Below are 56,108 nucleotides of genomic sequence, written 5' to 3'. Positions count from 1 at the left end.
CGCGTCATCACGGCCCGCCCGCGCACCGGGTCGAGCCGCAGATAGAGACAGCTCGCGAACAGCTCGGCCCCCAGGTCGATCAGCAGCCGGTTGGTGCTGCTCATGACCTCCGCGGGCGACTGGCCCCCGGTCGTGAACGCCCGCACCCCGGTACGGATCTGCCCCATCAGCCCGGCCGCGGTCACATTGTGGCCCTGGACGTCCCCGATGACCGCCGCCGCGAACGGCCGGGTCGGCACCAGGTCGTAGAAGTCGCCGCCGATCTCCATGCCCTGAGTGGCCGGCAGATAGCGGGCCGCCGCCTCGATGCCGGGCAGCCGGACCAGCGAGTGCGGCAGCAGGGCCGCCTGCAGCCCGTGCGCCAGCTGGTTCTTGGCGTCGTAGAGCCTGGCCCGCTCCAGGGCCTGCGCGATCAGCCCGCCCAGGCTGGTCAGCACGGCCCGCTCGTCCGCGGGGAAGGCGTGCGGCTGCGCGTAGGCGAGCACACAGGTGCCCACCGGCCGCCCGGACGCGATCAGCGGCAGATAGGCCCAGGCGGCGAAGCCGTCCGGGGCCGCGTGCCGGTTCGGATACAGGTGCTCCAGCTGCTGCCGCGACTCGAAGAAGGCCGGCACCCCGCTCATCAGGACATGCGTTCCGGGCGTGCGTTCCACCAGCGGCAGGCCGTCGAACCGCTCCACGACCTGCGCGTCCGCGTATCCGCGGTGCCCCAGCACATGCAGCCGCCCGCCCTGCGAGCCCAGCAGGACAAGGGCCTGACTGCCCACAGCCGGGCAGATCTCGTCCGCGACGAGCTGCACCACGTCCTGCACACCCACCGCCTCGGTCAGCGCGCCCGCAAGGCTCAGCACCTGCGAGATGGTGACCAGCCGGGACGGGCTCTCGGCGCGCGGCGCGTGCTGCGCCATCTCCGCCACCGCGCGGGCCCGGCCGATGCGCACGCTCAGCCCGGTCGTGCTCGGGTACAGCCGGAAGGACAGCCAGTCGCCCGGCGGGCGCAGCGCCACGAACGAGGTGGTGCGCTGGCTGATCAGCGCCGCCCGGTAGCGGTCCTCGTAGACGGGATCGTTCAGCCAGGGCACCGAGGCCCACAGATGGGTGCCGAGCAGGTCCTCGGCGGCGGCGCCGAGCAGTTCGGCCGCCGCGGCGTTGGCGAAGCCCACCCGGCCGTGCAGGTCCAGCGACACCAGCCCGTACGGCAGCCGGGCCACCATCCGGGCCGCCTCGACGCTTCCCGGCGTGCCCGTCACGTCCGGCACCGGGGTCGCCGGCAGATCGGGCTCGTGCGGCGTGGCGCGGCGCTCCCGCGCGGCCTGCTCCAGGCGTGCCGCGAGCAGGTGGCAGGCCCGCGTCAGATGGTTGCGCTCCCGGTCGGACAGTTCCGGCGGATGCGTCCCCGGCCAGGTCACATACACCGCGCCATAGGTGGCACCGGCGGTGGCCAGGGGCAGCGCGGCCAGCGCGAAAGGATAGGGGAGGACCACGGAGACCCGGGGGTAGCGGCGTGCCATGTCCTCCTCGTCGCCCACCCAGACCAGCCGGCCCTCGCGGACCGCCTCGGACACCGGGATCGGTGCGCTCAGTCCGATCCGCTCCCACGGGGCCGCGAACGCCCGCGGCAGCCCGGCCATCACCGCCATCTCCAGCACGGGCTCGTCCGGGGCCAGCAGATAGACCGCGCCGGAGTGCGCCTCGACCTGCTCCATCATCGCCGCCAGGGCCAGCGACAGCAGCGGCCGGCCGGACCGCGCATCGGCCGCGGTCGGCGGGGGCGTCTGCCGGTCGGACACGGCGACCACCTCCTCGCGCGGTGCGCCGCGCATCCCAGGCACAAGGCTCCCTCGTGGCGGCGCCCGCCGCACGGCGAACACCGCCCACGGCCGGCCCCGGGCCGGTGAAACCCCCGGTTACCACGCCGGCCGGAGGCCACCCGCAGCCCCGGCCGCCGGTGCGGATGCCACCGGGCGCGACGGCGACGAGGGCCGACGGGACCTTGGACCGGGACGGTGACCTCGATGGCGGACGTGTCGACGGCCCGGCCTGACGGCAACGGCGTACGGCGAGCAGACCCCGACGGCGACGGCGATGGCGTACGGCGACGGCTACGGCGTACGGCGAGCAGACCTGGACGGCGACGGCGTACGGCGACGGCGGCCGGGGCGGGCGGGGCGGCGGTCGGCGGTGTGCGAAAGCGCCGGGCCGTACGCCCCCGTATGCACCTGTGCGCCGCCGCCCCTCGGCCGGTCCTGTGAAGCCACGCACCCGCCCTCCACCGGCCCCTTCGACGCGATCCACGCTCACCCGCGCGACGTCGCCGCCGCTGGGCGGTCACAGGGGCTGCGCGGACGCCCCATAAGCGCTGTAATGGCGGACGTGGTCAGTGAGGGCGCTGCGGTACGCAAGACGAGGACGGAACGTGCCGAAGCCGCCCTCGAAGCGCTCGCCGCCGACCCCCGCACCGCCGACCGGCCCCGCCGCGTCCTGGAACAGGCCCTCGTCCTCGCCGGCGCGGCCTTCGCCGGCCTGTACACCCTCGGTGACGACGGCACCCTGCTCAGCCTCACCGAGTCGGCGGGACTGCCGCGCACCCTGTACGGACTGCGCGACGGCTATCCCGTCCCCGGCCGCTCCCCGGCCGCCGAGGCGCACCGCACCGGAGACCCGCAGTGGCTCGGCCCCAAGGAACTGGCCGGCTCGCCCAGGGCGCGCCGCACCCCGTCATCGGACTTCTGCGTGGCCGCACTCCCGGTGCACGGCGGCGACGGCGTGCTGCTCGCCGTGACCGACAACCCCGACGGCTTCGACGGCGAGGACCGCGCCTGTCTCGCCCTCGTCGCCGGCGCGGTCCCGCTGCCGGACGCGGCCCGGCCCGAGGAGACCGGCGAACTGCCCGCTGACGCGTTCAGCCTGGCCATGGACACCGGCCGTATCGAGATCGGCGAGCGGATCCTGGAGCTGTTCCGTATCGGCCGCGGCACGTTCGACGGCAAGGTGGAGACGCTGCTCGGCCTGACCGTGCCCGAGGACCTGCCCTCGCTCATGTCCGTCGTCGAGGCCGACCATATGTCGCTCGGCGAACGCGAGCTGGAGTTCCGCGTCCTGCAGCCCTCCGGCCCGCCGAAGTGGCTGCGGCTGCGCGGCCGGCTGCAGCCCGGCGGCGACGGCCGCCCGGCCCGGCTCGTCGGCACCGTCGCGGACGCCTCCACGCTCCGCTCCGACGTCACCGATGTGGCCCGCGTACAGCGCCTGGCCGCGTCCCTCGCCACCGCGGGCACCGTCAAGGACGTCAGCCAGGCCGTAGTGGCCGCCCTGCGCAAACCGCTCCGGGCCGACCGGATCGCCCTCGCCGAGCTGGAGAACGACCGGCTCGTGGTCATCGTCCTCGACCCGCCCGAACCGGAGACCTGGCCCGAGCTGTGGCGTACCGAGTGGCGCACCGAGTGGCCCGACGCCCCGGTGCGCTCCATGCCCACCCTCGCCGCGGCCCTGCGCGAGGGCCGCGCCCGGATCTGGCCGGCGGGCAGCGCCCTGGAGCCGGCCCTCGCCGGGGTCGGGTCCGGCGGCCTGGCCGTGCTGCCGCTGTCCGCCGCCGGCCGCACGGTCGGCGCCTGCCTGATCGGCTGGGACCGCCCCCACGACTTCGGCCCCGACGAGCGCGCCCTGCTCACCGTTTCGGCGGGCCTGGCCGGCCAGGCCCTGATGCGCGCCCGCGCCTTCGACGCGGAGCACGAACTGGTCGGCATGCTGCAACGCGCCCTGCTGCCGCGCCGGCTGCCCCGGCTGCCCGGCGGGGTCGCCGTCGCCCGCTATCTGCCCCCCACCGCGGGCCTGGAGGTCGGCGGCGACTGGTACGACGTGATCCCGCTGCCCGACAACCACGTCGCCCTCGTCATCGGCGACGTCCAGGGCCACAACGCGGGCGCCGCCACCCTCATGGGCCAGATGCGCACCGCGCTGCGCGCCTACGCCGCCGAGGGCCACCCGCCGGACGTGGTCGTCTCGCACGCCAACCGGCTCCTGATGGAGATGGAGACGGACCTCTTCGCCACCTGCGCCTATGTCGACGTCGACATGGAGGAGGGCTCGGCCTGGTGCGTACGGGCCGGTCACCTGCCGCCCGTGCTGCGTCACCCGGACGCCGGCACACAGGTCGTGGAGGTCGCGGGCGGGCCCCCGCTCGGCGTGCTGCCCCAGGCCGACTTCCCGATGACCGAGCTGCGGCTGCGGCCCGGCACCCTGCTCGCGCTGACCACCGACGGCCTCGTCGAGTCCGCCGAGGAGGACATCGACGCCGGCCTCAGCCGGCTGGCCCGCGAGCTGGCCGCCGCCGACCCCGCCCGTCCGGGCCAGGTCGCCGACGCCCTGCTCGGCGGCGCCCACCGCGGCGACGACGTGGCGCTGCTGCTCCTGCGCTACGACGGCATGGCCGTACGCCCGCGACGGGAGAGCTGGACCGTGTGGCGGGTGCCCGAGGCGGTGCGGCACGCCCGCCGCTTCACCCGGCGCACCCTGCGTTCCTGGGAAGTGCCCGACGACACCTGGGACGCCGTGCTGCTCGTCGTCTCCGAACTGGTCACCAACGCGCTCGTGCACACCGACGGCCAGGTGCGCCTCGACCTCACGCTGGTCAACCACCGCTTCCGCGTCGCCGTCGCCGATGTCTCCCCGCGCACCCCCGTCAAACCCACCAGCCTCGGCTGGGAGGCCACCGGCGGCCGGGGCATCCTGCTCGTGGAGGCCATGTCGGCGGCGTGGGGGACGGTACCGGCGGGCGGCGGCAAGCAGGTGTGGGCCGAGCTGGCGCTCGGCGACTGACCGCCACACGGGTACCGGTGCGGGCCCCGCCCGGCAGGTCGCGGTGGCACGGCGCGCGAGCCGTGCCTAGGGTCCATGCCGTGTCGCACACCTTCGAAGAACTCGTCGCCAAGCAGCGCGCGGCCGACGCCGCCCACACCCAGGTACAGGAACTGCGGGACACCTACGGCCCCCCGGCCCAGGCCCAGTTGACCGCCGCCCAGGCGGACACCTACGAGACCGCCGTACGGGCCTGGCGGGACCTGGCCCGGGACCTGCAGACCGCGCTGCGCGAGTACGCCCGCGACGAGGGCCGGTCCCTGACCGACGTCGAGACCCAGGTGCAGCGGAACGCGATCGAACCGGAGTAGAACCGACACCGTCGCCCCGGTGTCGAGAACCCTGCGCCCAGTCGGATGCCACCCCCCGGAAAGGTTTCGGTAGTACCGAGGACGTACCGTCGTAACCGACCGGTAAGACAAACGAAGGCCCGATCGGGACGATCACCTATAGGGTGTGGCAGATGAAGGCACTGGTGCTCTCCGGCGGCGCCGGTACACGGCTGCGTCCGATCACGCACACATCGGCGAAACAGCTCGTGCCGGTGGCCAACAAACCCGTGCTGTTCTACGGGCTGGAGTCCATCGCGGCGGCCGGGATCACCGAGGTCGGGATGATCGTCGGCGACACCGCCGCGGAGATCGAGGCGGCGGTCGGCGACGGCTCGGCGTTCGGCCTGAAGGTGACGTACATACCCCAGGAGCGGCCCCTGGGACTGGCCCACGCGGTGCTGATCGCGCGGGACTTCCTCGGGGACGACGACTTCGTGATGTATCTCGGCGACAACTTCGTGGTCGGCGGCATCAGCGATCTCGTCGAGGAGTTCCGGGTGCACCGCCCCGACGCCCAGATCCTGCTCACCCACGTGCCCGACCCGCGCTCCTTCGGCGTCGCCGAACTCGACGCGTCGGGCAGGGTGGTGGGCCTTGAGGAGAAGCCGCGGCATCCCAAGAGCGACCTGGCGCTGGTCGGGGTGTATCTGTTCAGCCCCGCGGTGCACAAGGCCGTACGCGCCGTGCAGCCGTCCCGGCGCGGCGAGTTGGAGATCACCGACGCCATCCAGCACCTCATCGACACCCACGCCGACGTGCGCTCCACGCTCGTCGAGGGCTACTGGAAGGACACCGGCAACGTAGGCGACATGCTGGAGGTCAACCGGACCGTCCTGGAGTCGGTGCAGCGGCGCATCGACGGCGAGGTGGACGAGCGGTCCGAGACCGTCGGCCGGGTGGTGGTCGAGCGGGGCGCGCGCATACACAACTCGCGGATCGTCGGCCCCGCCGTCATCGGGGCCGGGACCGTCGTCCGCGACTCCTACGTCGGGCCCTTCACCTCCGTCGCGGAGAACTGCCGGATCACCGGCAGCGAACTGGAGTTCTCCATCGTGCTGCGGGACTCGTCCATCAATGGGGTGGGCCGGATCGAGTCCTCGCTGATCGGCCGGCATGTCGAGGTGACCCCGACGGCCAAGGTGCCCAGTGCCCACCGCCTCGTCCTCGGAGACCACAGCAAGGTGCAGATCCGCTCATGAATCTCCTCGTCACCGGCGCCGCCGGGTTCATAGGTTCCGCGTACGTCCGCGCGCTCCTCGCCGCCGACGCCCCGCACGCGCCCCGGATCACGGTGCTCGACAAGCTCACCTACGCCGGCACGCTGACCAACCTGCCCGCCGGCCACCCCCGCCTCGACTTCGTGCACGGCGACATCCGCGACGCCGGTCTGGTCGACAAACTGATGACGGACGCCGACCAGGTCGTGCACTTCGCCGCCGAATCGCACGTGGACCGGTCGATCGACGCGGCGGGCGAGTTCGTGCTCACCAACGTGGTCGGCACGCAGACACTGCTGGACGCGGCCCTGCGCCACGGCGTCGGCCCGTTCGTGCACATCTCCACCGACGAGGTCTACGGCTCCATCGAGTCCGGCTCCTGGCCCGAGACCCACCCGCTGGCCCCCAACTCGCCCTACTCCGCCTCCAAGGCGTCCGCCGACCTGCTCGCCCTCGCCTACCACCGCACCCACGGCCTCGACGTCCGGGTCACCCGCTGTTCCAACAACTACGGCCCGCACCAGTTCCCGGAGAAGGTCGTCCCGCTGTTCGTCACCAACCTGCTGGACGGCCTCAGGGTCCCGCTGTACGGGGACGGGCGCAACGTCCGTGACTGGCTGCACGTCGACGACCACTGCCGGGGCATCGAACTGGTCCGCGCGAAGGGCCGCCCCGGCGAGGTCTACAACATCGGCGGCGGTACCGAGTTGAGCAACCGGGACCTCACCTCCCTGCTGCTGGAGTCCTGCGGCGCCGACTGGGACCGGGTCGACCACGTTCCCGACCGCAAGGGCCACGATCTGCGCTACTCGGTCGACTGGAGCAAGGCCCGCGACGAATTGGGCTACCGTCCGCGGCGCGACTTCGCCACCGCCCTCGCCGAGACCGTCGCCTGGTACCGCGACCACCGCGTCTGGTGGCAGCCGCTCAAAGAGCGGGGCGCGCGATGAGGTGGCTGGTCACCGGGGCGGGCGGCATGCTCGGCCGGGACACCGTCGAGGAACTGCTCCGCCGCGGCGCGCAGGTGCGGGGCCTTGACCGCGCGGCACTCGACATCACCGAACCCGACTCGGTACGGCGGGCCTTCGAGGAGCACCGCCCGGACGTGGTCGTCAACTGCGCCGCGTACACCGCGGTCGACGCCGCCGAGACGGACGAGGCCAGGGCGCTCGCCGTCAACGGCGACGGGCCGCGGCTGCTCGCCCGCGCCTGCGCCGCCCGGGGCGCCCGCCTGGTGCACATCTCCACCGACTACGTCTTCGACGGCGAGAGCGCCCCGGATCCGGCCCGGCCGGGGGCCGGCGCCCGCACGCCCTACCCCGAGGACCACCCGCCGGGCCCGCGCACCGCCTACGGCCGCACCAAGCTCGCCGGCGAGCGTGCGGTGCTCGGCGAACTCCCGGGCGCCGCCGTCGTCGTCCGCACGGCCTGGCTGTACGGCGTCCACGGGCCCAGCTTCGTGCGCACCATGCTGGAGCTGGAGGCCCGCCGCGACACCGTGGACGTGGTCGACGACCAGCGTGGCCAGCCGACCTGGAGCGCGGATGTGGCCGCCCGGATCGCGGACCTCGGCGCCCGGCTCACCCCGGGCGGCGGCCCGCACGGAGTGTTCCACGCCACCAGTTCCGGCGAGGCCAGCTGGCACGAACTGGCCCGGGAGGTGTTCGCGCTGGCGGGCGCTGACCCGGACCGGGTGTGCCCGGTCGGCAGCGCCGCCTTCCCGCGTCCCGCGCCCCGGCCCGCCTACAGCGCCCTCGGGCACGGCCGGTGGCGGGAGATCGGCCTGGCACCGCCGCGCGACTGGCGGGCCGCCCTGCACGAAGCACTGCCCCACATCCGCGAGGAGATGTCCCAGTGAAACGGCATGAGTTCCTACGGGAACTGCACAAGGTCACCGCGAACCGCAACTACCTGGAGATCGGCGTCAACGACGGCCGCAGCCTGACGCTGTCCCGGGTGCCGAGCATCGCGATCGACCCCGCGTTCAAGGTGGTCACGGAGATCCGCTGCGACGTCCACCTCGCCAAGGCGACCAGCGACGACTTCTTCGCCCGGGAGAACCCGCTCGCGCATCTGCGGGGCGGCCGGCATCCGCTGCGCAACATCGCCCGCAACCGCAGCCCGCTCGGGTACTGGCGGCGCACCACCCTCGATCTGTCGTTCATCGACGGCATGCACCTGTTCGAGTACGCGCTGCGCGACTTCATGAACATCGAGCGGCACTCGGACTGGGCCGGCGTGATCGTCTTCGACGACATGCTGCCGCGCACCGTGGACGAGGCGGCCCGGGACCGGCACACCGACGCCTGGACCGGCGACGTCTACAAGCTCGTGGAGATCCTGGGCCGCCACCGCCCCGACCTCGTGACCGTCCTCGTCGACACCGCTCCCACCGGTCAGCTCCTGGTCTTCGGGGCCGACCCGTCCGACACGGTACTGAGGGACAGGTACGACGAGATCGTCGCCGAGTTCGAGGTGCCCGATCCGCAGAAGGTGCCCGAGTCGATCCTGGACCGCACCACGGCGGTGCGGCCCGAGGCGCTGCTGTCGGCCGGCTTCTGGGGGCCGCTGGCGGCGGCCCGCAACCGCGGCACCAAGCGGTCCCGCGGCTGGGAGCCGCTGCGCCGTGCGGTGGCGCAGTACGGCGTCAGCCGCTGAGCCGCCGGGAGCGCAGCCGCTCGTAGTGGGCGGAGCAGTCCGCGTACATGGGCAGCACACCGGACCGCTCCGCCTCGGCCAGTGTGGGGGCCGCGGCGTCCTTCTCGGACAGCACCGGTTCGATGCCCCGCGGCCACTCGATGCCCAGCTTCGGGTCCAGCGGGTGCACCGCGTGCTCACGCCTGGGCGCATAGCCGGTCGAGCACAGGTACAGCACCGTGGCGTCGTCGGTGAGTGCCATGAACGCGTGGCCGAGCCCCTCGGCGAGGAAGACCGCGTGCCGGTTGTCCTCGTCCAGCCGCAGCGCCTCCCACCGGCCGTAGGTCGGCGAGCCGACGCGGATGTCCACGACCACGTCGAGCACGGCCCCGCGCACACAGGTCAGGTACTTGGCCTGGCCGGGCGGCACGTCGGCGAAGTGCACCCCGCGCAGCACGCCCCGCCGGGACACCGAGCAGTTGGCCTGCGCGAGGCTCAGGTCGTAGCCGGTGGCCTCGCGGAACTCCTCGCCCCGGAACCACTCGTGGAAGCTGCCCCGGTGGTCCGGGAAGACCTTGGGCTCAAGCACCCAGGCGTCCGAAATCTCCATTGCCCGCACTGCGTCATCCCTTCCGTGCCGTTGCCCGCGATGCCCCCGCCCGCGATGCCGTCCCCCGCAGCGCGGCGCCCAGGACCCGCCGCGCCCGGCGTACCAGCCGGCGCACCGGTCCCGCCGCGGCGGGACGGCTCAGCAGGGCGCCGCCGTGGCGGCCGGGCCGCAGGACGAGCGGCAGCGGCAGGAAGCGGGGCGCCTCGGCCCGCGGGACGAGGCACACCTCCAGCCGCCACGCGGCCCCGCGCAACTCGTGCAGGGGCACCCCGGCCTCCAGCAGCGAGCGGGTGCCGTCGGCCGGGGTGAGCGTCCCGGTCCGCTGCTGCCGCTCGCCGGTCGCGGCGTTGGTCAGCCGCACCAGGACGGCGATGCGGTCGGGGACGTACAGGGGCAGCGCGGCGCTCAGCGGATGGGTGTCGGAGACCGCGGCGTCCTCGGGTGTCAGCCGGCCGAGGCCGAGCGCCTTGCCCGCCCGGTCGACGTCCAGGGAGAGGTTGTCGTGCTGCTTGGTCCAGTACGGCAGCACCACGCGGTCCGCGACGACTCCGGCCGGCGGCGCGGGGCGGTCGGGCCCGCTGACCGGGCCCAGCCGGCACTCCTTGGTCCAGCCGCCGAGGCCGAACCGTACATACGCGTCCCACAGGCCGGCGTGCAGCGCGGTGCCGCCCGCCGCGCTGCCGGGGTCCACGGTGGCCGTCGCACGCAGCACCAGCCGGACGCGTCCGTCGCCGGCCGGGACCCGTTCGCGGGTGACCTCCACCGGCTGGAAGAACGAGGCGGAGCTGGCACGGTCGCGCAGGACGAGGTCGACGGTCGCCTTCTCGAAGCCGTCGACGGCGTCCGCGCCCAGCCAGGCCACCGCCTGGGCCAGGTCCCGGGGCGGCCCGGCCGCGGGGGTGCCTTCCCCGCCGACGGGGAAGGTCAGCGGCTCGCCGCCGTGCTGGTACTCGGCGCGGAAGGAGACCCGCAGCGTGCCGTCGTGCCACTCGACATCGGTCGGTACGGCCCTCGGGCCGACCCCGGCCTCCCACTCGGCCTGCGCTACCAGGTCGTCGTACCGGTCGTCCCTGATCAGCGCGGCGACGATGCGCTGGCCCGGGCGCAGGCCGGGGGCGACCCCCGGGCCGAACCGTTCCACGACCACCTCGTGCATCTCCCGGAACAGCTGCCGCCGGTAGTCGTCCGGGAGGCCGAGCAGGCGCCGGCCGCTCATCCGGTCGACGATCTCGACGCGCAGCCAGCGGCGCAGCAGCCGGTCGCGCAGCGGACCCGGCTCGGTGTACCGCTCGACCACGTCCAGGGCCTCGCGGAGGTTCTTGAAGTAGCCGACCGGTTCGAAGGGCTGGAAACCGGCGTTCGAGGCGTCGCCCCGCTTCACGTGGTAGTAGCAGACGTAGTCGCTGAGCACGGAGACGTTGTCCGCGCGCAGATACGCCTCCGTGACGAAGACGTGGTCCTCCAGACGGCGCCGGCCCTCGGGGAAGCGCAGTCCGGTGCGCTCCAGGAAGGCGCGTCTGACCATCTTGTGCGGGGTGAGGCTGTCGATGAGCGGGGCGTTGTCGACGGTGGCGCGCGGGTGGTTGCGCCGGAACAGCTCCACCGGGACCGGCCGGCCCTTGCCGGCCATCTTGCCCACGATCACGTCGGCCTTGTTCGCCACCCCGTACGCGTACATCCGCTCCAGGGCCTCGTCACCGAGGTAGTCGTCGTTGTCGACGAACATCACGAACTCACCGCTGGACGCGGCGATCCCCACGTTGCGGGGCTTGCCCGACCAGCCGGAGTTCGGCTGGTGGATGACCGTGATCTGCGGGTGTTCGGCGGCCAGCTCGTCCAGTCTGGCCGGGGTGGCGTCGGTGGAGCCGTCGTCGACGAAGATCACTTCGTACGCGTCGTCGGGCAGCGACTGCCGCAGCAACGAGGCGACGCAGTCCTCGATGTACGGCCCGGGGTTGTAGACGGGGACGATGACACTGACCTTGACCGGCATCCGGTTTCCAAGCCCCCTTAGCTCGCTTTCCGTTGCCTTGGTGGCACGGCACGCGTTGCCGAATGTTAACGCGGCCGCCGGTGGGGGCGGCGACCGCCCCGGATCAGGGGCCGGGCCGGGGCCGGGGGCCGGGGTCAGCCGTGGGTCTTGGCCAGGAGCTGGAGGATCTCCTGCGTCGTGCCCGTCTCACCGAGCCGCGGGAAGATCCGCTCGACGCTGTTCGTGTGCGCCTCGGGTGTGAGGTCGGCGACGGCGTCCGTGGCAGCTGCCCTACGCTGACCCTGTGCGCCTGCTCCTCATGTCCGACACCCATCTGCCCCGGCGCGCCCACCGGCTGCCGGAGCCGCTGCTCGCCGAACTCCCGCACGCCGACGTGGTGTTCCACGCCGGTGACTGGGTCGACACCGCCACCCTGGACCTGCTGGAGAGCCGCAGCCGGCGGCTGGTCGCGGTGTACGGCAACAACGACGGACCCGAGCTGCGCGCCCGCCTCCCCGAAGTGGCCCGCGCCGAACTCGGCGGCCTGCGCTTCGGCGTCGTCCACGAGACCGGGCCCGCCGCGGGCCGCGAGGCGCGCTGCGCCGCCCGCTTCCCCGACCTGGACGTGCTGGTCTTCGGCCACAGCCACATCCCCTGGGACAGCACGGCCCAGACCGGCCTGCGGCTGCTCAACCCCGGCTCACCCACCGACCGCCGCCGTCAGCCCCACTGCACGTACCTCACGGCGACCCTGACCGGCGCCGCACTCACGGACGTGACCCTCCACCCGCTGCGGTAGCGCTCCGCTGGTTGGGCCGCGCTGTGCTGTTGTCGGTTGGCTGCGGGTGTGTCGTGGTTGCTCGCGCCGTTCCCCGCGCCCCTTTGGGGCGCTCTCGTGCGGGGGTCAGCGGTGGCGCCTGGATCGCAGGCATCTGCGCACGCCTGCGTACGCCAGTACGAGTACGCCCAGTGCCGCCGCCACGGCCGCCGCCCGTTTGGCCACCGGGATTCCGGCCGTGCGGACCAGGTCCAGTGGTTCCGGCGCCGCCGGTGCCGGTGCCTCGGGCCGCTCGCCGAGCCGTTCGGCCAGACACTGCGCGAACTGCCCCACCAGCCGGTCACCGACCTCCGCGAGCACCCCACGGCCGAACTGCGCAGGCCGCCCGGTCACCGTCAGATCGGTGTCCACCGCCACCGCCGTGCCGCCGTCGCGCCCGCTGAGCGTGCCGGTGACGGTGGCCCGGGCCGTGCCCTGCCCCCGGGTCTCCCGGCCGCTCGCCACCAGCACCATCCGGTGCGCCGTCCCGTCCTTCTCCTCGAAGACGGCGGTGCCCCGGTAGGCCACGGTGACCGGGCCGACCTTGACCTTCACCGCGCCGGTCACCGTCGTGCCGTCGTACTCCTCCACCGTCGCACCCGGCAGACACGGCGCGATGCGCTCGATGTCGAGGAGCGCGTGCCAGGCGTCGTCGACCGGGACGGGGACGGTGAACTCGTGGTGCAGCTCCATGACTTCCTCCTCGCACTCAGCGGGTGCCCGCCGGATGGATGGCCCCGGCGGTCGCGGTGAGGGGCACGCCGCTGCCGCCCCACCGCAGCGCGACGATCTCGGCGGCGACGGACACGGCGACCTCCTCGGGCGTACGGGCCCCGAGGTCGAGCCCGAGCGGCGAGCGCAGCCGGGCCAGCTCCCGCGCGCCGACCCCGGCCTCGGCCAGCCGCTTCCTGCGCTCGTCGTGGGTACGGCGGCTGCCCATCGCCCCGATGTACGCGGCCGGCCGGCGCAGCGCCTCCTCCAGCAGCGGCACGTCGAACTTCGGATCGTGGGTGAGCACACAGATCACCGTCCGCTCGTCGGTGTCGGTGCCGCTCAGATAGCGGTGCGGCCAGTCCACGACGACCTCCACGGCCGCCGGGAACCGCTTCGGCGTGGCGAAGACCGGGCGGGCGTCGCACACGGTGACCCGGTAGCCGAGGAAGTCGCCGATACGGGCAACCGCCGCCGCGTAGTCGATCGCGCCGAAGACCAGCATCCGGGGCGGCGGCGCGAACGAGTGCAGGAACACGGTGACGGCGTCCTCGCGGCGCTCGCCGTGCCGGCCGTAGTGCCTAGACCCGGTGGCGCCGAGGGCCAGTTCGCCACGCGCGTCCGCGGTGACCGCCGCGTCCAGGCCGGATGTGCCGAGGGTGCCGGCCACCGCCCCGGGCCACACCGCGAGCGCGGCGCCGCGCGGGGCCGGCCCGTCGACCACCGTGGCCACCGTCACGGGTTCGCCGCGCGCGACCGACGCGGCGACGGCCCCGAAGACCGGATCGGCCGCGGGCGTCACGGGCCGCACCAGCAGGGTGATCTCACCGCCGCAGGTGAGACCGACCGCGAACGCGTCCTCGTCGCTGTAGCCGAAGGTCTCGAGGCGGGCCTCGCCGCTCGCTGCGACCTCCTGCGCCAGTTCGAAGACGGCGCCCTCCACACAGCCGCCGGACACGCTGCCCACGACCTCGTCGCCGGGTCCGACCGCCATGGCAGCGCCGGGCCCGCGCGGCGCGCTGCGGCTGACCGCCACGACCGTGGCGAGCCCGAACGGGACGCCCGCCGCGTACCAGCGCTCCAGGGCCGGAAGAATCTCACGCACGCTTTGCTCCTCTCCGTCCGGCGGCCTCGGCCGGATCGTCCGCGGCCGCCCCGCGCACCACGGCCGCCAGCCGCTCCAGCGCCGCAAGGCTGTGCCCCTCGACGAAGGTGTCCACACTCGGCAGGGCCGCCGCCATCCCCCCGGCCAGCGGCACGTAACCGGGGCGCGCCTTGCGGGGGTTGGCCCAGATCACCCGGTGCGCCAGCGCGTGCAGCCGCCGCATCTGCGCCCCGAGCAGCCGGGGATCGCCGCGCTCCCAGCCGTCCGAGAGCAGCACGACGACCGCGCCGCGCGCCATGCCGCGCTGCCCCCAGCGGTTCAGGAACTCGCGCAGCAGCACGCCGAGCCGGGTGCCGCCGCGCCAGTCGGGCACGGCCGCCGTGAGCGCCGCCATCGCCAGGTCGGGGTCGCGGTGGCCGAGTTCGCGGGTCACCCGGGTCAGCCGGGTGCCGATGGTGAACACCTCCGTCGGCGCCCGCCGGGCCGCCGCGTGCGCGAACCGCAGCAGCGCGTCGGCGTACGGCGCCATCGAACCGCTCACATCGACCAGCAGCACCACCCGGCGCGGCCGGCGCACCCGCGCGTGCCGGCGCAGCAGCGCGGGCTCCCCGCCGCGCCGCAGCAGCTCCCGCACGGTCCGGCGCGGGTCGACGGCGCCGTGCCGGGCCGGCCGGCGGCGCGCGGACAGCCGGGTCTGCCCGTGCGGCGCGAACGCGGCCAGCAGCCGGTTGAGCTGGGCGCGTTCGGCGGCGTCCAGATCGCCGAGGTCGCGGTGGCGCAGCACCTCGGCGGAGCTGGCGAACGCCAGGGCGGGCGGCCCCGGCGGCTCGCCGTCGTCCGTCGCGCGGGCGCCGGGCGCGGCGTCCCGCACGGCGAGCCGGGTCCGGGTCCGGGGCGGCGCGGCGGCGCGGGCCGGGGGCGGCGCGGAGCCGTCGGCCGGCCCGAAATAGGCGGCGAACACCCGCTCGTACCGCTCCAGGTCGTCCCGCCCGCCGCACAGCGTGGCCCGGCCCGCCGTGTGCACATCCGCACGCACCCCGGGCCGCAGGACGTCGACCGCGCGCAGGAAGGCGTACAGCCGCTCGGTGCTCGCGTCGACCCCCGCGGCCCGCAGCGCGCGCACGAAGCCCAGCAGCACCGTGTCGGGCCCCGCGGGCCCGTCCGCCCACCGCCCGTCGGCCGCTGCGCGTTGGCTGTCCGTCATGGCGCTCGCGCTCCCCGGGCCGACAGCACCGCCGTGAGGTCGAGTCCACGCGCCCGCTCCGTGTCCTCCCGGTACTTCAGCACCGAGCCCAGTGTGGCCACCGCCAGCTCCGCGTCGACCTCGCTCGCCCCGAGGGCGTCCAGGGCCTGCGCCCAGTCGATCGTCTCGGCCACGCCCGGCGGCTTGAGCAGATCGGCGCCCCGCAGCGCCTGCACCAGGGCGGTCACCTGCTCGGCCAGCCGCTCGGCGACCCCCGGCAGCCGGCGGCGCACGATGGCCAGTTCGCGGGCGAAGGAGGGATGGTCGAACCAGTGGTACAGGCACCGCCGCTTCAGCGCGTCGTGCACCTCCCGGGTCCGGTTCGAGGTCAGCACCACGACCGGCGGTACCTCGGCGCGCAGCGTGCCCAGCTCCGGAACGGTCACCGAGTACTCGGACAGCAGCTCCAGCAGGAAGGCCTCGAACTCGTCGTCGGCCCGGTCGATCTCGTCGACCAGGAGCACCGAAGGCCAGGTCTGCAACGCCCGCAGCAGCGGCCGGGCGATCAGGAACCGCCGGTCGTACAGCTCGCTCTCCAGCCGGTCGGCGTCGGTGACCCCGGCCGCCTCGGCGGCCCGCAGATGCAGCAGCTGACGCGGGAAGTCCCAGTCGTACAGGGCCTGCGCGGCGTCGATGCCCTCGTGGCACTGCAACCGGATCAGCGGGGCGTCCAGCGCCTCGGCGAGGGCGGCGGCGAGCGCGGTCTTGCCGACGCCCGCGTCTCCCTCGCAGAACAGCGGACGGTGCAGTCTCAGGGCCAGGAAGCAGGTGACGGCCAGCGCCTCGTCGACGAGGTACCCCGTCTCCTCCAGGCGGGCCCGTACCTGCTCCGGGTCGTCCATCCGGATGATCGGCGCTCACCTCGCTCCGGTGGCGGCCAGGACCGCCCGCCGGGTCAGCACCTCCGCGAGGTGCGCCCGGTACTCGGGGGACGCCGACACGTCCTGGGCGGGCCGGGTGCCCTCGGTGGCCCGCTCGGCGGCCCGGGCGACGGCGTCCGGATCCGCGGCGCCGGCCAGGGCACGCTCGGCGGCCACCGCCCGCAGCGGGGTGCTGCCCATGTTGGTGAGCCCGATGCGGGCCTCGGCGATCCGGCCGTCGTCCCGGCGCACCAGGGCCGCCACGCCGACGATCGCCCAGGACTGGGCGACCCGGTGGAACTTCTCGTAGCGGAAGTCCCAGCCGTCCGTCTTCGGCACCCGCACCTCCACCAGCAGTTCGTCGGGGGCCAGCGCGGACTGGAAGTAGTCCACGAAGAAGTCGCCCGCCGCGATGGTGCGCCGCCCGTCCGGGCCGGCGGCGACCAGCTCGCCGCCCAGCGCCAGCAGCACCGCGGGCAGATCACCGGCCGGGTCGGCGTGCGCCAGCGAGCCGCCGAGGGTGCCCCGGTGCCGTACGGCGGGATCGGCGACGGTCCGCGTCGCCGCCGCGAGCAGTCCCGCGTGCCGGCCGATCAGCGGGTCGTGGATCATGTCGTGGTGGCTGGTCAGCGCGCCGATGACGAGACTGTCGCCGTCCTCGCGGACCCCGCGCAGCTCCGGGATCCGGCCGATGTCCACGACGAGTTCGGGAAAGGCCAGCCTGAGGCGCAGCAGCGGCAGCAGGCTCTGCCCGCCGGCCAGCACCTTCGCCTCGTCGCCCGCCTCCGCGAGCGCGCGCACCGCCTCGTCGACGCTGTGCGGACGGGTGTACTCGAACGCGGGGGGAATCATGCCTCGGTCTCCTTCCCGGCGGTGGCCGACCGCACGGCCCGCCAGACCCGCTCCGGTGTGCAGGGCATCCGCACGTCGTGCACGCCGAACGGCCTGAGCGCGTCCACGACCGCGTTGACCACGGCGGGTGTCGAGGCGATGGTGCCCGCCTCGCCGACTCCCTTGACGCCCAGGGCGTTCGACGCGGCCGGTGTCTCCGTGCGGTCGGTCACGAAGTCCGGCAGGTCCGGAGCGGACGGCACCAGATAGTCCGCCATGGTGCCGGAGACCAGGTTGCCCTCGTCGTCGTAGACGGCCTCCTCGTACAGGGCCTGCGCGATGCCCTGCGCGAGCCCGCCGTGCACCTGCCCCTCGACGATCATCGGGTTGACCACCCGGCCGACGTCGTCCACGCAGACGTAGGACCGGATACGGGTCGCCCCGGTCTCTGTGTCGACCTCGACCGCGCACAGATGGGTGCCGTGCGGGTAGGAGAAGTTCTCCGGGTCGACCAGGTACTCGGCGTTGATGGTCGGCTCCATGCCGTCGGGCAGGTCGTGCGAGGAGAACGTCTCGAAGGCGATCTCCTGAATGGTCCTGCGCGCCTCCGGGGAGCCCTTCACGGAGAACACGCCGTCCGTGAAGTCCAGGTCCTGCTCGCTCGCCTCCAGCAGGTGCGCGGCCACCTTCCGGGCCTTGTCCACCACCTTGACCGCCGCCCGGTGGACGGCCTCGCCGCCGACCACCAGCGACCGCGAGCCATAGGTGTCCATGCCCTGCGGCGCGGACCGGGTGTCGCCGTGCACCACCTCGACGTCCTCGAACGGCACACCGAGCACGTCGGCGGCGATCTGGCTCCAGCAGGTCGCGTGGCCCTGCCCGTGCGGGCTGGTGCCGGTGACCACCTCGACCTTGCCGGTGGGCAGCATGCGGATGCTCGCCGCCTCCCAGCCGCCGGCCCCGTACCTGAGGTCGCGCAGCACCCGGCTCGGCGCGAGGCCGCACATCTCGGTGAAGGTGGACACGCCGATGCCGAGACGTACGGTGTCGCCGCGCGCGTTGCGTTCGCGCTGCTCGGCGCGCAGGTCGTCGTAGCCGAACAGGGCGAGGGCCTTGTCCGTCGCGGCCTCGTAGTCCCCGCTGTCGTAGGTGAGCCCGGCGATGGTGGTGTACGGGAACTCCTCGTGCCGGATCCAGTTGCGGCGCCGCAGCTCCACCGGGTCGAGGCCCAGCTCCGCGGCCAGCTCGTCCATGATCCGCTCGATGGCGAACGTCGCCTCCGGGCGCCCGGCACCGCGGTAGGCGTCGGTGGGTGTCCGGGTGGTGAACACGCCCGTGCAGCTGAACTCGTAGGAGTCCATCTTGTAGATCGCCGGGTACATGAAGGCGCCGAGGATCGGGATGCCCGGGGTGACGAGCATCAGATAGGCACCCATGTCGGCGATCAGGTCCACCTTGAGGCCGAGCAGCCTGCCCTCCTGGGTGGCGGCCACCTCGATGTCCTGGATCATGCCGCGGCCGTGGTGGGTGGCCAGATAGCCCTCGGAGCGGGACTCGGTCCACTTCACCGGGCGGCCCAGCCTGCGGGCGACGGCCAGGGCGATGGCCTCCTCGCCGTACACCTGGAGCTTGGAACCGAAGCCGCCGCCCACGTCCGGGGCGATCACACGCAGCTTGTGCTCGGGCACGCCGGTGACGGTCGCCAGCATGATCCGCAGGATGTGCGGGATCTGGGTCGCCGAGTAGACCGTGTACTCGCCGGAGGCGGCGAGCGGGGTGACGACGACCGCGCGGGGCTCCATCGCGTTGGGGATCAGGCGCTGCTGGTGGTAGCGGCGGCGCAGGGTGACCTCGGCGCGCTCGCGGACCGCGGCGAAACTCTCGCCGGTCGCCAGCGGCCACACATAGCTGCGGTTGGTGCCCTTGTCGGAGTGGACCAGCGGGGCGTCGTCCGCGAGCGCGGCCTCCAGGTCGAGGACCGGCTCCAGCGGCTCGTAGTCGACCTCGATCGCCTCCAGCGCGTCGGCCGCCGCGTACCGGTCGCGGGCCACCACCACGGCGACCGGGTCACCGGCGTAGCGGACCTCGTCCACCGCGATCGGCGGGTGGTCGGGCAGCACGATGTCCTCGGTCACCGGCCAGGCGCACGGCAGCGAGCCCAGCCCGTCGGCGAGGTCGGCGCCGCTGAACGCCGCGATAACACCGGGCCGGTCGAGCGCCGGGGAGACATCGACCCGCCCGATGCGCGCGTGCGCCATCGGACTGCGCAGCACCGCGAGGTGCAGCAGGCCGGGGACCTGGATGTTGTCGGTCCAATTGGTCTGGCCGGTGATCAGCCGGGCGTCCTCCTTGCGCAGCCGGGAGCGGCCGACCTCGCGTGCTACGGCCTGATCGGTCATGCCGAGACCTCCTGAGCGCTCTGCTGCCCGGACCCGGTGGGCTGCTGTCCGGAGGCGGCGAGCACCGCGCGGACGATGTTCTGGTAGCCGGTGCAGCGGCACAGGTTGCCCTCCAGGGCCTCGCGTACCTCGTCCGGGCCGGGGCGCGGGTTCTCGCGCAGCAGGTCCCGGGCCGCCATGATCATGCCTGGGGTGCAGTAGCCGCACTGGAGCGCGTGCCGCTCGTGGAAGGCGCGCTGCAACGCCGTCAGCTGCCCGTCGCGGGCCAGGCCCTGCACGGTGGTCACCTCGGACCCGTCGGCCTGGACGGCCAGCACCGAGCAGCTCTTGACGGTCGCCCCGTCCAGGTCGACCGTGCAGGCCCCGCAGTTCGAGGTGTCGCAGCCGATCGGGGTGCCGGTCAGGCCGAGCCGGTCGCGCAGGTAGTGGGCGAGCAGAAGACGGGGCTCCACGTCGTCCTCGTAGAGCGTGCCGTCCACCTTCACCTTGATATGGGTCATGTGCCCTCCAGACCGTGCGGACATGAGCGAGGGATATCAGCGACCTGACGTGATGTACGTCACTCTAAGACCGAGGTGTGGCCGCGGCGAGCGCTGCGCGGGCGCCGCGTGCCGGGCGTTAATCCGTTGCGGCCCGAGTGCGGGTGCTGCTGCACTGCACCGGACCAGTCGTCACACAGAGAGGACCGACGATGCGCGCTGCGTGCATGTCCCCCCAGGAAGGAACCCCACCCATGCCGAAGGACATCACGCTCAGTGCATCTGCTCAATCTCGGAATCCTCGCGCACGTAGACGCCGGTAAGACCAGCCTGACCGAACGGCTGCTGCACTCCGTCGGAGTGATCGACGAGGTCGGCAGCGTCGACGCCGGCAGCACCCGGACGGACACGCTCGCGCTGGAACGGCAGCGCGGCATCACCATCAAGGCGGCCGTCGTCTCCTTCCCGCTCGACGGCGTGACCGTCAACCTCATCGACACACCCGGCCACCCCGACTTCATCGCCGAGGTGGAACGGGTCCTCGGCGTGCTCGACGGCGCCGTCCTGGTCGTCTCGGCCGTCGAGGGCGTCCAGGCGCAGACCAGGGTGCTGATGCGGACCCTGCGGCGGCTGCGCATCCCCACGCTGGTCTTCGTGAACAAGATCGACCGGCGCGGTGCGGGCGAGGACGAGGTGCTGCGGGCGATGGCCCGCCGGCTCACCCCGGCGCTCGTGCCGATGGGCACCGCCACCGGCCTCGGCACCCGCGGCGCCCGCTTCGTCCCCGGGCTCGGCCCGGGCGCGCTCGACGTCCTCGCCGACCAGGACGACGACCTGCTCGCCGCCTACGTGCACGGCTCCGTCGCGCCCGCCCGGCTGCGCGCCGCGCTCGCCGTCCAGACCCGGCGGGCCCGCGTCCACCCGGTCTACTTCGGCTCGGCCGTCACCGGAGCCGGCGTTACCGACCTGCTCGGCGGCATCGAGGAACTGCTGCCCGCCGCCGCGGGCGATCCGGACGGGCCGCTGTCGGCGACGGTGTTCAAGGTCGACCGGGGCCCGGCGGGGGAGAAGGTCGCCTACGCGCGGGTCTTCACCGGCACCTTGCGCACCCGCGACCGGATCCTGTTCGGGGACGGCCCGCAGGAGGGGAAGGTCACCGCGGTCAGCGTCTTCGACCGCGGCACCGACGTCCGGCAGGAGAGCGTCGGCGCGGGCCGGATCGGCAGGCTGTGGGGCCTCGGCGGCATCAGGATCGGGGACACGATCCGCGGGGCCGCGGGCACCGGCGAGTGCGCGGACGTGGCGCGCTCCGCGTACCGGCAGCACTTCGCGCCGCCGACGCTGGAGACCGTCGTCGTCCCGGGCCCGCACGCGGACCGGCGGGCGCTGCACATCGCGCTCACCCAACTCGCCGAACACGACCCGCTGATCGGCGTGCGCCACGACGAGAGGCGGCAGGAGACCTCCGTCTCCCTCTACGGCGAGGTGCAGAAGGAGGTGATCCAGGCGACCCTCGCCGACGAGTACGGTCTCGACGTCACCTTCCGGGAGACGACGGTCATCTGCGTCGAGCGCCCGGTGGGCGGCGGTGCGGCCGTCGAGTTCAACAAGAAGGACGGGAACCCGTTCCTGGCGACCGTCGGCCTGCGGGTCGACGCCGCCCCGGTGGGCTCGGGCGTCGACTTCCGGCTGGCGGTGGAGCTGGGCTCGATGCCGTACGCCTTCTTCAAGGCCGTCGAGGACACCGTGCGCGACACCCTCGGGCAGGGGCTGCACGGCTGGCGGGTCACCGACTGCGCGGTGACCATGACCCACAGCGGGTACTCGCCCCGGCAGAGCCACGCCCACCAGGGCTTCGACAAGAGCATGTCCAGCACCGGCGCGGACTTCCGCGCTCTCACCCCGCTCGTCCTGACCGAGGCGCTGCGGCGCGCGGGCACCCGGGTGTACGAACCGATGCACCGCTTCCGCATCGAGGCCCCGGCGGACACCCTGGGCACCCTGCTGCCGGTGCTCGCGCGGCTCGCCGCGGTACCGCAGAGCACCGGGACGCATGGCTCGGTGTGCGTGCTGGAGGGCGCGGTGCCCGCCGCCCGGGTGCACGGTCTCGACCGGCGGCTGCCCGGACTGACCCGGGGCGAGGGCGAGTTGGAGACCGCCTTCGACCACTGGGCCCCGGTCACCCGCGGCACGGTCCCCGAGCGTCCGCGCACCGACCACAACCCGCTGAACCGGAAGGAGTACCTGCTGAACGTCACCAAACGGCTGGGCGGCTGAGCCCCGCCGACCACACGGCCCCGGCGGCCCGCTCCACGCGGGCTGCCCCCCGCCCGCCGGGAGCGTGTTCGCCCGACCGACCGGGCAGAGGCCCGTCGTCCTGCGTGCGGCGCCGGGGCGCCGGGCGCGGGGACGACAACGGCGGTACGGCGCCCATGACCAGGCCGGGCGGGGGCACTGGAGGGGGCCTCGACGTCCCGGGGTGGGGATGGGCGGGGGCAAGGCCGCGCGCCGTGTCCACCGGAGCGGTGCGCAGGCCGCCGGTCGGTCTGCCGACCGTTCGGGTGCGCAGGCCCGCCGGCCCACGGCGACCGCCCGTGCAGGCCGCCGGGCGGCCCGTGGCGACCGTTCCGGGTGCGCCGCGCGCCGGCCCGGCCGCCGAACCCGGCCCGAGCCGAGAAGGTCCAGGTCGGGCGGGGGATGACCTGGACCCTCGCGGCCCTTCTCGCTACTCGTCCCACGCCTGGATCAGGATCTGTTCGGCGATCTTTCCGTCGCGCAGCGTGATCATGGATTCGGCGAGGACACGGACGCCGTCCGCGTACTCGCAGGACTCGCTGTAGGCGGCGTGGTCGCCCTGCACGACGCACTGCTCCAGGTGGTGCGTCATGTCGCGGCTGTAGATGTCGTCGAGCATCTCCGCTATCTGCGGCCGGCCGCGCAGGACCTTGGGGTGACTGGGCTGGGTGTGGCGGTCGACGATGCGGATCTCCGCGTCGTCCGCGTACAGCGACAGAAGGCTGTTCCCGGTGTTCCCCTCGATGCCCCGGCGCAGCGTCTCGGCGGTGAAGTCGGAGCCGGTCGCGGTGCCCATGGTGACCTCCTTCGAGGAGGCCGTGGCCCGGCGAGGAGCGGGCCGTGCGGCCCCTTCTTCGAGCGTCCTCCGCCCCGGTGGCACCGGCAAGCGCAGTCGGTGCGCTGCGCCTCACGGGTGAGCGGGGCCGGGCGCCCGTGTCCGCCGGGGACCGGGTGCCGTTGCTGAGGACATGATCCCAACACGACGTATCGTCGCCGCAGTCGGGCTCGCCGCGGGTGTCACGGGCCTCGCCGCACCGCTCGCGCACGCGGCGCCCGCGCCCGCCCGGGACGCCGGGAAGATCAGTCCGATGGCCACCCTCGACTCGCTCGCCGTGAGCGACATCCCCGAGGCGCACCGGGGCGAGGTCCCGCGCGTCTCCGAGCAGGTGCAGGGGCTGAACGGGCTGCACGGCCTCGGGGAGCTGCACCAGGTCACCGATCTGGTGGCCCCCGTGACCGGGCTGCTGCCCGCCGTCCAGTGACTGACCGCGCGCTGCCGGCCGGGGGCCGTCCGGAAACGGGCGGCCTCGCGCATGTCCGGGAACATCCGGGACCATGGGGAGGGGCGGCGGTCTAGCATACCCCTGAGGGTATACAGGGAGCGGAGGGGTGGTCGTGGAGCTGCGATTCGAGGGTGATGAGCTGTCATCGGTGCTCAACCGGTTGCGCCGGGCGCAGGGACAGATATCGGGTGTGGTCAGGATGATCGAGGAGGGCCGCGACTGCGAGGACGTGGTCACCCAGCTCGCCGCGGCCTCGCGCGCCCTCGACCGGGCGGGTTTCGCGATCATCGCGACCGGGCTCCAGCAGTGCCTCAACGGCGAGCAGGAGGACCCCGACGGTGCCACCGTCGAACAGATGAAGGCCCGACTGGAAAAACTGTTCCTGTCCCTGGCCTGAGCGCTCCGCCGGACATGCCGCGATGCGCCGTCGGTCGGCTGCGGCACCGTCGTGGCCGGTCGTTCCCCCAAGTTCTCGGCTCCGCCCGAACAGGGGCCCATCGCGGCGGAGCCGCACAGCGAAACAGCCCCGCACTCCTTGGGCGCTGTCGAACCGCGACGGACTTCGCCGGACCTGCTCGGCCACGCCCCGCTCGGGTCGCCGGTGTTACAGGTGGGTGGGCGGGGAGATCCATCGGCGGCCTCGTGGTCGCGTAGGGTCGGAGACCAGCCACATGTAGTACATCGACAGAAGGGGCCAGGCCATGGCGCAGGAAGTACGCGGCGTGATCGCACCGGGGAAGGACCAGCCGGTGCGGGTCGAGACGATCGTCGTGCCGGACCCGGGCCCCGGTGAGGCGGTCGTACGCGTCCAGGCCTGCGGCGTCTGCCACACGGACCTGCACTACAAGCAGGGCGGCATCACGGACGACTTCCCCTTCCTGCTCGGCCATGAGGCCGCCGGTGTGGTGGAGTCGGTCGGCGAGGGCGTCACCGACGTAGCCCCCGGCGACTTTGTGATCCTCAACTGGCGTGCCGTGTGCGGCAGTTGCCGGGCCTGTCTGCGCGGCCGCCCCTGGTACTGCTTCGACACGCACAACGCGCGGCAGAAGATGACCCTGACCGACGGCACCGAACTCGCCCCGGCCCTCGGCATCGGAGCCTTCGCCGAGAAGACGCTGGTAGCCGCCGGCCAGTGCACCAAGGTCGACCCGGCCGTCTCCCCGGCCGTGGCCGGCCTGCTGGGCTGCGGAGTGATGGCCGGCATCGGCGCCGCGATCAACACCGGCAACGTCGGCCGCGGCGACTCCGTGGCCGTCATCGGCTGCGGCGGCGTCGGTGACGCGGCCGTCGCCGGTTCCCGCCTGGCCGGCGCGGCGAAGATCATCGCCGTGGACATCGACGACCGCAAGCTGGCCAAGGCCCGCACCCTGGGCGCCACCCACACCGTCAACTCCCGCGAGAGCGACCCCGTCGAGGCGATCCGCGAGCTGACCGGCGGCTTCGGCGCCGATGTCGTCATCGAGGCGGTCGGCCGACCGGAGACCTACCGGCAGGCCTTCTACGCCCGCGACCTCGCCGGCACCGTCGTCCTCGTCGGTGTGCCCACCCCGGAGATGAAGCTCGAACTGCCGCTCCTGGACGTCTTCGGCCGCGGCGGCGCGCTCAAGTCCTCGTGGTACGGCGACTGCCTGCCCTCGCGTGACTTCCCCATGCTGATCGACCTGCACCTGCAAGGGCGCCTCGACCTGGAGGCGTTCGTGACCGAGACCATCCAACTCGACGAGGTGGAGAAGGCGTTCGAGCGGATGCACGGCGGCGACGTGCTGCGCTCGGTGGTGGTGCTGTGATGGCCGCGCGCATCGAACGCCTCGTCACCTCGGGCCGGTTCACCCTCGACGGCGGCAGCTGGGAGGTGGACAACAATGTGTGGATCGTCGGCGACGACGAGGAGGTCATCGTCATCGACGCCGCCCATGACGCCCGCGCCATCGCCGAGGCGGTCGGCGACCGGCGGCTGACCGCCATCGTGTGCACCCACGCCCACAACGACCACATCGACGCCGCCCCCGCGCTCGCCGACCTCACCGGCGCCACCATCTGGCTGCACCCCGACGATCTGCCGCTGTGGAAGCTGACCCACCCCGACCGGGACCCGGACGAGCACCTGGTCGACGGCCAGGTGCTGGAGGCCGCCGGCGCCGATCTGACCGTGCTGCACACCCCCGGCCACGCGCCGGGCGCCGTCTGCCTGCACGACCCCGGTCTCGCCACCGTCTTCACCGGCGACACCCTCTTCCAGGGCGGCCCGGGCGCCACCGGCCGCTCCTACTCCCACTTCCCGACGATCATCGCCTCGATCCGTGACCGACTCCTGACCCTCCCGCCCGAGACGAAGGTCCTCACCGGCCACGGCGACGCCACCACGATCGGCGCCGAGGCCCCGCACCTCGAGGAGTGGATCGCGCGCGGCCACTGAGCCGGAGAACCGCGGGGCTCGGTGGCCGAAGTTCGCCACCCACCGGCTGCGGGTCGCCGTCCGCGGCGACATCTCCGGGCACCCCGCGGGGAGCACGGCGCCGGGGGACTTCGCGTACGAGTCGAGCCAGGGCCGCCGGCTGTGGTTCCTGGCCGACTCCGCCGAACTCGACCCCGGGCTGCGCCGCCGGGACCGGCGGGCCCGGGCCGGCCAGGGCGACAGGGATGTCCGGTGTCCCGGGGAGCCTGCTCGGCGGCACCGTCGTACCAGTGTCCTATGAACGGCCCGTCGGCCAGGTCGCCGGGTGGCCGGGCGGCAGCGCGAGATCCTCCCGTACGGCCGCGTAGTAGCCCTCGCGGGCGGCCCGTTGCCGCACCAGCAGCAGCCGCCAGGCCGCGGCGTCGCGCCGCTCGTCCCGCACGAACCGCTCCATGTCCATCGCGACCACGACCCAGGCACGGGCCCGCTCCACCACCACCGGGCTGCCCAGCAGGAGCAGCGCCTCACCGGACGGGTCCCGGGCGGCGCTGGCCTCGGTCAGCAGCGGTTCCGCCTGCTGGGGCGTCAGCGGATGCGGGTGCGGATCGTTGCCGTAGTGCGCGGCGAGACGGTAGGCGAGGGTCACCGACTGCTTCACCGTCCGCGCGTAGCCGGCGTACACCGCGAGCCGCCGCTCCTCCCACCGTGCCGCCCGCTCACGCCGGAAGCGGGCCCGGTCGCCGCGGACGACCGCCAGGTACGAGCCGAGCGCGCCGATCACGACGCCCAGCAGCGCGGGCAGTTGCTGGAGGAACGCGGACATGACCACACGCTGTCCGGGCCCGGCGAAGGCGTGCCGGGATCTGTCGTGCCGATCGCCGCGGCCCTACGGTCGTCACCATGACCGAACTCCAGCGCTTCGCAGGACACGCGGCTCTCGTCACGGGCGCCGCCCGTGGCATCGGCGCGGCCGTCGCCCGCCGGCTCGCCGACGAGGGCGCGCGGGTCCTGGTGACCGACCGGGACCTGCCCGAGGCGGAACGTACCGCGGGCGCGCTGCGCGAACGCGGCCTGACGGCACGGGCGTTCGCCTGTGACGTGGCCGACCGGGCCGGAGTCGAGGCCGCGGTCGCCCATGCCGTCGGCGTCTTCGGCTCGCTCGACGTCCTCGTGTGCGGCGCCGCACAGTGCACCCCGCACGCCCCGCTCTTCGAGGACGAACCGGACGAGACCTGGGCCCAGGACCTGGACGTCACGCTCACCGGTGGCTTCCGCTGCTGCCGCGCCGCCCTCCCGCACCTGGCCGCCTCCGGCCGGGGCGCGATCGTGTTCATCGGCTCCGTCAACGGCGTCCAGGACTTCGGCAACCACGCCTACAGCGCGGCCAAGGCCGGACTCGAATCGCTGACCCGGACCCTCGCCGGGCATGCGGCCCCGCGCGGGGTCCGGGTCAATGTGGTGGTGCCCGGCACGGTGCGCACCTCGGCCTGGGAGGGGAAGGACGCCGAACTCGACGCCGTCCGCGGGCTGTACCCGCTCGGCCGGGTCGGCGAACCCGAGGACATCGCCGCCGCCGTCGCCTTCCTCGCCTCCCGTGACGCCGCCTGGATCACCGGCACCGCGCTGCGCGTCGACGGCGGACTCACCGCGGTCCACACCGGGTTCCGCGCGGCCGTGGACGGTGCGGGCGGCTGAGCGCCCGGAGTTCCCGCGGCCGAACTTCACCATTCGGTCACAACCCGGGCGGCCCTACAACCGAAGCCGTCGCACGCCTGTCTAGGTTTCAGGGACCGCGGGAGCCGCGGACGCAGCAGCAGGGGGAGGGCCCGACATGGGGCACATAGGCAGGCGCGGCGCCGTCGCGCTCGGCATCACGGGACTGGTGGCACCGCTCACGCTGGCGCTCGGCGCCGCACCGGCGCAGGCCGCGAGCTGCACCACACAGACCGGTCCGTACCAGAAGCAGGTGGAGAAGTTCCTCGGCCGTCCGGTCGACGGAAAGCAGTCCGCCGCCGACTGCAAGGCCATCCGGGCCTTCCAGAACAAGCACGGCATCACACCCAACATCGGCTACGCGGGCCCGGTGACCTGGGGCGTGATGGACCTGATGAACAAGCAGAAGGCCGTCGGGAACAACCCGAACAAGGCCGGCAAGTGCCCGGTGAACAAGGGCCGTATCGCCTGCGTCAACCTGACGCTCCAGCTGAGCTGGATCCAGGACGGCAAGAAGCTGGTGTACGGGCCGGTCCCGGTGCGCACGGGCCGCAACGGCTACGAGACCCGCACCGGACTGAAGAAGATCTACTGGCGGCACATCGACCACGTCTCGTCCATCTACGACGTGCCGATGCCCTACAGCCAGTTCTTCGACGGCGGCCAGGCCTTCCACTCGGTCGGCCTCAGCATGTGGAACCCGCCGGGCTCGCACGGCTGCGTCAACATGACCACGAAGGACGCCAAGAAGTACTGGTCGCTGCTGAAGAAGGGCGACGACGTCTTCGTCTACGGCCGCAAGCCGGGCACCTGAGCACGCCCAGCCGGGCACCTGAGCACGCCCAGCCGGGCACCTGAGCACGCCCAGGCGCCCGGCTCGCCGGTCCTCGGCTCTCCGGCGCGTCCCCGAAGCCGGGGATCGCCGGACGGGCCCCGCCCTGCCGCGCGGACTCGTGCGTGACGATCCCCGGCAGGGTGCGGCGGGCCGCGACCTGGGCCTTCACGGCACGACGTCATCCACCAGGAAGCGGTGGCTGCCGTGCAGTTCTCGCTGTCGCTGTGCCGGTGCGCCTCGTGGAAGGCGTCAGATCCGGGGCGCCACCGGCCGGGACGGCACGTGCCAGGAGATCCTCGGGCGCGCCGGGGAGGGGGTCGGGCTGATGGACGTGGTCGCGGCGGTGGTACAGGGGGCCGTGCGCGCCCAGTGTCACCCGCCGACCGCCCCCATCGCCCTGCCGGGCGTCGCCGAGGGATGAACTGCCCTGTGATCACCGGTGGATTGACGTGATGAGCAACACTGTCCGATATGTCCCGTATCGATCGTACTTACTCACCTCGTCTTCACGCCGATCGGCATATGCTTCACACCATGTCCACCACAGTTGAAGCCGCCTCCGAGCGATCGGCCGCGGAGGTCAACGAGCAGATCCGGGCCCTGTGGCTGCGGTCGGGCGGGACACTGAGCGTCGAGCAGCGCGAGGAATACCGGCGGCTCGTCCTGGAGTGGGCCGCCGCGGCCCCGCAGTCGCCGAAGGCGGCCTGAGCACCACCGTCAGCGCCCCTGCCCCGACGCGGGCAGCGACTGCTCGAACCAGACCACCTTGCCCGTGCCCAGCAGGGTCGCTCCCCAGCGCAGCGCCAGCTGCTCGACCAGGAACAGCCCCCGGCCGCCCTCGTCGCTCGGCTGGGCGTGCCGCAGCCTCGGCACCAGCGGCGAGTCGTCACCGACCTCACAGCGCAGCACGTCCGTACGCAGCAGACGCAGGGTGATCGGCCGCCCGGCGAACCGCACCGCGTTCGCCACCACCTCGCCGACCAGCAGCTCCGTATCCTCGTGCAGCACATCCAGACCCCAGCGGCGCAGCGTGCGCCGGACGAGCCTGCGGGCCTGCCCGGCGGTGCGCGGATGCGGAGCGAGATACCAGGAGGCGACGGTCTGCGGATCGAGGCCGACGAACCGGGCGGCGAGCAGCGCGATGTCGTCGTCCCGGTCCCGCGACCCCAGGATGCCCAGCGCCTCCTCGCACAGCGTCTCCAGCGCCGGGGGCGCGGCCCCGGCGGGCCCGGCCGCCGCGGCGCGCAGCCGGTCCCGTAGCCGCTCCACCCCCGCCAGCACATCCGAGTCACGGGACTCCACCAGGCCGTCGGTGTAGAGCAGCAGGGTGGCACCGGCGGGCGCGGACAGCTCGGTGGTCTCAAAACCCCCGGTGCCCACGCCGATCGGCGCCCCGGGCGGCACCCGGACGATCTGCGCCCGGCCGTCGGGGCGCAACAGCAGCGGGGGCGGATGGCCCGCGTTGGCCACCAGCAGCCGATGGCGCACCGGATCGTAGACGGCGTACAGACAGGTCGCGATGTGCCGCCCGCCCAGCCGCTCGGCCTGTTCGTCGAGATGGTGCAGCACCTCGTCCGGCGGCAGGTCGAGCCGGGCCAGGGTCTGCGCGACGGTACGCAGCTGCCCCATGATCGCCGCCGAGGTCAGGGAGTGCCCCATCACATCCCCGATGACCAGCGCGACCCGGTTGCCCGGCAGCGGAACCGCGTCGTACCAGTCGCCGCCGACCCGCGAGGTCCGGGAGGCGGGCAGATAGCGGCTGGCGAGCCGGACTCCGGTCGGCGTGGGCAGCGACGGCGGGAGCATCGTGCGCTGCAGCGCGTCGGCGAAGGACGCCTCACGGCCGTACAGCACCGCCCGGTGCACACCGAGGGCCGTGAACGCGGCGAGCTGGGAGGCGACGTACCGGTCCTCGTCGGTGAACGGCGGCCGGCCGGCCCCGCGGGCCAAGGCGACGCAGCCCAGGAACCGGCCGCCCGCGCACAGCGGGGCGAGAAGCAGGCGCCGTCCGGACGGTACGGGCCCGGACGCTTGCGCCGCCGTCAGCAGCGCGCCCACCACCGGGGCGACGCCCGGTCCTTCGCCGAACACGGGCCCGCCGGCGTCGAGCAGCCCGGTGAGCCGCACGGCCACCTCGGGCGGCACGAGGGGACCGGACGCGGGCGGGGCCGGGACGTCCGGCGGTCGCGGGGGCGTCCGCTCGGTGGCGTACAGCCGCAGCACGGAGTCGGTGGCGGGCAGCTCCTCCCCGCACGGCAGCGGATCGCTCAGATGGACGAAGACATGGTCGGCGAACGCCGGGACGGCGGCCTGGCACAGCTCGTACAGCGTCGCGTCGAGTGCCAGACCGCGGGAGATCCGCCCGGTCGCCTCGTCGAGGAAGCGCAGCCGGTCGAGCTGCGCTCCGGCGTGCTCCGGGCGGGCGTCCCGGCCGGGCCGCAGCGGACTGCGGTCGGCCCCGAGGCCCTTCGTCACCGCTCGGTCTTCCGTCTGCAGCGCAGGAAGATCTGCTCCTCGGGCTGTACGTCCGCGGAGGCCGGCGCATAGGAGTAGAGGGATTCGCCGACGATGTCGAAGCCCGCCCCGTCGACCACCTCACGCAACTCCTCCCGCAGATGGCCGGAGACCCGGACGGTGCTGCCGATGAACGGGATCGCGAAATCGTCGACGTCGGCCTCGACCATCGACAGGACGAACAGGCCCCCCGGGGCCAGCAGCCGGCGAACGGTCTCCAGCGCGAGCGGGATCTCCGCGCGCGGCAGCATGAGCAGGGCGAAGAACGCCGCGACCGCGTCGAACCGGCCCAGATCGCGGGGCCCACCGGGGCGCAGATCCGCGATGTCCAGCTGGTGGAACTCCGCCTCCGGCACATTCGTCCGGGCCAGCTCGACCATCACGCGCGACAGATCGACGCCGACGACCTCGAACCCCGCGTCCGCCAGCCGGCGCGCGGTGGGCAGTCCGGTGCCGCATCCCAGGTCCAGCACGCGGGCGCCGGGCGGCAGCGACCCGACCAGCCACTCGGCGGCGGCCACCTGGCCCTCCTTGTGCGGGAACACCTCGTCGTAGCGGTCGCCGATCGCGTCGAAGGCCTCGGCCTGGCCGCCGCGGTCGAGCTGTATGTCCCCGTAACCGGGCCGGCTGCTCGGGCTGCTCACGAATATCTCCCTCGGAGACCTCTGGGCGGACTTTTGCACGGACCGTCCGGTCTTGAGGGGCCGGAGCGCCCGGACGACCGGTGCGGAAGTCGTCACCAAGAGTAGTTGCCTTCGGGGCAGGATCAACCCCAGGTGGCCGAGTAGTGCCGCTGGTACGCCTTGCGGTCCTGTTCCGCCCGGATGTAGCGGGTGGCGACCAGTGCGACCAGACTGCCCGCGATCACCAGCAGACCGGGCCCGACGGCCCGGCCGTCGGTAAGCCGGGACAGCGCGCTCGTGTCCCGCGCGACGCCGGTGACCGGAGCCGAGGAGCCGGGCGAGGCCGCGCCGGGGGCGAGCGCGCCCTGGGTGGCGGAGGCGGACGGCCCGGGGGAGGCGGTGGCGCTCCCGGCCCCGGTGCTCGGCGCCGCGACGATCAGCCGCACATCGAGCGCGGTGAGCGCCTTGGTCACCGGCTGGAAGAACGTGGTGCCGCCCGTGGTGCAGTCGCCGCTGCCGCCGGAGGTCACGCCCAGCGCGATGCCCTCGGAGAACAGCGGGCCGCCGCTGTCGCCCGGCTCGGCGCACACATCGGTGCGCACCAGGCCGGTGACGGTGCCCTCGGGATAGTTGACGGTCGCGTCCAGCCCGGTCACCTGACCGTCGTGCAGCCCGCTGGTGCTGCCGCTGCGGAACACCCGCTGCCCGACCGTGGGATCGGCGGCACCCGTGATCTGCACGCCCCGGCCGCCGCCGACGGCCACCACGCCCGCTCCGTCGCCGGCCCGGCCGGACGCGTACGCGACGAGCGAGAAGTCGCTGCCCGGGAACTCGGTCCGCACCGTCGTGCCCAGTTTCCGGCCGCTCTGGCCGTCCGCGAACCAGAGGGTGTCGGCGGGCCCGCAGTGCCCGGCCGTCAGGATGAAGTCCCGCTGTCCGTCGGTGACGTTGAAGCCCGCCGAGCAGCGCCCGCCGGTGGACAGGATCGGCTGCGCCCCGTTCAGACGGGTGGTGAACGCGCCCCGGGTGCGCTCCATGTGGACGAAACCGCCGATGCCCGCGGCCACCCGGGACAGCCGGGACCAGTCGCCGGCGGAGACGGTCCCGTCGCCTTGCACCACCACCCGGTTGGTGCGGTAGTCCAGGGCCCACGCGGTGCCCGCGACCCGGGGCGCGGAACGCAGCGCCGCCGTGGCCGACTTCAGCTCGTTCATGCTGTGCCGTACGACCTTCGCCTCGGCCCCGGCCCGGCGTACCGAGCGCGCGGCCGCCTCGTCGGTCACCGCCACGACCGGACGGCCGTCGGCACCGGTCCAGCTCCCCGCCGTACGGGCGGTGCCGAGCCGGGCCACCAGATCGGCACCGGGGCCCGCGGTGTTCTGTGTCGCGCTGAACGGGGCGGCGGACGGGCCGGGCGGCTCGCTCGCCACGGCCCGGGCGACCATCGTGCCGCCCAGGAGGAGTCCGCCGACCGCCGCCAGCCGTGCCGTTCGCCGGACGAACCGTCGTCGTGCGTGCCTCATGCATGGCTCCCGAACCCCGAACGCGCGGTGCCGACACCGCGGGGCCCTCCGGTCGTCGAGCGCCCGCCCCTGCATACGTGGCCCGGCACGCGGGCGTTCACCACGCCCCCGGTCCCGTGTCCGGGGCCGGTGTCCCGCACGGCCTTCTAGTGCTGTGGCCGGAGAGGTTTGCCGGAAAGCTCGCGGCGTCCGGTGCGGTGCATCGCAAGGCGGAGCATCTCCCGCGTACTGGATGTACTCGGGTGATGCGACAACGCGGCGTGGGGGCACCTCCCGGCCGAAGGCTGGGGGAGTGCCGTGCCGGGCGTCGCGAGCCGGTGAACCTTTCCGGTCGCAGCACTAAACTGCCGGGCATGACCGATGCGTCGCTGGACCGGCTTGCTGCGGGCAAGTACCTCCTCGTCACCAGCTACCGCAGGGACGGCAGCCCCGTCGCCACCCCGGTCTGGGTGGTGCGCGACGGGGACGCGCTGGGCATCTGGACGGTCGCCGACTCCTGGAAGGTGAAGCGGATCCGGCGCCGCGCCGACGTCCTCGTGGGACCCTGCGATGTGCGCGGCAGGCCGACCGGCGGGCAGGTGCCCGCCACCGCCGAGGTCGGCGACGCGGCCACCACCGCCCGCTACCGCGACCGGATCGCCCGCAAGTACGGCCTCGTCGGCCGCCTCACCCTGCTCGGCAGCCGGCTGCGCCGCGGCTCGCGGGGGACCGTCGGCATCCGGCTGACGCTCACACGCTGAGCCGGCGTCAGCCGAGCGGCGGCCGGCACCCGCGCAGCGCCGCGGCCGGGCGTCCGGCGCCGGGTTCGTCCGCCGGCAGCCGGCCGGCCGTCGGGGCGGGACACCTCGCCGAGTGCATGACGGCCACGTACGCCGAACCGTCCGCGGCGAGCGGGCCCGGCTTCGGCCCGGACGCGGGCATCGGGCGGGCAGGGTCGCCGGGGGCCGCGTCGGGTCAGGTGACAGGCCACCGACGCCCCGACGATCCCGGCACCCACAGACGACCACGTTCACGCGATGACTCCCCGGGGGCGGGCCGGGGGCTGGCGGGCCGTCAGGTCCAGGCGCCGTACGGCTCGTCGACCAGTTGGAAGACCGGCTCGCCGCGCACCGGGTCCTTGGCCGTGGACAGCCGGACCCGGTCCCCGCTGTGCACACCCACCGGAGGGCCCATGACCCGGCCGCGCAGGACGAAGCCCTCGGCCATCTCGACCAGGGACACATTGCGGGCGGCGGGCGTGTTGCGGTGCAGCACCGAGGAGTGGCGGACCGTGCCGATGCCCTCGCTGCGCTCGGTGCGCAACTCGCTGCCCTGGCACACCGGGCAGAGCAGCCGGTGGTACATGGCGGTGCCGCACCAGGTGCAGCGCTGGAAGAAAAGTGCGTTGCCGGAGCCTTCCGGCTTGGGGTCGAGGACGCCCGTCGTGGTGCCGGCCACCGCACGAGCGACGTTTCCTGAGTGGTGGTACACGCTGGTCAACTCCCTGCACTCGGCCGGAATCCGGCGCGCCCGGCACCGGCCGGACACGCATGTGCGCGGTATGCCGTGGCACCGCGCACGCCGACAGGGTATGGCACTCAGTGCCAAGCGTAAAGGTACTCGGTACCCCTAATTTTCCGGTCAGTCGCGGCCCAGTGCCGCCTCCAGTTGCTGCACCACCCGCCACAGGGGTGCGTCGCGCCGGGAGACGAGGACGACCACGTCCTCCGGGCCCTCGGTGTGCGGGACTTGAGGTGTGTCAGGGGTCGTTGGCGAGGGGGCGAAGGCGGACTGCACATGGCCGAGGGCATGGTCGACGGCGGTGTCCGCGTCGCCCCGCCCGTCCGAACGCAGCCAGGAGCGCAGGGCGTTGTTGTGCGCCGCGACGACCGCGGCGGCGACCACGTCGGCCCGCAGCGTGCCGTCCGGCTCCCCGGCGAAACGCCGGCGCAGATACCCGGCCAGCGCGCGCTCGTAGCGCCACACCACGGACAGTTCGTACGCGCGCAGCCCCGGCACCTGCCGGGTGAGCCGGTAACGCTGCACGGAGAACGCCGGGTTCTCCGCGTACATCCCCAGCACCAGCCGGGCCGCGTCGCACACCCGCCGCACCGGCTCGTGCTGCTCGCCGCCCTCGGCCAGGAAGGCGGTCATCTCGGCCAGGCAGCGCTCGTGGTCGGGGAAGACCACATCCTCCTTGGAGGGGAAGTAGCGGAAGAACGACCGCCGTCCGACCCCCGCGAGCGCCACGATGTCGTCGACGGTGGTCCGTTCGTAGCCGCGTTCCAGGAACAGCCGGAAGGCCGCCGCGACCAGGGCGTCCCGCATCGGCGGCTTCGCGGCGGGGGCCGCGCTGCTGGAGCTCATGGACGCGAACGTAGCACCCGCGCGGGCCGCAACGGCACTCGGTGCACGGCCATCGGGGTACTGAGTGCTTCCGGGCGGCCCGCGTCCGCCCCGGGCCCGGCTGAACCGGAGGGCCGTCGCAGCCGTATCACTGGCCGGGGATCGCTGGCCGGGGATCGCGGAAGGAGAGCGGCGTGCCGACACCGCCGGATGCCGAGGAGCCGCAGCGCGGCCCGGTGCTGGAACCCGTCCGGGTGCTGCGGCCCCGGCGCTTCGACGCACTCGCCGAACTGATGCGGGAGATACGCCAGGACGCCGAGGGCTACGAGGCCGTCACCCCGGACCCGCGCACGGACCGGGTGGAGGAGGAGACGCAGGAACTGCCCACGGTGCGCACACCCGGCGCCCGCGCCCGCACCGGTATCGGACTGCGCCGGGCCGCCGTCGTGGCCGTCGTCGGCGCCGCCGCCCTCGTCGGCTTCGGCGGCGCCCTGCTGCTGCCCGGCCGCGGTGACGCCGCGCCGAGCGCCGGGCCGTCCCGCTCCGCCTCGGGCGCGCCACCGGCGGCGAGCGCTTCCGCCGCCGACCCCGACGGCCCCGGCACCCTGCGCGAGGGCGACAGCGGACCGGAGGTCCTCGCGCTCCAGCAACGCCTGCTGCGCATCCCGGACGTCTACCGCGACGGCCCCACCGACGGCCGCTACGACGCCGTGCTCACCGCCGCCGTGGCCCGCTTCCAGCTCTGGTACGGCATCAGGGGGGACGAGACCGGCGTCTACGGAGACGACACCCGCCGCGACCTGGAGTCCCGCACGAACCCGGGCGACGGCTGACCGCACCCGAACGACCGGGCGGGACACGGAAGAAGCGGGACACGGAAGAAGCGGGACACGGAAGAAGCGGGGCACGAAAGAAGCGGGGCACGAAAGAAGCGGGGCACGAAAGAAGCGGGGACACGAAAGAAGCGGGACACGAAAGAAGCGGGGCACGAAAGAAGCGGGGCACGTAAGAAGGAGTGGGGCCTCGTCGGACGGCGGGGGCACGCCCGCCGGGACGGGGCACGCCCGCTGTGACGCGGCTCAGCGGGCGCCGGGACGGGGCTCAGCGGTCGGCGGTGTGCGCGACCAGGGCCTCGGTGACCGCGCGCACGCTGCGGGCGATGTGCTGGAGTTGCCGGATCTCGGCCGCGTACAACTTGATCGTGTGCTCGATGACCGACTCGGGCATGCCCAGCGCGGGCAGTTCGGACCGGGCGGTCTGCAACGCCGTACGGGCCACCCGCATCTCGTGGTGGACCTGGATCTGCGCATGCCGGGCGAGCAGCACCGGGTGCCGGATCAGCGCCGGATAGCCGGCGTAGCGGGCCGGTACCAGCTCGCGCAGCCACTTGGCCGCCGAGCGCTCCCAGTCGTAGCTGCCGGGCTGCTTGACCTGGCAGGGCCAGTCCGGACTGATGCGCGTGGTCGTCAGGGGCATGGTCATCGCTTCCGGGTGTGCTGCGTCGTGCGGGGTGGTGCGACGGGTTCGGGCGGCCCTGGCCTAGGGGATGACCGGGGCCGCCACGGGCGAATCGCGCAGGCGATGCCCCACCGAACACCCCAGGTGCCGACGTGGGTAGGGAACGACGGCTCGGGGTGCTCGTTGCGGGGCCCCGGGGGCCGGAGCCGACGCGGTGAGCGGTGCGGCGGCGTGCGCATGGGCGGTCCGGCTTTCTCGGGGCGGTGCGAACAGGTGCGTCCTGGGGTGCGGAAGGCGCCCGGAGGGAAGCCGGGTGCGATCTGTTGAGAGTATTTATATATGCCGTCGTCTTGGCAAGACGCATGAAAACATTCATGACGGATCTGTGGTGAATGATCCCGAACCGTCCCGGTGTCGGGCCGCCGCGGAGCTGCGCGGACTTCAGTCCCTCAGGAAGAACTGGTGCTGCTCGGCGACCTGTTCGTACTCCTCCAGACGCGCCCGGGTGCGCTCGGGATCGGCGTCCGTCATGGCCTGCAGCAGCGCCGCGGACAGCACACCGGGCGCGGCGTACGAATCGAAGACCAGCCGCGAGCCGGTACCGGTGGCGAAGGTGACGTCCGCCTCGTCGGCCAGCGCCCCGAGCGCCAGATCGGTCACCAGGGCGACCCGCAGCCCGGCGCCGCGCGCGACCCGGATCGCGGTAAGGGTCTCCTGCGCGTGCCGCGGCATGCCGAACGCCAGGATCCAGGTGCCGCCCGCCTCACGCGACTGCAGCAGCGCGTCGTACGCCACGCTCCCGCCGCGGGTCACCAGCCGCACATCGGGATGGATACGGCGGGCGGCGTAGGCGAAGTACTCGGCGAGCGACACGGAGATGCGCAGCCCGAGCACGGTGAGCGGGGTCGACCGGGACAGTTCGCGGCCCACCCGGATCACCCGGTCCGGGTCGGCGAAGTCCCGCCGCAGATTCTCCAGGTTCGCGATCTCGGCGTCGACGGCCGCCTGGAGTTCGTTGCTGCGCATCTCCTCGGCCGACCCCGGAGCGCCGCCGGGCAGGGTGGCCAGCGCGATCGACTGGAGCCGCTCCCGCAACGCGGGGTAACCGCTGAAGCCCACGGCCGAGGCGAACCGGGTCACCGAGGGCTGGCTCACGCCCACCCGCTCGGCGAGATCGGTGATCGACAAGAACGCGGCCTCGGTGATGTGCTCGATCAGGTACTGGGCGATCTGCCGCTGGCCCGGGGACAGTCCGTGGCCGTCGAAAAGCTCTCTGAGCTGGGAGGCCGGTGCGGCTTCCGCCTCCGGCACGGTCTTGCCCGAGGTGATCGCGGATGCCTGCGCGCGTGCCTGCTGCGGCGATGGCACCGGGGCGCCTCCTTTGTCTCCCACGAGGACTCAACATAGCTCACGGACCGTGGCGACCCGGGGCCCAGCTCAACGCTGGTAGATCATGATCGAATGACCGACCTGGTCCACGGGGCGGCTGCTGTCGATCAGTTCGGCCAGCCTTCCGCGGGCCTTGGCGACCGACGAGTCGGACACGACCAGCACGCCGCGCACTTCGGACGGCGGCACCCGGCGTGGATCGGCCGCGTGGATGCCGTAGTAGGCGGGTACCCCACTGCCCTTGTAGACGAGCCAGATCCGTTCGCCCCGGTACCGCTCGGCGAGCCGGTCCGCGAGCCGGCCCAGGTCCTGACCCCAGTCCACATTGGAGTCGTGCAGCCGCAGCCGGGTGTCCCCGGGCCCGCCGAACGCCTCGTTGGAGTACGGCAGATAGGCGGGGTAGGTGCGCAGCGAACTGACGGCGACGAACAGCACCAGCGCCCCCGTCACCACCGGCGCCCACCGCCGGCGCGCCGCGAGCACACAGCCCGCCGCGACCGCCAGGAACATCGGTACGAACACGGCGTAGCGGGTGCCGAAGTCCCGTGCCCCGGTCATCGCCGTGGCCAGCAGCACCGCGGGCGGCAGCAGCAGATACGGCGCCGCGGGCCGCAGCCGGCGCACCGCCACGACCGCCGCGGACCCGGCCGCCCCCAGCGCGAGCAGCCCGAGGGGCGTCTTCACCAGCAGGGCGGCCGGAAGGTAGTACCACAGGGAGCCCGTGTACAGGCGACCGAACAGGAAGCCCTGCCACGGGTGCTCCTCCAGGCCGAACTGCATCCGCACCCCCACCCGGTACGCCTCCGGGAACGGCAGCAGCCCGACCAGGCGCCCGCGCAGCCCGTGCAGGGCGGGCACCGACTCGGCGGGAGCGAGACGCAACCGCGGATCGACCGTCAGATAGACGACCCACACCACGGCGACCGCGGTCACCGCCACGACCGCCGCCCCGGCCGCGCACGCCGCCGGCGTCGCGCGCCGGCCGGTCCGCCCCGCGGCGCCCCGGGCCTGCCACACCGACACCGCGGCCAGCGGCATCAGCACCACAACGGCGGGCAGCGCGCTCATTTTGGTCGCCACGGCGGCGCCGAGCGCCGTCCCGGCGAGCGGCAGATACCGCCAGGGCCGCCGTCGCGCCCGCCACACCAGCCAGACCGACGTCAGCACGAACCCGGCCGCCGGAACGTCGAGCGTGGCCAGCGAGCCATGGGCGATGACATCCGGGGAGAAGGTGTACAGGGCGAGCGCGACCAGCCCGCCCACCGGCCCGGCGACCTCCCGCGCGAAGGCCAGGACGACCAGCCCGAACAGCAGCGTCAGCGTGATCACCGGCAGACGGGCCCACAGCATCAGCCGCCACGGATCGTTGCCGGACTCGTACAGCAGATGCCGCCCCACCTGGCCCTGAGTACCGGTGTACGAGGAGTCGTAGTGCGGATCGGCCACCGCCACCCCTGCCATGACGACGAGCTTGCCGAGCGGCGGATGTTCGGGATTGAGCCGCAGCCGGTGCTCGTGCAGGTAGTCGGCGGCGGCGGCCACGTACACCGGCTCGTCGATGGTCGGCGTCTGCTGCACGGCCGCGGTCACCATCGCCACGGCCGACTGCCCGAGCAGCAGCACCACGAGCAGCGGCACCGGCCAGCGGCGGGGGCGGCGCAGCGCCGTGCGCAGCCGCGACCCGAACGCGGCCTTCGTGCGTGCCGGGAGCGGCGGGGTCGCGCCGCCGCCGGGCACCGCAAAGGTCTTGGCTGTTTCGGGTGCCTCGGGTGCCTCGGGTGCCTCGGGTGCCTCGGCTCCCTCGGGGATCTCGGGGATCTCGGGTGTGCGGACCGAGCGCTGTTCGCGTGCCATCTTCCGCCCCGCGGCGCCGAGTCCGACGGCGGCCGGAGCGATCCGGGGCCGCGTCCCGGCCCCGTCGCCGCCCCGCTCCCGCCGCCGGGCATGTCACCGCTGCACGAGTCGTACCGGCAGACCCTCTGCCGTATCCACCGGTACGGCCCGCGACCGGCCCCGGTTCAGCCCGGTGCGGCCCAACCGCCCACGGACGCGGGTCCGCGGTGCGCCGATGAGTTCCCGCGCGGCGCGGAGTCCTCACCTGGACGCCCCCGCCGCCGGGCGGGGCGGGAGGGAGCACCGGAGCGTGTCCGACGACGAGACACAGATCCGCGGCCTGATCACCCGCTGGGCCGAGGCCGTCCACCGCGGCGACCTCGACGGCGTGGCCGCCGCGCACACCGAGGACGTCGTGCTGTTCGACGTGCCGCCGCCGCACGACGGGGTACGCGGAATCGCCGCCTACCGCAAGGTCTGGCCGCCCTTCTTCACCTGGCAGGCGCAGGGCGCCTGTTTCGAGATCGACTCCCTTGAGGTGACCGCCGGCACCGATGTCGCCTTCGCACACGCCCTGTTGCGCTGCGGCACCCCGGCCGAACTCGCCGAACACCCCACCCGGCGGCTGCGCCTGACCATCGGAGCGCGCAAGGAGGACGGCCGCTGGCTGATCGCCCACGAACACCACTCGTTCCCGCACGGCTGACCGGCGCACCGCTCCGGGATGCCGCGGCCGGGTATGAGTTCGCCGAGAAGGACGCCCGATGTGGCACGCGCCACTTAGTGCCGGGCTTGTTGTGGGGAACAGTGCTGGTATGACACAGCTCGGTCTGCCCGACGACATCCTCGCGTGCCTCTTCGACCTGGACGGCGTCGTCACCAAGACGGCCGTCGTGCACGCCGCCGCCTGGAAGGAGACGTTCGACGCCTTTCTGCGCGAGCGGGACGGCGCGCACTTCCGCCCCTTCGACGCCACCGCCGACTACGCCGAGTACGTCGACGGCCGCCCCCGGGCCGACGGCGTACGCACCTTCCTGGCCGCCCGCGGCATCGAACTGCCCGAGGGGCATCCCGACGACCCGCCCGACGCCGCCACCGTGCACGGCCTCGGCAACCGCAAGAACCGGCTGCTCCTGACGAAGATCCGCACCGAGGGCGTCGAACCGTACGAGGGCACCCTGCGCTACATCGAGGCCGTCCGGGCCGACGGGCTGCGCACCGCGATCGTCTCCTCCAGCGCCAACACCGTGGACGTGCTGCGCTCGATCGACGCCGAGCACCTTTTCGACGTCCGTATCGACGGTGTGGTCGCCGCCGAGCGCGGGCTGCCGGGCAAGCCGCACCCCGACACCTTCCTCGCCGCCGCCCGCGATCTGGGCGTGCCGGCGGCGCGGGCCGCCGTGTTCGAGGACGCCCTGGCCGGGATGGACGCGGGCCGTAGCGGGCGCTTCGGGTATGTCGTCGGCGTCGACCGGGTCGGCCGGTCCGACGCCCTGTACGCGCACGGCGCCGACGTGGTCGTCACGGACCTGGCCGAGCTGGGGGGCAAACAGTGATCACCCAACGGGCGTACGCCGTCGAACCGTGGGCCGTGCGCGAGACGGACCTTGGCCTCGACGTCCTGGCGCAGAGCGAGTCCGTGTTCGCCCTGTCCAACGGGCACGTCGGCTGGCGCGGCAACCTCGACGAGGGCGAACCGCACGGGCTGCCCGGCAGCTACCTCAACGGTGTGCACGAACTGCATCCGCTGCCGTACGCCGAGGCCGGCTACGGCTACCCGGAGTCCGGCCAGACCGTCATCGACGTCACCAACGGCAAGATCCTGCGGCTGCTGGTCGACGACGAGCCGTTCGATCTGCGCTACGGCCGGCTCGTCCGCCACGAGCGGACGCTGGATCTGCGCCGCGGCGTCCTGGAGCGGACCTGCGAGTGGACCTCGCCGGCCGGTTCGACCGTACGGGTCCGCGCCACGCGGCTGGTCTCGCTCACCCAGCGGGCGGTGGCCGCCGTGGACTACGAGGTGGAGGCCGTCGGACGTCGCACCCGCGTGGTGATCCAGTCGGAGCTGGTCGCCAACGAGCAACTGCCCGAGTCCGACGCCGATCCGCGGGCGGCGAGGGCGCTCCAGTCACCGCTGGAGCCGGAGGAGGACTTCGCCTCCGGCCACCGGCTGCGACTGGTGCACCGTACCCGGCGCAGCGGTCTGCGGGTCGCCGTGGCCGCCGACCACACGCTCGCCGGGCCCGAGGGGACCACCACACGCAGTGAGAGCACCCCGGACGTGGCCCGGCTGACGGTCACCTCCGTGCTGGAGCCGGGCGCGCGGCTGCGGGTGCAGAAGCTGGTCGCGCACGGCTGGTCCGGGACCCGCTCCCTGCCCGCGATGAGCGACCAGGTCGACGCCGCCCTCGCCGCCGCGGCGCACGGCGGCTGGCCGGGCCTCCTCAGCGAACAGCGCGCCTTTCTGGACGACTTCTGGGAGCGCGCGGACGTCGAGGTGGACGGCGACGAGGAGATCCAACAGGCCGTCAGGTTCGCGCTGTTCCATGTGCTGCAGGCCGGTGTCCGCGCCGAACGGCGGGCGATTCCGGCCAAGGGGCTGACCGGGTCCGGCTACGACGGGCACGCGTTCTGGGACACGGAGATGTTCGTGCTGCCCGTCCTCACCTACACGGCGCCCGAGGCGGTCGCCGAGGTGCTGCGCTGGCGGCACGACACGCTGCCCGCCGCCCGCGAACGGGCGGCCCAACTCGGGCTGGCGGGCGCCGCGTTCCCCTGGCGCACCATCGCGGGCTCGGAAGGGTCGGCGTACTGGCCGGCCGGCACCGCCGCCTTCCATGTGAACGCGGGCATAGCCGACGCCGTGGTGCGCTACGTGACCGTCACGGGGGACCGGCGCTTCGAACGCGAGGCGGGGGTGGAACTGCTGGTGGAGACCGCCCGGTTGTGGCGCTCCCTCGGCCACCACGACCAGCACGGCGCCTTCCACATCGACGGCGTGACCGGCCCGGACGAGTACAGCGCGGTCGTCGACGACAACACGTACACCAACCTCATGGCCCGCGCGAACCTGCTGGCCGCCGCCGATGCCGTCGAACGCCACCCGGGGCAGGCGGACCTGCTCGGCGTCGACGCGGAGGAGAGCGCCGCCTGGCGGGACGCGGCCGAGGCCATGCACATCCCGTACGACGACGAACTCGGCGTGCACGAACAGCACGCCGGCTTCACCCGCCACCAGCGCTGGGACTTCGCCCGCACCCGGCCCGACCAGTACCCGCTGCTGCTGCACTTCCCGTACTTCGACCTCTACCGCAAACAGGTGGTCAAGCAGGCCGACCTGGTGCTGGCCATGTACACATGCGGCGCGTTCTTCGACGAGGAGCACGTCGCGCGCAACTTCGCCTACTACGAGGCGCTCACCGTGCGGGACTCCTCCCTGTCGGCGTGCTGCCAGGCCGTCATCGCCGCCCAGGCGGGCCATCTCGGGCTCGCCCATGACTACACGGCCGAGGCCGCGCTGATGGATCTGGCGGACCTGGAGCACAACACGCGCGACGGGCTGCACATCGCGTCGCTGGCCGGTACCTGGATGGCCCTGGTGGCGGGCTTCGGCGGGCTGCGCCCGCACGGCGACGGCGTGCGGTTCGCGCCGCGGCTGCCCGAGCGGATCAGCCGGCTCGCCTTCAGCCTGTGTCTGTTCGGCCGCCGCCTGCGCGTGGAGATCCACGCGGACAAGGCGACCTACACGCTGCTGGACGGCCCGCCGCTCGCGCTCCACCACCACGGGGAACCGCTGACGGTGCGCACCGACGAACCGGTGATCCGCGCCGTGCCACCGCTTACGGCACGCCCGGCCCCCGACCAGCCCGAACACCGCCGCCCGCAGCACGCCTGACGGAGCGACACCGGCGCCGGGCAGCGGGTCGGCTGGGCGCTCCCGTACGCCCGTGTCCGGGTCGGGTGTTCAGAGGAGGAGGCTGGTCAGGGGGGTCAGGAGGTCGTTTGTGGCGTCGGCGGCGCAGAGGGTGGACAGGGCGCCGAGGGCGAGGACGGCGAGTGCGGCGGTCCACAGGTGTGGGGGTGGTGCCGTCTGCAGGGCGGCGATCCGCCGGGTGACGGCCCGGTCGGCGAAGCGGAGAGCGCATGCCGCCCGGGCGCGGCCGGCGGTGAGTGCGGCCCGGGCCAGGGCGCGCGCGGTCGCCCCGCGGTCCCCGACCGCTTCCGCGGCCTGCTCGTCGGCCCAGCGTTCCACCAGGAACGCCACGGCCCGACGGGTCGGGGCGAGCAGCGGATCGGCCGCGGCGGCCAGCGCGACCGCCGTCACCAACGCCCCGTGGCGATGGGCGAGATGGGCCCGCTCATGGGCGAGCAGCACCCGCCGCTCGGCCGGCTCGAGCGCGCCCAGCATGGCGGAGGTCACCAGGATCCGTCCCGGACGGCCCGGGATGGCGAACGCCTGCGGCACGGGGGAGGCGGCGACGATCAGTTCGGTGTCCGCGGGATGCCCCTGGGCAAGGCGCCGCAGGGCCCGCCGGGTGGCGCGTTCGGCCCGCACCGCGCGGTGCACCCGCCAAGCGACGACGGCCAGCGCCGCGCACGCCGCGATGCCGATCCCCTCGGGCACCGGGTCGACCAGCCGGTGCCCGTCCTCGTGGGCCTCGGCGACCACCGAGGGCGCGCTGCCGACCAGCGCGGTGGCCAGCAGCACCAGGGACCAGGTGGTGGCCGCCGCGGTGAGCACGGCCGCGGCGGTGAGCACGCGGGCGGCCAGCGCCGGGGCCATCCGGCGGCCGATCACCGGGCTGACGGCGGGCAGCAGCAGCGACAGCAGCAGCGGTGTGTAGACGTCCACCCTCATACGCCGCCCCCGCCCAGCAGGTCGCGCAGGGCCCGCTCCTCCTCGACGCTCAGCCCGGTCACGAACTGCTGGAGTGCGGCGATCGGGTCCGGGCCGCGGTCCAGGGCCTCGTGCATGGCCTCGGCGGTCAGCTCAGCCGCGTTCTTCGCCGGCCGGTACGCGCCGCGCCGACCGTCGGCGTCCCGCAGCACAAGTCCCTTGTCGTACAGCCGTTTGAGGATGGTGTGTACGGTGTTGTAGGCGAGCGCGCCGTCGATGTCCGCCTGGACCTCGGCGGGGGTCAGCGGCCGTTCGGTCGCCCAGAGCGCGGCCAGCACCTCGCTCTCCAACTCCCCGGCGCTGCGCCGTTCCGCCCTGCCGCGGGAATCCGTGCCAGCCATGCCCCCAACCTTACAGCGCGTAGGGCCGTCCTACTGATGGCCGCAGATGCACCGCACGGCCCGTCGAGGAGGGTTATTTTGCTCGTGTTTGTCCTCGGCTCCCACCCCCGGCGCTACGGCCGGTAGGGTGTCGGAAACCCTACACGTTGTAGGGCTGGAGGGGTGGATGATGGCCGGCAGCGCGAATGTCACACTCACCGGGACGCGCCGCGACGGACGGCGCCCCCGATCCGGCGTCAGCCGCATGTTCCGCGGGAACCGCCCGCCGGCCGCCGTGGCCGCCGCCTTCACCCTCGCCCAACTCGCCCTCGTACGGCCCGGCATGGGCCTCGGCTGGGACGAGACCGTGTATGTCAGCCAGGTCAGCGGGCACGCCCCCGCCGCCTTCTTCAGCGCGCCCCGCGCCCGCGGCATCTCCCTGCTCGTCGCGCCGGTGACCAGTTGGTCCTCGTCCACACCGCTGCTGCGCGGCTATCTCGCCGTGCTCTCCGGACTCGCCCTGTTCCTGGCACTGCGCGCCTGGCGGGGCCTGTTCCCGGTGCGCGTCCTGGCCCTGGCGGGCGGCCTGTTCGCCTCCCTGTGGGTGACCCTCTTCTACGGCCCGCAGGCCATGCCCAACTACTGGGTCGCGGTCGGCGCGCTCGCCGCCGTGGCCTGCTTCCTGCGCGCCCGCGCCGACCGGGCCGACCGCGCCGCGCTGTGGGGCCTGGCCGCGAGCGCGGCGCTGATGGCCTGGATGCGGCCCACCGACGCGGTCTGGACCACCCTGCCGCTGCTCGCCGTCGCCCTGTACCGCCGCCACTGGCGCCCGCTCGCCGCCCTCCTGGCCGGTCTCGCGGCCGGCGCCGTCCAGTGGGTCATCGAGGCGTACGTGAGCTACGGCGGCCTCGCACAGCGGCTGTCCGACGCCTCGGCCATCCAGGGCGGCCTCGGCCGGCACCTCGCCGTCGCCGACCAACTGCGCAGCCTCGGCGGCCGTGCCCTGTGCCGGCCGTGCACCGGGGAGATGCCCCATCCGCTGGTCACGGTGTGGTGGTTCGTGCTGCCCGTGCTCGCCCTGTACGGCCTGGCCGTCGCCGTACGGGCCCGGCGCACCGCCGGCACCCTGCTGCCCTCGCTCTGCGCGGCCACCGCCGCCTTCCCCTACCTGTTCATGATCGGATACGCGGCGCCCCGCTTCCTGCTGCCCGCCTACGCCCTGCTCGCCATCCCGGTGGCCGGCGCGCTCGTCCACCTCGCGACCGCGACCGTGACCGCGACCGGCCGGGTCCGGCGGACGGCGGTCGTCGGCCTGGTCGCGGCCGGACTCGTCGCACACCTGGCGGTGCAGATCGCCGTGCTGGAGCACACCGTCGCCCGCACCACGGCCGCCCACCGCGACTGGGCGCGCACCGCGGCCGAACTGCACCGCCTGGGCGTCCGGCCGCCCTGCCTGCTCACCGGGCAGGACGCCATCCCGATCGCCTTCTACGCCGGCTGCTCCTCGGCCGCGACCTCGGGCCACAACGCCAACACCACCCGGGCGGGCATCGAACAGGCCGCGCTCCGCACCCCCGTGGCCACGCTCGTGCCGGCGGGCGGCCGACCACCCGCGTACGCGCGCTCCTGGCCGTCCACCGCCTTCGGCGGACTGCGCCTCTACCACGTCACACCGGCGGCCGGCTGATGCCGGCCCCCGCGGACCTCGCCACCGCCGCCGGCCGGCGGCGCGCCTACTGGCACACCGGCTGCTGCCTCGCCGTGCTCGTCGTCGCCGCCTGGCTGGCCCGGCGGCACTGGCCCACCGTCGAGACGGGCGCCGTGCGGCTGGCCTTCGCCGACCAGGGCTGGCTGCTGGTGGGTGCCACCGCGGCGGTCGCCACCTGGGCGTCCGCGGCACTCGCCCAGCAGGGCGCGGTGCCGCGCCGGCTGCCCGGCGGCCGGCTGGTGGCCGCGCAGTTCGCCGCCTCCGCCGCCAACCATGTGCTGCCCGCCGGGCTCGGCGCGGGTGCCGTCAACCTCCGCTTCCTGATGCGCTGCGGGCTCCCGGCGGGCCGTGCGGCCAGCGCCCTCGCGGTCAAGGCCACCGCGGGCGCCGCCGCCCGGGGCGCGCTGATCGCGGCGCTCGCCGCGGCCTGCCCCGGTCTGCTGCGCCTGCCGCGCATCCCCCCGGTCGCGTTCGGCGCCGCCCTCGCCGCCGTCGCCCTCCTGGCGGTTGTGCCGCGCACCCGGCTGTGGCCCCGCTGCCGGCGGGCCGTCGGGGCGGTGCTCGCCGATGTCCGCGCCGTGCACGCGAGACCGCCCCGCGCCGCCGCCCTGTGGGGCGGCTCGCTGGCCTTCGCCGCGCTGCACTGCTTGGTGCTGATCGCCGTCACCCAGGCCGTCGAACTGCCGCTGTCCCCGCTCCGGGTAGCGCTGCTGTACCTCGCCGCCAGCAGCGCCGCCGCCCTGCTGCCCACCCCGGGCGGCATCGGCTCCCTGGACGCCGCGCTCGCCTTCGCACTCACCGTCAACGGGGCCCCGGGCGCCGCGGCGGCCTCCGCCGTGCTCGGCTACCGTCTGCTGACCGTGTGGCTGCCCCTGGTTCCGGGCCTGCTGGTGCTCGGAGTACTGATGCGGCGCAACGCGCTGTGAACGGCACGGCGTTGCTTTCAGGCCTGCGTCAGGCAGATCTTTCGGGCCCGCGTCAGGCAGAGCCGCATGCCGGCGAAGCCCGAACCGGACGACGCCGCACAACGACAGCGCCGTACAACGACAACGCCGAACGACGCCGGACAACGACAACGCCGTACAACGACAACGCCGAACGACGCCGCACAACGACAGCGCCGGACGGCGACGGACGAGACGAACGACGCCGGACGAGGGGGGGAATGCCGTGGTGGGAGACGACACCGGCGGGCGGCTGGGGGAGGAGTCTTCACACCCGGCAGCGCGTCCAACGCCGAGTTCCTCGCCACGCACCGGCCCGAACTGCTGCCGACGCGCCCACCGTCCCCGGACGGGGTACGGGCCCCGTTCCCGGACGGGGTACGGGCCGCGGACGACGGGTTCCCGCACGGCACCACGGTGCTCGCCCTCGCCTACCGCGACGGCGTGCTGATCGCCGGCGACCGCCGGGCCACCATGGGCGACCTGATCGCCCAGCGCGACCTGGAGAAGGTGCACCCCGCGGACCACCACGCGGCGGTCGCCTTCGCGGCACGGTCGGGTCGGCGCCGGACATCTGGACATGGTGAGGCCCCATCAGGTCGAGTTGGCGCACTTCGAGAAGACGGAGGGCATCCCCATGGCCCTCAATGCCGAGGCGACCCGGTCGGCGGACCTGATCCGGTAGAACCTCGGCCAGGTTGTCCGGTCCGCGGTGAACGGGCGGTCGGCGACGAGGCCCTAGGAAAGGTCCGTCTCCAGTCGGTAGCCGTGTCCGCGCAGGGTGGAGATCCGGGGCAGCAGCACCGGACGCGGCGCGGTCCGGGCCGCGCCGGCCAGGCGGTGGCGCAGGCTCGCCACGGTGACGTCGAGAGCCGCCGCCGCTCCTGCGGGGTCCTCCTCCCGCACCCGGGCCGCCAGCGCCTGCCGGGTCACGGCCGTGTCCGAGTACCGGGCGAGCACGACGAGCACGGCAAACTCCTCGGGTGCCAGCGGCACTTCGGCGTCGCCCAGGGTGCAGCGCCGGGCCGCCGCGTCGATCACGAGGTCGCCGAGGCGGACCGGATCGCTCAGCGGGGCCGCCGAGTACCGGGGGCGCAGATGCACCCGCAGCCGGCTCAGGAGCGCGTCGAGGCCGAACGGTTTCGCCAGATGGTCGTCGGCGCCCGCCTCCCTCCCGGCGACCACGTCGGCGCCGTCCTCGCGGGAGGTGAACACCACGATCCGCAGATGGGGGAACCGGTCCCGCACCCTGCGGGCGACGTCGAGGCCGTCCATGTCCGGCAGCCCCAGGTCCAGCAACAGCGCGTGGTACGGCGCCCGTTCGGTCTCGGCCAGTGCATCGGCCCCGGTGCGGCTCCAGGTCGGCGCATAGCCGCCCCCGCGCAGTCCGCTCTCCAGCCGGTGGCCGATCGTGTCGTCGTCCTCGACGAGGAGCACGCGGAAGGGGCGGGGGTCCGGTGCTGCCGCGGGTGTGCGCATGACCACCAGCGTAGAGCGGGCCCCGCGGAGGAGCGGCGGGCGGTCAGGACGCGTTCAGGTTTCCGAGGGCAGCGTCGGGCCTCATGACATCACAGACCTCCCGGACCCCCGTGGCCGCAACCGTGGCCCCCGGCCGCGCTGGGACAAGGTGCCCGAAGTCACCGTCTACTTCTGGGTGATCAGGCGCTGTGCACCACCGTCGGCGAGAGGGCGGCCGACCCGCTCAACGAGAAGGCGGGCCTTCGCCTGACCGGTGTGTCGAGTCCGTCGGGTTCGTCGGGTTCGTCGCGTTCCTTGCGTGCTTCGAGTCCGGCGTGCTCACCGGGCCGGTGACGAGCCGGGCGGGCAGCCACCGGGCCGCCGCGTACAGGCAGACACCGAGCCAGCCGGCCGCGAACAGCCAGCCGCCGAGCACGTCGGTGAACCAGTGCACCCCGAGATGGACCCGGGTCAGCCCGACCAGCACGCCCCAGCAGCCGACGGCCAGGCACAGGGGCGTTCTGCCGCGCGGGGCACGCACCCAGATCGCCAGGATCACCAGCCCGGCGGTGAGGGCCGCCGTGGTGCTGTGGCCCGAGGGGAAGGCCCAGCCCGAGGCGTGCGTCCGCCAGTCGGGCAGGGGCGGGCGGGCCCGTGCGACCAGCTCCATGACGCCGTGGCGCGCGGCCTGTCCCGCGCCGAGGCAGGCCGCGCCCAGCAGCACGGCGAGCAGCCGCTGCCACGCGGTGCGGCCCGCGACCAGCGCGGCCACCACCACCAGGGCGTACGGCAGCACACCCGTGCCGGTGGCGGTCAGCCCGCGGGCCGCGGCGAGCGCCACGGCCGGGCGGTGGCCGAGGGACCAGTGCAGCAGGGCCTCGTCCGGGAACAGCGGAGCGCCGTGGGCGCCGGCCACGACCGCGGCCAGCACCCCGAAGGCGGTCCAGGCGACGAGCCCGATGCCGCCCGCGAGTGCGGCGATGGCCTTGCGGTTCATGACACCAGGAGCGGGCGCAGCCGGGTCGCCGACAGCCGTCGGGCGAGCCCGCCCGGCCATCGCCGCAGCACCGTCATCGACACGAACGCGACGAGAGCGCCGAGCACGACGCCCGCGAGGACGTCATGCGGATAGTGGACGCCGATCCACACCCGGGAGACCGCCATGGCGCCCGCGGCCACGGCGGCGACGGCGCCCAGCCGGCGGGAGACGAAGCAGAGGGCCACCGCCGCGGCGGCCGCGATCGCCGCGTGATTGCTCGGGAACGACCAGTCGCCCGGCGCCGGACACGCCTCCAGGGTGCTGACCCGCAGGCTCCGGCACGGCCGGCTCTCCCGCACCAGCGTCTTGAGCCCGCTGTCCACGCCGAACGCCGCGAGCACGGCCACCGGAACGGCCAGTGCCGTCAGGGCGGCCCCCGCCCCCGCGCGGCGCGCACGCCACCAGCCGATGGTCATCAGCACCGCGAAGAGGGCCAGGCCGTAGGCCGACCAGGCCGTCACCGCGTCGTCGAGCCAGCTGGGTGAGCGGTGCGCCAGCCCCACGACGTCCGCGTAGGACTCCCCGTCGAGCGCCATGGGCGAGAACGCGTGGATCACCGGGCCTCCTTCGTCGCCCTGCGGGAACGCAGCACCTCGGCGACGAGCGGGATCAGGGACACCGCCACGATCACCGCGATCACCGGCAGCAGATATCTGTCGATGTTCGGAACGGAGGAGCCCAGCGCATACCCGGCCAGGGTCAGGCCGACGCTCCACACCAGTCCGCCGATCACCTGCCACACCGTGAACGTACCGGCGGGCACGCCGAGTGCCCCGGCCATCGGATTGAGCACCGTGCGCACCACCGGTACGAACCGGGCGAGGACGATCGCCTTCGCGTGCCCGTAGCGGTCGAGCAGTTCCTCGGCGCGCCGCGCGCCCTCGTGCAGCCGCGCCGAGCGGCTGCGCGCGAGCAGCGTGCGGCCCGCGTTGCGGCCGAGCAGATATCCGCACTGCGAGCCGGCCAGCGCCCCCACCGCCGCGGCGACCAGCAGCGGGCCCAGGGACAGCCGCAGCCCCTGGTCGGCGGTGCCGGTGCACAGCAGGCCAGCCGTGAACAGCAGCGAGTCGCCGGGCAGGAAGAAACCGATCAGCAGCCCCGTCTCGGCGAAGAGCACCACGCCGACGCCCAGCACGCCGAAGGCGGCCAGCAGCGAGTGGGCATCCAGCACGTTGACAGCGAGCTGCGACGACAGGTGTGCAGCAGTGATCATCGTCGCGCGCCCCTTCATTCGACTACATGGACGTAGACGGTCTACGGAACTGTAGACGATCGACGGGCGTTCCGCGTTCCCGGCCCAGGCCGCCGAGGGCCGGGACACGCCGTCATAGCCCCAGGTCGCCGCGCCGGCGTATGAGTTGGTTCTCCGGGTCGCCCGTGTAGGACCACGGGACGCGGGTGGCGCGGCGGCCCATCCTGCGCAGCACGGCCGCGGCGATGTCCCTGGTGCCCGCGTGGCAGGCCGCATGGGCGAGATGGTTCAGGTCGCGCAACTCGGCCGGGGCGACGGCGGCGTCGTCCCGGCCCGCGAGCCACCGGTGCCAGGTGCGGCGCACATCGCTGACCGCGCCGTCGTGGCTCCAGTGCTGGCCCAGGCCGACCGCCGTGTGCTGCCCCTGCGCGCTGTCCAGGGCGTAGCGGAACTCCTCGACCCGGGCGTACTGCACCAGCACCGGCAGCGCGCAGCCGGGCGGCGCGACCCCCGCCGCGTCCCGGGCGAAGTCGTACATCAGGCCATGGCTGCCGTGCCAGCGCGCCGAGTAGTAGTGCAGCACCTGGAGATGGCCCTCCACGCTGTAGCGGTCGCGCCGGTGCAACTCGTCCCACCAGCGGGCCAGTTCCCGTCGTCGTACCCCCGTCGGATACAGCCGGGCCACCGAGATCAGCGAGACCCACGGCGTCGGGTCCTGCGGCCATGCCTCGGTGGCCCGCAGACAGGCAAGCACGGCGGTGTCGATCCGTTCCCGGTCGATCGGCACACCCCGGCCCGCCGCGATGGCCAGTGTGAAGGCCCGTACCGTCTCCGTCGCCGCGCGCAGCACCAGCGCGTCGGCGCTGTGCGGCTCGGCGGCCAGCCAGGACTCCACCGTCGTACTGCCCGCGCACGCCTGGGCCAGCAGCCGCACCCGGTGCCCCCGCGAGAGCCAGTCGGCGCCGGTGACCCGCAGCAGGTCACGGAGCCCCTGCCAGCGGCCGATCACGATGTCGTGGCGGGCGGAGGTGAGCAGCGCGTCCCCGCAGTCGGGGTCGAAGTCGGGGGTGAAACGTTCCCGCGCCATGGGACTCGTCCCCTCAGAAGTCGGTGGGGAGGCCCTCATGGACGTGGGAGCGCGCGACCGTGCGATCGTCGAGGACGTACCCGGCATCGACGGTGCGCGTGGCGTCCAGCCTGGCCGGCCGGTAGTAGTCGCTGCCCCGGTGCCAGTACCAGAGCATCGGCACCAGTCCGACGGCCAGGCCGCCGATGCCGATCGCCACGGCGGCACCGCTGAGTTCGCCCAGTGACTCGACGAAGACCCAGAACATGAACAGCGAGCCGAACAACGGCCACAGACCGCCGAGGACGAACCGGGCCGGCGAGGTGAACAGCAGCTTGCGGTAGGCGACGACCGCCGCGAGCCCCGCGAGACCGTAGTACACGGCGATCTGCAGGCCGATCGCCGAGATCGCGTCGGAGAGGACCTCACCGACCGAGCCGAGGACGTTGGCGGCGACGAGCATCGCCAGCGCCACCACGCCGACCAGGGTGATCGCCACCCACGGTGTGTTCCAGGTGCGGTGCACCCGGCCCAGCGCGGACGGCATCGTGCGGTCCCGGCCCATCGCGAACAGCGACCGCGTCACCTGGATGAGCGTCGTCTCCAGGGTGGCGACGGTGGACAGCATCACCGAGACGACCAGCAGTTTGCCGCCCCAGCCGGGCCAGATCTCCTCGCCGAGCACGGCCAGCACATTGGCCGAGTTCCGGGCGATCTGCCCCGAGGAGAGGATGACGTTCACGGCGATCGTGAACGCCTCGAACACCAGGAACACCACCCCCAGTCCGACCAGGCCCGCGAGTCCGGTCGTACGACGGCTGTTGCGGGTCTCCTCGCTCAGATTGCTCGCGACGTCCCAGCCCCAGTAGTAGAAGACGGCGATCAGCGCGCCCGAGGCGAACCCGGACATCCCGTCGAACTGGCCGAAGCCCAGCCAGGACCAGTCGAACGGGCGGGCGTTGCCGGTGTGCAGGACGGCCAGTACCGCGAACAGCGCCAGCAGGGCCAACTCCACGCCGGACACCAGCAGTTGCGCCCGTACGGCGAGCCGGGCACCGCCCAGCACGACGCCGAGCATGAGCAGGAACCAGCCGGCGCCCACCACCGTGGCCAGGGCGGTGTCCTTGGCCAGCCGCTCGTCGAACAGCGCGAGCGTCATCGAACCGGCGGGCAGCGACCCGGCCACCATGAAGATGGTCGCCGAGACCACCAGCGCCCAGCCGCTGACGAAGCCGAGGCACGGATGCAGCGTGCGTCCCACCCACGAGTAGCCGGCGCCCGCGTTCACATCGATCCGGCCGAGCTGCGCGAACGCCAGCGCGATGCCCAGCATCGGGACCGCGCAGTACAGCAGCACCGCCGGGCTGGCCAGGCCCACCGCGCCGACCAGCACGGCGGTGGTGGCGGCCAGCGAGTAGGCCGGAGCGCTGCCCGCGACGGCCATGACGACGGTGTCGAACGTGCCGAGGGCATTGGCCTGCAGCCCTCTGCCCCTGCTGTTGCTCATGGTTGCGCTGCTTTCCGGTCGTGCACGGCGCCCGGGCGGCCCGGCCCGACGGCGTACGAAGTGGGGGGTGCGGACCCGTCACGGACCCGGAGAGGGGTGGCCTCGGGGTCGGCGGCGCGCCATGGGGAGGAAAGGAGGCGGTGGGCACCGTTCAGCCCTGCGTCGGCGTGCGGTTACACCGAGTGTGGGTGTGATGATAGCGGTGCCCCTCATCCCTTCAGGATTGACCAGCGGGTAATCTCACGGATCGCCTGGCACTCCAACTCCCGCCAGCGCAAACGCCCTTCGCGGCCGGTCAGTCGGCCGGCCGGTCGATCTGCCGCAGCTTGTCGATGGCATCGAGGGCGGCGACCCGGCGGCCGAGCGTGGCCGCGGCGATGACGGCCGTCCGACCACCGGGCCCGCATCTGTCGCGCCACACGGCTTGCGGTCGCGCGGCCCCGTGACGCTGGCCGTGGGCTGTGGTTGTGGGACGGGGGTGGGTTGGTCGGGCCTCTGGGTGGGTCGCGTCGTACGGGTTGTGGTCGCGCGGTCTTGTGAGGTCGGCCGTGGGCTGTGGTTGTGCGACGGGGGTGGGTTGGTCGGGCCTCTGGGTGGGTCGCGTCGTGCGGCGGTTGTGGTGGCGCGGTCTTGTGAGGTCGGCCGTGGGCCGTGGGTGTCGGACGGGCGTGGGTTGGTCGGGCCTCTGGGTGGGTCGCGTCGTGCGGCGGTTGTGGTGGCGCGGTCTTGTGAGGTCGGCCGTGGGCCGTGGGTGTCGTACGGGCGTGGGTTGTTCCGGCCTCTGGGTGGGTCGCGTCGTACGGCGGTTGTGGTTGTGTGCCGTTACGGCATGTTTTTTCATGGCGCGTGGGCCCTGGGGCCGGCCGTGGGCGGAGGTTGACGGCCGACCGCGGGTTGCGCAGTACGGCGGACGCGGTCGCCCGGCCGGCCGTGGGCCGGGGGTTTCGGTCGGCTGGGGGCGCGTTGTTCGGCGGGTGTGTGGCCGGTCAGATCACCGTCGCCTGGTCGCCGGTGCCGGAGGTGGCCGTGGGCTACGGCAGCAGTTTTTCGATGGCGGCCGGGCCCTCCGCGGCCAGTTTTCGACGGGCCCATTCGAGGGTGGCCGGGGTGATGTCCCTGCCGGTGGCGAGGACCAGGTCCTCCGGGCCGAGACCGGAGCCGGGGGCGGAGTGGAGCAGGGCGTCCGGGGTGCAGCGGTCGTCGGGCGACCGGGATGTTTCGGGTTCTGACGTCGACATGATGTCTCCTCCTCGGGTCCGTGTGGCCGCATCGGTACCCGTGCCGCGAGACCGTGGCACACTCTCACGATTCACCGCCACGGCCCGCCCTGCATCCGGAAGAGCGCCCCAGCCGCGCCGCCGCCCGCCCTGCCGTCACCTTGCCTCGCCGCCGTGCACCGCTGCCTCGCAGCGCCGCTTTGCTGCCCTGCCGCTACCTCGCCGCTGCCTTGCCTCGCCGCCTCTCCGCTACTTTGCCGCACCGCCGCCCGCCTCGCGGTCCCACCGCCGTCCCACCGCTGCCTCTCCGCCCCGCTGTCGTGCCGCCTCGCCGCGCCGTCGCCCTGCCTCGCAGCGCCGCTCCGCTGCCCTGCCGCCTCGCCGCGCCGCCGCCCGCCTCTCCGCCCCGCTGTCCCACCAGGCCGCTGCCTCGCCACCCCGCTGCCGCACCGCCGCCCGCCTCACCGCCGCCTTGCCGCGCCGCCGTGCTCCGCTGCCTCGCAGCGC

General features: G+C 73.7%; 53 protein-coding genes and 4 pseudogenes (1 of these 57 running past the window's edge). 24 read left to right on the top strand and 33 right to left on the bottom strand.

Annotated features, from left to right (window positions below):
- Positions 1-1,823, bottom strand: the 5' portion of a protein-coding gene (locus ABT245_RS33005; protein ID WP_351740818.1) for a PP2C family protein-serine/threonine phosphatase. 343 nt of this gene lie to the left of the window's left edge; 1,823 of the gene's 2,166 nt are visible here — the first part of the coding sequence; the start codon lies at positions 1,821-1,823; its stop codon lies off the left edge, out of view.
- A gap of 541 nt (positions 1,824-2,364) precedes the next feature.
- On the opposite strand from ABT245_RS33005, the gene ABT245_RS33000 reads away from it, so the two are divergent.
- The 6 genes from ABT245_RS33000 (at position 2,365) to ABT245_RS32975 (ending at position 9,061) form a co-directional block, all read left to right on the top strand.
- Complete coding sequence (locus tag ABT245_RS33000) at positions 2,365-4,815, top strand: SpoIIE family protein phosphatase (protein WP_351740816.1); 2,451 nt, start codon at positions 2,365-2,367, stop codon at positions 4,813-4,815.
- Between the two features lie 80 nt (positions 4,816-4,895).
- Positions 4,896-5,165 (top strand): hypothetical protein, encoded by a 270-nt coding sequence (locus ABT245_RS32995; protein WP_351740813.1) that lies wholly within the window; start codon positions 4,896-4,898, stop codon positions 5,163-5,165.
- A 152-nt stretch (positions 5,166-5,317) separates the two neighbouring features.
- Positions 5,318-6,385, top strand: coding sequence for a glucose-1-phosphate thymidylyltransferase (locus tag ABT245_RS32990; protein ID WP_351740810.1), 1,068 nt, complete (start codon positions 5,318-5,320; stop codon positions 6,383-6,385).
- A complete protein-coding gene (rfbB, locus tag ABT245_RS32985; RefSeq protein WP_351740807.1) occupies positions 6,382-7,353 on the top strand; it encodes a dTDP-glucose 4,6-dehydratase in 972 nt (323 codons plus the stop codon). The genes ABT245_RS32990 and rfbB overlap by 4 nt, the downstream gene beginning before the upstream one ends.
- A complete protein-coding gene (gene rfbD / locus ABT245_RS32980) occupies positions 7,350-8,261 on the top strand; it encodes a dTDP-4-dehydrorhamnose reductase (RefSeq protein ID WP_351740804.1) in 912 nt (303 codons plus the stop codon). Before rfbB ends, rfbD begins: the two co-directional genes overlap by 4 nt.
- Positions 8,258-9,061: a class I SAM-dependent methyltransferase gene (locus ABT245_RS32975; protein ID WP_351740801.1), complete on the top strand. Its 804-nt coding sequence runs from the start codon at positions 8,258-8,260 to the stop codon at positions 9,059-9,061. Before rfbD ends, ABT245_RS32975 begins: the two co-directional genes overlap by 4 nt.
- On the opposite strand, the gene rfbC is transcribed toward ABT245_RS32975, so the two are convergent.
- From rfbC to ABT245_RS32960, 3 genes and pseudogenes are all read right to left on the bottom strand, one after another.
- Positions 9,051-9,650: a dTDP-4-dehydrorhamnose 3,5-epimerase gene (gene rfbC / locus ABT245_RS32970; RefSeq protein WP_502982244.1), complete on the bottom strand. Its 600-nt coding sequence runs from the start codon at positions 9,648-9,650 to the stop codon at positions 9,051-9,053. The two genes, ABT245_RS32975 and rfbC, sit on opposite strands and share 11 nt — an antisense overlap.
- Positions 9,651-9,663: 13 nt before the next feature.
- A complete protein-coding gene (locus tag ABT245_RS32965; protein ID WP_351740796.1) occupies positions 9,664-11,643 on the bottom strand; it encodes a glycosyltransferase family 2 protein in 1,980 nt (659 codons plus the stop codon).
- 134 nt (positions 11,644-11,777) lie between these two features.
- Positions 11,778-11,909, bottom strand: a pseudogene (locus tag ABT245_RS32960) (hydrolase); the annotation flags it as partial.
- A gap of 17 nt (positions 11,910-11,926) precedes the next feature.
- Between ABT245_RS32960 and ABT245_RS32955 the strand changes: the two are divergent.
- Positions 11,927-12,421, top strand: coding sequence for a metallophosphoesterase family protein (locus ABT245_RS32955; protein WP_351740793.1), 495 nt, complete (start codon positions 11,927-11,929; stop codon positions 12,419-12,421).
- Between the two features lie 105 nt (positions 12,422-12,526).
- On the opposite strand, the gene ABT245_RS32950 is transcribed toward ABT245_RS32955, so the two are convergent.
- From ABT245_RS32950 to ABT245_RS32920, 7 genes are read right to left on the bottom strand one after another with little or no spacing between them, the layout of a single operon-like run.
- The gene (locus tag ABT245_RS32950) at positions 12,527-13,132 is read right to left on the bottom strand and encodes an SRPBCC family protein (protein ID WP_351740791.1); all 606 of its coding nucleotides are present in this window, start codon (positions 13,130-13,132) and stop codon (positions 12,527-12,529) included.
- A gap of 16 nt (positions 13,133-13,148) precedes the next feature.
- A complete protein-coding gene (locus ABT245_RS32945; protein ID WP_351740788.1) occupies positions 13,149-14,255 on the bottom strand; it encodes an XdhC family protein in 1,107 nt (368 codons plus the stop codon).
- On the bottom strand, positions 14,248-15,459 hold the full coding sequence (locus ABT245_RS32940) for a vWA domain-containing protein (protein WP_351740785.1): 1,212 nt from the start codon (positions 15,457-15,459) through the stop codon (positions 14,248-14,250). Before ABT245_RS32940 ends, ABT245_RS32945 begins: the two co-directional genes overlap by 8 nt.
- Positions 15,456-16,340: an AAA family ATPase gene (locus ABT245_RS32935; protein ID WP_351740782.1), complete on the bottom strand. Its 885-nt coding sequence runs from the start codon at positions 16,338-16,340 to the stop codon at positions 15,456-15,458. The genes ABT245_RS32940 and ABT245_RS32935 overlap by 4 nt, the downstream gene beginning before the upstream one ends.
- A 15-nt stretch (positions 16,341-16,355) precedes the next feature.
- The gene (locus ABT245_RS32930) at positions 16,356-17,210 is read right to left on the bottom strand and encodes an FAD binding domain-containing protein (protein ID WP_351740779.1); all 855 of its coding nucleotides are present in this window, start codon (positions 17,208-17,210) and stop codon (positions 16,356-16,358) included.
- The gene (locus ABT245_RS32925) at positions 17,207-19,588 is read right to left on the bottom strand and encodes a xanthine dehydrogenase family protein molybdopterin-binding subunit (RefSeq protein WP_351740777.1); all 2,382 of its coding nucleotides are present in this window, start codon (positions 19,586-19,588) and stop codon (positions 17,207-17,209) included. The genes ABT245_RS32930 and ABT245_RS32925 overlap by 4 nt, the downstream gene beginning before the upstream one ends.
- Entirely contained in the window at positions 19,585-20,088 is a 504-nt protein-coding gene (locus ABT245_RS32920) for a (2Fe-2S)-binding protein (RefSeq protein WP_351740774.1), read from the bottom strand. Before ABT245_RS32920 ends, ABT245_RS32925 begins: the two co-directional genes overlap by 4 nt.
- A gap of 255 nt (positions 20,089-20,343) precedes the next feature.
- On the opposite strand from ABT245_RS32920, the gene ABT245_RS32915 reads away from it, so the two are divergent.
- Complete coding sequence (locus tag ABT245_RS32915; protein WP_351740771.1) at positions 20,344-22,344, top strand: GTP-binding protein; 2,001 nt, start codon at positions 20,344-20,346, stop codon at positions 22,342-22,344.
- A 448-nt stretch (positions 22,345-22,792) separates the two neighbouring features.
- Here ABT245_RS32915 and ABT245_RS32910 read toward each other — a convergent pair whose 3' ends face one another.
- The gene (locus tag ABT245_RS32910; protein ID WP_351740769.1) at positions 22,793-23,158 is read right to left on the bottom strand and encodes a nuclear transport factor 2 family protein; all 366 of its coding nucleotides are present in this window, start codon (positions 23,156-23,158) and stop codon (positions 22,793-22,795) included.
- A 172-nt stretch (positions 23,159-23,330) separates the two neighbouring features.
- Between ABT245_RS32910 and ABT245_RS32905 the strand changes: the two genes are divergently transcribed.
- The 5 genes and pseudogenes from ABT245_RS32905 to ABT245_RS32885 all read left to right on the top strand — a co-directional run.
- Complete coding sequence (locus tag ABT245_RS32905; RefSeq protein WP_351740767.1) at positions 23,331-23,624, top strand: hypothetical protein; 294 nt, start codon at positions 23,331-23,333, stop codon at positions 23,622-23,624.
- Between the two features lie 133 nt (positions 23,625-23,757).
- Positions 23,758-24,042: a metal-sensitive transcriptional regulator gene (locus ABT245_RS32900; RefSeq protein WP_351740764.1), complete on the top strand. Its 285-nt coding sequence runs from the start codon at positions 23,758-23,760 to the stop codon at positions 24,040-24,042.
- Between the two features lie 304 nt (positions 24,043-24,346).
- Positions 24,347-25,432, top strand: coding sequence for an S-(hydroxymethyl)mycothiol dehydrogenase (locus ABT245_RS32895; protein WP_351740762.1), 1,086 nt, complete (start codon positions 24,347-24,349; stop codon positions 25,430-25,432).
- A complete protein-coding gene (locus tag ABT245_RS32890; RefSeq protein ID WP_351740760.1) occupies positions 25,432-26,061 on the top strand; it encodes an MBL fold metallo-hydrolase in 630 nt (209 codons plus the stop codon). Before ABT245_RS32895 ends, ABT245_RS32890 begins: the two co-directional genes overlap by 1 nt.
- A gap of 40 nt (positions 26,062-26,101) precedes the next feature.
- A pseudogene (locus tag ABT245_RS32885) lies at positions 26,102-26,341 on the top strand (DUF4180 domain-containing protein); the annotation flags it as partial.
- Here ABT245_RS32885 and ABT245_RS32880 read toward each other — a convergent pair.
- Entirely contained in the window at positions 26,336-26,863 is a 528-nt protein-coding gene (locus tag ABT245_RS32880) for a hypothetical protein (protein ID WP_351740758.1), read from the bottom strand. The pseudogene ABT245_RS32885 and the gene ABT245_RS32880 sit on opposite strands and share 6 nt — an antisense overlap.
- A 77-nt stretch (positions 26,864-26,940) precedes the next feature.
- Here ABT245_RS32880 and ABT245_RS32875 point away from each other — a divergent pair, with 77 nt between their 5' ends.
- Together ABT245_RS32875 and ABT245_RS32870 are read left to right on the top strand one after the other, a co-directional pair.
- Entirely contained in the window at positions 26,941-27,735 is a 795-nt protein-coding gene (locus tag ABT245_RS32875) for an SDR family NAD(P)-dependent oxidoreductase (RefSeq protein WP_351740756.1), read from the top strand.
- A gap of 136 nt (positions 27,736-27,871) precedes the next feature.
- Positions 27,872-28,567: a L,D-transpeptidase family protein gene (locus tag ABT245_RS32870; RefSeq protein WP_351740754.1), complete on the top strand. Its 696-nt coding sequence runs from the start codon at positions 27,872-27,874 to the stop codon at positions 28,565-28,567.
- A 79-nt stretch (positions 28,568-28,646) separates the two neighbouring features.
- Here the strand turns inward: ABT245_RS32870 and ABT245_RS46270 are convergent.
- Positions 28,647-28,792 (bottom strand): annotated as a pseudogene (locus ABT245_RS46270) (gfo/Idh/MocA family oxidoreductase); the annotation flags it as partial.
- Positions 28,793-29,110: 318 nt separating this feature from the next.
- Here ABT245_RS46270 and ABT245_RS32865 point away from each other — a divergent pair.
- On the top strand, positions 29,111-29,296 hold the full coding sequence (locus tag ABT245_RS32865; protein WP_351740751.1) for a hypothetical protein: 186 nt from the start codon (positions 29,111-29,113) through the stop codon (positions 29,294-29,296).
- A gap of 9 nt (positions 29,297-29,305) precedes the next feature.
- Here ABT245_RS32865 and ABT245_RS32860 read toward each other — a convergent pair whose 3' ends face one another.
- The 3 genes from ABT245_RS32860 to ABT245_RS32850 form a co-directional block, all read right to left on the bottom strand.
- Entirely contained in the window at positions 29,306-31,063 is a 1,758-nt protein-coding gene (locus ABT245_RS32860; protein ID WP_351740748.1) for a SpoIIE family protein phosphatase, read from the bottom strand.
- Positions 31,060-31,746, bottom strand: a complete 687-nt coding sequence (locus ABT245_RS32855) for a class I SAM-dependent DNA methyltransferase (RefSeq protein WP_502982243.1) — start codon at positions 31,744-31,746, stop codon at positions 31,060-31,062. The genes ABT245_RS32860 and ABT245_RS32855 overlap by 4 nt, the downstream gene beginning before the upstream one ends.
- A gap of 122 nt (positions 31,747-31,868) precedes the next feature.
- Entirely contained in the window at positions 31,869-33,248 is a 1,380-nt protein-coding gene (locus ABT245_RS32850; protein ID WP_351740745.1) for a S1 family peptidase, read from the bottom strand.
- 353 nt (positions 33,249-33,601) lie between these two features.
- Here ABT245_RS32850 and ABT245_RS32845 point away from each other — a divergent pair, with 353 nt between their 5' ends.
- Entirely contained in the window at positions 33,602-33,988 is a 387-nt protein-coding gene (locus ABT245_RS32845) for a PPOX class F420-dependent oxidoreductase (protein WP_351740742.1), read from the top strand.
- Between the two features lie 313 nt (positions 33,989-34,301).
- Here the strand turns inward: ABT245_RS32845 and ABT245_RS32840 are convergent, their stop codons facing one another.
- Complete coding sequence (locus ABT245_RS32840) at positions 34,302-34,718, bottom strand: Zn-ribbon domain-containing OB-fold protein (protein WP_351740740.1); 417 nt, start codon at positions 34,716-34,718, stop codon at positions 34,302-34,304.
- 150 nt (positions 34,719-34,868) lie between these two features.
- Positions 34,869-35,594: a TetR family transcriptional regulator gene (locus ABT245_RS32835; RefSeq protein WP_351740737.1), complete on the bottom strand. Its 726-nt coding sequence runs from the start codon at positions 35,592-35,594 to the stop codon at positions 34,869-34,871.
- A gap of 173 nt (positions 35,595-35,767) precedes the next feature.
- On the opposite strand from ABT245_RS32835, the gene ABT245_RS32830 reads away from it, so the two are divergent.
- Positions 35,768-36,406 carry a peptidoglycan-binding domain-containing protein gene (locus tag ABT245_RS32830; RefSeq protein WP_351740734.1) on the top strand — a complete coding sequence of 213 codons (639 nt, stop codon included), beginning with the start codon at positions 35,768-35,770 and terminating at the stop codon, positions 36,404-36,406.
- Positions 36,407-36,674: 268 nt separating this feature from the next.
- Here ABT245_RS32830 and ABT245_RS32825 read toward each other — a convergent pair whose 3' ends face one another.
- The 3 genes from ABT245_RS32825 to ABT245_RS32815 all read right to left on the bottom strand — a co-directional run bounded on the left by ABT245_RS32825 (position 36,675) and on the right by ABT245_RS32815 (position 40,274).
- Positions 36,675-37,055 carry a hypothetical protein gene (locus ABT245_RS32825; protein WP_351740731.1) on the bottom strand — a complete coding sequence of 127 codons (381 nt, stop codon included), beginning with the start codon at positions 37,053-37,055 and terminating at the stop codon, positions 36,675-36,677.
- Positions 37,056-37,472: 417 nt separating this feature from the next.
- Entirely contained in the window at positions 37,473-38,399 is a 927-nt protein-coding gene (locus tag ABT245_RS32820) for a MurR/RpiR family transcriptional regulator (RefSeq protein WP_351740729.1), read from the bottom strand.
- A 69-nt stretch (positions 38,400-38,468) separates the two neighbouring features.
- A complete protein-coding gene (locus ABT245_RS32815) occupies positions 38,469-40,274 on the bottom strand; it encodes an ArnT family glycosyltransferase (protein ID WP_502982242.1) in 1,806 nt (601 codons plus the stop codon).
- A 289-nt stretch (positions 40,275-40,563) separates the two neighbouring features.
- Here ABT245_RS32815 and ABT245_RS32810 point away from each other — a divergent pair, with 289 nt between their 5' ends.
- The 3 genes from ABT245_RS32810 to ABT245_RS32800 all read left to right on the top strand — a co-directional run bounded on the left by ABT245_RS32810 (position 40,564) and on the right by ABT245_RS32800 (position 44,148).
- Positions 40,564-40,959, top strand: coding sequence for a YybH family protein (locus tag ABT245_RS32810; RefSeq protein ID WP_351740726.1), 396 nt, complete (start codon positions 40,564-40,566; stop codon positions 40,957-40,959).
- A gap of 109 nt (positions 40,960-41,068) precedes the next feature.
- Positions 41,069-41,809 carry an HAD family hydrolase gene (locus ABT245_RS32805; protein ID WP_351740723.1) on the top strand — a complete coding sequence of 247 codons (741 nt, stop codon included), beginning with the start codon at positions 41,069-41,071 and terminating at the stop codon, positions 41,807-41,809.
- Positions 41,806-44,148: a glycoside hydrolase family 65 protein gene (locus ABT245_RS32800; protein ID WP_351740721.1), complete on the top strand. Its 2,343-nt coding sequence runs from the start codon at positions 41,806-41,808 to the stop codon at positions 44,146-44,148. Before ABT245_RS32805 ends, ABT245_RS32800 begins: the two co-directional genes overlap by 4 nt.
- 69 nt (positions 44,149-44,217) lie before the next feature.
- Here ABT245_RS32800 and ABT245_RS32795 read toward each other — a convergent pair whose 3' ends face one another.
- Both ABT245_RS32795 and ABT245_RS32790 read right to left on the bottom strand, forming a co-directional pair.
- On the bottom strand, positions 44,218-45,111 hold the full coding sequence (locus ABT245_RS32795) for a M48 family metalloprotease (RefSeq protein ID WP_351740719.1): 894 nt from the start codon (positions 45,109-45,111) through the stop codon (positions 44,218-44,220).
- Positions 45,108-45,491 (bottom strand): BlaI/MecI/CopY family transcriptional regulator, encoded by a 384-nt coding sequence (locus tag ABT245_RS32790; RefSeq protein ID WP_351740716.1) that lies wholly within the window; start codon positions 45,489-45,491, stop codon positions 45,108-45,110. The genes ABT245_RS32795 and ABT245_RS32790 overlap by 4 nt, the downstream gene beginning before the upstream one ends.
- Positions 45,492-45,660: 169 nt before the next feature.
- Here ABT245_RS32790 and ABT245_RS32785 point away from each other — a divergent pair, with 169 nt between their 5' ends.
- The 3 genes and pseudogenes from ABT245_RS32785 to ABT245_RS32775 all read left to right on the top strand — a co-directional run.
- Positions 45,661-47,157, top strand: coding sequence for a hypothetical protein (locus ABT245_RS32785; RefSeq protein WP_351740846.1), 1,497 nt, complete (start codon positions 45,661-45,663; stop codon positions 47,155-47,157).
- A complete protein-coding gene (locus ABT245_RS32780) occupies positions 47,157-48,104 on the top strand; it encodes a lysylphosphatidylglycerol synthase domain-containing protein (protein ID WP_351740713.1) in 948 nt (315 codons plus the stop codon). Before ABT245_RS32785 ends, ABT245_RS32780 begins: the two co-directional genes overlap by 1 nt.
- A gap of 244 nt (positions 48,105-48,348) precedes the next feature.
- A pseudogene (locus ABT245_RS32775) lies at positions 48,349-48,804 on the top strand (proteasome subunit beta); the annotation flags it as partial.
- Positions 48,805-48,860: 56 nt separating this feature from the next.
- Here the strand turns inward: ABT245_RS32775 and ABT245_RS32770 are convergent.
- The 9 genes from ABT245_RS32770 to ABT245_RS32730 form a co-directional block, all read right to left on the bottom strand.
- Entirely contained in the window at positions 48,861-49,601 is a 741-nt protein-coding gene (locus ABT245_RS32770) for a response regulator transcription factor (protein ID WP_351740711.1), read from the bottom strand.
- A 223-nt stretch (positions 49,602-49,824) separates the two neighbouring features.
- Positions 49,825-50,577: a phosphatase PAP2 family protein gene (locus ABT245_RS32765; RefSeq protein WP_351740708.1), complete on the bottom strand. Its 753-nt coding sequence runs from the start codon at positions 50,575-50,577 to the stop codon at positions 49,825-49,827.
- Positions 50,574-51,176, bottom strand: coding sequence for a phosphatase PAP2 family protein (locus tag ABT245_RS32760; RefSeq protein WP_351740705.1), 603 nt, complete (start codon positions 51,174-51,176; stop codon positions 50,574-50,576). Before ABT245_RS32760 ends, ABT245_RS32765 begins: the two co-directional genes overlap by 4 nt.
- Positions 51,173-51,832 (bottom strand): DedA family protein, encoded by a 660-nt coding sequence (locus ABT245_RS32755; RefSeq protein WP_351740702.1) that lies wholly within the window; start codon positions 51,830-51,832, stop codon positions 51,173-51,175. The genes ABT245_RS32760 and ABT245_RS32755 overlap by 4 nt, the downstream gene beginning before the upstream one ends.
- A 112-nt stretch (positions 51,833-51,944) precedes the next feature.
- Positions 51,945-52,898, bottom strand: coding sequence for a hypothetical protein (locus ABT245_RS32750; protein ID WP_351740700.1), 954 nt, complete (start codon positions 52,896-52,898; stop codon positions 51,945-51,947).
- Between the two features lie 13 nt (positions 52,899-52,911).
- The gene (locus tag ABT245_RS32745; RefSeq protein ID WP_351740698.1) at positions 52,912-54,384 is read right to left on the bottom strand and encodes an APC family permease; all 1,473 of its coding nucleotides are present in this window, start codon (positions 54,382-54,384) and stop codon (positions 52,912-52,914) included.
- Positions 54,385-54,679: 295 nt separating this feature from the next.
- Entirely contained in the window at positions 54,680-54,805 is a 126-nt protein-coding gene (locus ABT245_RS32740; RefSeq protein ID WP_351740695.1) for a hypothetical protein, read from the bottom strand.
- A 610-nt stretch (positions 54,806-55,415) separates the two neighbouring features.
- Positions 55,416-55,622 (bottom strand): hypothetical protein, encoded by a 207-nt coding sequence (locus tag ABT245_RS32735; protein WP_351740693.1) that lies wholly within the window; start codon positions 55,620-55,622, stop codon positions 55,416-55,418.
- A 228-nt stretch (positions 55,623-55,850) separates the two neighbouring features.
- Positions 55,851-56,108 (bottom strand): hypothetical protein (locus tag ABT245_RS32730; RefSeq protein ID WP_351740690.1); only part of this gene is annotated, 258 nt, incomplete at its 5' end.

It is taken from the genome of Streptomyces sp. NPDC001508 (assembly GCF_040298665.1).
GTDB lineage: Bacteria > Actinomycetota > Actinomycetes > Streptomycetales > Streptomycetaceae > Streptomyces.
The sequence above is the reverse complement of the archived record's forward strand: the minus strand, read 5'-3'. Positions and strand labels throughout refer to the sequence as shown.

Coding starts and splice junctions, on each gene's coding strand:
- ABT245_RS32990 (WP_351740810.1), top strand. CDS start 5,318: ATGAAGGCACTGGTGCTCTCCGGCGGCGCCGGTACACGGCTGCGTCCG.
- rfbC (WP_502982244.1), bottom strand. CDS start 9,650: ATGGAGATTTCGGACGCCTGGGTGCTTGAGCCCAAGGTCTTCCCGGAC.
- ABT245_RS32745 (WP_351740698.1), bottom strand. CDS start 54,384: ATGAGCAACAGCAGGGGCAGAGGGCTGCAGGCCAATGCCCTCGGCACG.
- ABT245_RS32815 (WP_502982242.1), bottom strand. CDS start 40,274: ATGGCACGCGAACAGCGCTCGGTCCGCACACCCGAGATCCCCGAGATC.
- ABT245_RS32825 (WP_351740731.1), bottom strand. CDS start 37,055: ATGACCATGCCCCTGACGACCACGCGCATCAGTCCGGACTGGCCCTGC.
- ABT245_RS32950 (WP_351740791.1), bottom strand. CDS start 13,132: ATGGAGCTGCACCACGAGTTCACCGTCCCCGTCCCGGTCGACGACGCC.
- ABT245_RS32905 (WP_351740767.1), top strand. CDS start 23,331: ATGATCCCAACACGACGTATCGTCGCCGCAGTCGGGCTCGCCGCGGGT.
- ABT245_RS32870 (WP_351740754.1), top strand. CDS start 27,872: ATGGGGCACATAGGCAGGCGCGGCGCCGTCGCGCTCGGCATCACGGGA.
- ABT245_RS32880 (WP_351740758.1), bottom strand. CDS start 26,863: ATGTCCGCGTTCCTCCAGCAACTGCCCGCGCTGCTGGGCGTCGTGATC.
- ABT245_RS32770 (WP_351740711.1), bottom strand. CDS start 49,601: ATGCGCACACCCGCGGCAGCACCGGACCCCCGCCCCTTCCGCGTGCTC.
- ABT245_RS32780 (WP_351740713.1), top strand. CDS start 47,157: ATGCCGGCCCCCGCGGACCTCGCCACCGCCGCCGGCCGGCGGCGCGCC.
- ABT245_RS32865 (WP_351740751.1), top strand. CDS start 29,111: ATGCTTCACACCATGTCCACCACAGTTGAAGCCGCCTCCGAGCGATCG.
- ABT245_RS32935 (WP_351740782.1), bottom strand. CDS start 16,340: ATGGACGACCCGGAGCAGGTACGGGCCCGCCTGGAGGAGACGGGGTAC.
- ABT245_RS32925 (WP_351740777.1), bottom strand. CDS start 19,588: ATGACCGATCAGGCCGTAGCACGCGAGGTCGGCCGCTCCCGGCTGCGC.
- ABT245_RS32940 (WP_351740785.1), bottom strand. CDS start 15,459: ATGACGGACAGCCAACGCGCAGCGGCCGACGGGCGGTGGGCGGACGGG.
- ABT245_RS32965 (WP_351740796.1), bottom strand. CDS start 11,643: ATGCCGGTCAAGGTCAGTGTCATCGTCCCCGTCTACAACCCCGGGCCG.
- ABT245_RS32845 (WP_351740742.1), top strand. CDS start 33,602: ATGACCGATGCGTCGCTGGACCGGCTTGCTGCGGGCAAGTACCTCCTC.
- ABT245_RS32785 (WP_351740846.1), top strand. CDS start 45,661: ATGGCCGGCAGCGCGAATGTCACACTCACCGGGACGCGCCGCGACGGA.
- ABT245_RS32920 (WP_351740774.1), bottom strand. CDS start 20,088: ATGACCCATATCAAGGTGAAGGTGGACGGCACGCTCTACGAGGACGAC.
- ABT245_RS32850 (WP_351740745.1), bottom strand. CDS start 33,248: ATGAGGCACGCACGACGACGGTTCGTCCGGCGAACGGCACGGCTGGCG.
- ABT245_RS32875 (WP_351740756.1), top strand. CDS start 26,941: ATGACCGAACTCCAGCGCTTCGCAGGACACGCGGCTCTCGTCACGGGC.
- ABT245_RS32755 (WP_351740702.1), bottom strand. CDS start 51,832: ATGATCACTGCTGCACACCTGTCGTCGCAGCTCGCTGTCAACGTGCTG.
- ABT245_RS32835 (WP_351740737.1), bottom strand. CDS start 35,594: ATGAGCTCCAGCAGCGCGGCCCCCGCCGCGAAGCCGCCGATGCGGGAC.
- ABT245_RS32910 (WP_351740769.1), bottom strand. CDS start 23,158: ATGGGCACCGCGACCGGCTCCGACTTCACCGCCGAGACGCTGCGCCGG.
- ABT245_RS32750 (WP_351740700.1), bottom strand. CDS start 52,898: ATGGCGCGGGAACGTTTCACCCCCGACTTCGACCCCGACTGCGGGGAC.
- ABT245_RS32790 (WP_351740716.1), bottom strand. CDS start 45,491: ATGGCTGGCACGGATTCCCGCGGCAGGGCGGAACGGCGCAGCGCCGGG.
- ABT245_RS32795 (WP_351740719.1), bottom strand. CDS start 45,111: ATGAGGGTGGACGTCTACACACCGCTGCTGCTGTCGCTGCTGCTGCCC.
- rfbD (WP_351740804.1), top strand. CDS start 7,350: ATGAGGTGGCTGGTCACCGGGGCGGGCGGCATGCTCGGCCGGGACACC.
- ABT245_RS32735 (WP_351740693.1), bottom strand. CDS start 55,622: ATGTCGACGTCAGAACCCGAAACATCCCGGTCGCCCGACGACCGCTGC.
- ABT245_RS32930 (WP_351740779.1), bottom strand. CDS start 17,210: ATGATTCCCCCCGCGTTCGAGTACACCCGTCCGCACAGCGTCGACGAG.
- ABT245_RS32890 (WP_351740760.1), top strand. CDS start 25,432: ATGGCCGCGCGCATCGAACGCCTCGTCACCTCGGGCCGGTTCACCCTC.
- ABT245_RS33000 (WP_351740816.1), top strand. CDS start 2,365: ATGGCGGACGTGGTCAGTGAGGGCGCTGCGGTACGCAAGACGAGGACG.
- ABT245_RS32895 (WP_351740762.1), top strand. CDS start 24,347: ATGGCGCAGGAAGTACGCGGCGTGATCGCACCGGGGAAGGACCAGCCG.
- ABT245_RS32805 (WP_351740723.1), top strand. CDS start 41,069: ATGACACAGCTCGGTCTGCCCGACGACATCCTCGCGTGCCTCTTCGAC.
- ABT245_RS32765 (WP_351740708.1), bottom strand. CDS start 50,577: ATGAACCGCAAGGCCATCGCCGCACTCGCGGGCGGCATCGGGCTCGTC.
- rfbB (WP_351740807.1), top strand. CDS start 6,382: ATGAATCTCCTCGTCACCGGCGCCGCCGGGTTCATAGGTTCCGCGTAC.